Annotated in this window: 50 protein-coding genes (2 of these 50 cut by a window edge); 31 read left to right on the top strand and 19 right to left on the bottom strand. The window is 42.2% G+C overall.

The genetic code is table 11. The annotated features are described in order from the left end of the window. The 15 genes from BLP33_RS14845 to BLP33_RS14775 all read right to left on the bottom strand — a co-directional run. Positions 1-360, bottom strand: the 5' end (the start) of a protein-coding gene (locus BLP33_RS14845) for an NAD-dependent epimerase/dehydratase family protein (protein ID WP_090529981.1). Its footprint begins 540 nt before the window's first position; the window shows 360 of its 900 coding nt (coding positions 1-360); its start codon is at positions 358-360; its stop codon lies off the left edge, out of view. After that, a complete protein-coding gene (locus BLP33_RS27865; RefSeq protein ID WP_371328325.1) occupies positions 357-587 on the bottom strand; it encodes an acyltransferase in 231 nt (76 codons plus the stop codon). Before BLP33_RS27865 ends, BLP33_RS14845 begins: the two co-directional genes overlap by 4 nt. A gap of 395 nt (positions 588-982) precedes the next feature. Continuing rightward, a complete protein-coding gene (locus BLP33_RS14835) occupies positions 983-1,891 on the bottom strand; it encodes a hypothetical protein (RefSeq protein WP_090529975.1) in 909 nt (302 codons plus the stop codon). A gap of 4 nt (positions 1,892-1,895) precedes the next feature. Further along, a complete protein-coding gene (locus BLP33_RS14830) occupies positions 1,896-2,918 on the bottom strand; it encodes a glycosyltransferase family A protein (RefSeq protein ID WP_175490023.1) in 1,023 nt (340 codons plus the stop codon). Between the two features lie 54 nt (positions 2,919-2,972). After that, positions 2,973-3,968, bottom strand: coding sequence for an STELLO glycosyltransferase family protein (locus tag BLP33_RS14825; protein WP_090529968.1), 996 nt, complete (start codon positions 3,966-3,968; stop codon positions 2,973-2,975). After that, on the bottom strand, positions 3,956-4,873 hold the full coding sequence (locus BLP33_RS14820) for a hypothetical protein (RefSeq protein ID WP_090529965.1): 918 nt from the start codon (positions 4,871-4,873) through the stop codon (positions 3,956-3,958). Before BLP33_RS14820 ends, BLP33_RS14825 begins: the two co-directional genes overlap by 13 nt. Positions 4,874-4,894: 21 nt before the next feature. Beyond that, the gene (locus tag BLP33_RS14815; protein WP_090529962.1) at positions 4,895-5,443 is read right to left on the bottom strand and encodes a hypothetical protein; all 549 of its coding nucleotides are present in this window, start codon (positions 5,441-5,443) and stop codon (positions 4,895-4,897) included. After that, on the bottom strand, positions 5,436-5,966 hold the full coding sequence (locus BLP33_RS14810; RefSeq protein ID WP_090529960.1) for a glycosyltransferase family protein: 531 nt from the start codon (positions 5,964-5,966) through the stop codon (positions 5,436-5,438). Before BLP33_RS14810 ends, BLP33_RS14815 begins: the two co-directional genes overlap by 8 nt. Before the next feature lie 93 nt (positions 5,967-6,059). Further along, positions 6,060-7,325 (bottom strand): ABC transporter ATP-binding protein, encoded by a 1,266-nt coding sequence (locus BLP33_RS14805; protein ID WP_090529958.1) that lies wholly within the window; start codon positions 7,323-7,325, stop codon positions 6,060-6,062. Continuing rightward, the gene (locus BLP33_RS14800) at positions 7,326-8,189 is read right to left on the bottom strand and encodes an ABC transporter permease (RefSeq protein WP_090529955.1); all 864 of its coding nucleotides are present in this window, start codon (positions 8,187-8,189) and stop codon (positions 7,326-7,328) included. It abuts the gene before it with no gap. Beyond that, complete coding sequence (locus BLP33_RS14795) at positions 8,182-9,303, bottom strand: glycosyltransferase family 4 protein (protein ID WP_090529952.1); 1,122 nt, start codon at positions 9,301-9,303, stop codon at positions 8,182-8,184. Before BLP33_RS14795 ends, BLP33_RS14800 begins: the two co-directional genes overlap by 8 nt. Beyond that, a complete protein-coding gene (gene asnB, locus BLP33_RS14790; protein WP_090529950.1) occupies positions 9,293-11,080 on the bottom strand; it encodes an asparagine synthase (glutamine-hydrolyzing) in 1,788 nt (595 codons plus the stop codon). The genes BLP33_RS14795 and asnB overlap by 11 nt, the downstream gene beginning before the upstream one ends. Positions 11,081-11,240: 160 nt before the next feature. Then, a complete protein-coding gene (locus BLP33_RS14785) occupies positions 11,241-11,738 on the bottom strand; it encodes a UpxY family transcription antiterminator (protein WP_090529947.1) in 498 nt (165 codons plus the stop codon). Between the two features lie 36 nt (positions 11,739-11,774). Next, positions 11,775-14,195 (bottom strand): GumC family protein, encoded by a 2,421-nt coding sequence (locus BLP33_RS14780; RefSeq protein ID WP_090529945.1) that lies wholly within the window; start codon positions 14,193-14,195, stop codon positions 11,775-11,777. Beyond that, a complete protein-coding gene (locus BLP33_RS14775) occupies positions 14,196-14,933 on the bottom strand; it encodes a polysaccharide biosynthesis/export family protein (RefSeq protein ID WP_175490022.1) in 738 nt (245 codons plus the stop codon). 151 nt (positions 14,934-15,084) lie between these two features. On the opposite strand from BLP33_RS14775, the gene BLP33_RS14770 reads away from it, so the two are divergent. The 8 genes from BLP33_RS14770 (at position 15,085) to BLP33_RS14740 (ending at position 22,334) form a co-directional block, all read left to right on the top strand. Next, on the top strand, positions 15,085-15,822 hold the full coding sequence (locus BLP33_RS14770; RefSeq protein WP_090529938.1) for a glycosyltransferase family 2 protein: 738 nt from the start codon (positions 15,085-15,087) through the stop codon (positions 15,820-15,822). 79 nt (positions 15,823-15,901) lie between these two features. Beyond that, positions 15,902-17,005: an MraY family glycosyltransferase gene (locus BLP33_RS14765; protein ID WP_090529935.1), complete on the top strand. Its 1,104-nt coding sequence runs from the start codon at positions 15,902-15,904 to the stop codon at positions 17,003-17,005. 92 nt (positions 17,006-17,097) lie between these two features. Further along, positions 17,098-18,111: a type I glyceraldehyde-3-phosphate dehydrogenase gene (gap, locus tag BLP33_RS14760; RefSeq protein ID WP_090529932.1), complete on the top strand. Its 1,014-nt coding sequence runs from the start codon at positions 17,098-17,100 to the stop codon at positions 18,109-18,111. Between the two features lie 117 nt (positions 18,112-18,228). Then, positions 18,229-18,663, top strand: a complete 435-nt coding sequence (locus BLP33_RS14755) for a GNAT family N-acetyltransferase (protein ID WP_090529930.1) — start codon at positions 18,229-18,231, stop codon at positions 18,661-18,663. A gap of 101 nt (positions 18,664-18,764) precedes the next feature. Next, a complete protein-coding gene (gene pgk / locus BLP33_RS14750) occupies positions 18,765-19,955 on the top strand; it encodes a phosphoglycerate kinase (protein ID WP_090531276.1) in 1,191 nt (396 codons plus the stop codon). Between the two features lie 137 nt (positions 19,956-20,092). Beyond that, entirely contained in the window at positions 20,093-21,808 is a 1,716-nt protein-coding gene (locus BLP33_RS14745; protein ID WP_090529927.1) for a GMC oxidoreductase, read from the top strand. A gap of 69 nt (positions 21,809-21,877) precedes the next feature. Beyond that, positions 21,878-22,216 (top strand): GNAT family N-acetyltransferase, encoded by a 339-nt coding sequence (locus BLP33_RS27860; RefSeq protein WP_139159999.1) that lies wholly within the window; start codon positions 21,878-21,880, stop codon positions 22,214-22,216. Next, positions 22,113-22,334, top strand: a complete 222-nt coding sequence (locus tag BLP33_RS14740) for a GNAT family N-acetyltransferase (protein ID WP_090529924.1) — start codon at positions 22,113-22,115, stop codon at positions 22,332-22,334. Before BLP33_RS27860 ends, BLP33_RS14740 begins: the two co-directional genes overlap by 104 nt. Before the next feature lie 39 nt (positions 22,335-22,373). On the opposite strand, the gene BLP33_RS14735 is transcribed toward BLP33_RS14740, so the two are convergent. Then, positions 22,374-23,603, bottom strand: a complete 1,230-nt coding sequence (locus BLP33_RS14735; protein ID WP_090531271.1) for an endo-beta-N-acetylglucosaminidase H — start codon at positions 23,601-23,603, stop codon at positions 22,374-22,376. Between the two features lie 390 nt (positions 23,604-23,993). Between BLP33_RS14735 and BLP33_RS14730 the strand changes: the two genes are divergently transcribed. The 20 genes from BLP33_RS14730 (at position 23,994) to BLP33_RS14635 (ending at position 50,931) form a co-directional block, all read left to right on the top strand. Next, the gene (locus BLP33_RS14730) at positions 23,994-25,865 is read left to right on the top strand and encodes a CocE/NonD family hydrolase (RefSeq protein WP_090529921.1); all 1,872 of its coding nucleotides are present in this window, start codon (positions 23,994-23,996) and stop codon (positions 25,863-25,865) included. A 98-nt stretch (positions 25,866-25,963) separates the two neighbouring features. After that, entirely contained in the window at positions 25,964-26,389 is a 426-nt protein-coding gene (locus BLP33_RS14725; protein WP_090529918.1) for a hypothetical protein, read from the top strand. A gap of 142 nt (positions 26,390-26,531) precedes the next feature. Next, positions 26,532-28,991 (top strand): TonB-dependent receptor, encoded by a 2,460-nt coding sequence (locus tag BLP33_RS14720; protein ID WP_090529915.1) that lies wholly within the window; start codon positions 26,532-26,534, stop codon positions 28,989-28,991. Between the two features lie 56 nt (positions 28,992-29,047). After that, positions 29,048-30,283 carry a PepSY-associated TM helix domain-containing protein gene (locus BLP33_RS14715; RefSeq protein WP_090529912.1) on the top strand — a complete coding sequence of 412 codons (1,236 nt, stop codon included), beginning with the start codon at positions 29,048-29,050 and terminating at the stop codon, positions 30,281-30,283. Positions 30,284-30,960: 677 nt separating this feature from the next. Next, positions 30,961-31,422: a division/cell wall cluster transcriptional repressor MraZ gene (locus tag BLP33_RS14710; RefSeq protein WP_090529909.1), complete on the top strand. Its 462-nt coding sequence runs from the start codon at positions 30,961-30,963 to the stop codon at positions 31,420-31,422. Beyond that, positions 31,419-32,321: a 16S rRNA (cytosine(1402)-N(4))-methyltransferase RsmH gene (gene rsmH / locus BLP33_RS14705; RefSeq protein WP_090529906.1), complete on the top strand. Its 903-nt coding sequence runs from the start codon at positions 31,419-31,421 to the stop codon at positions 32,319-32,321. Before BLP33_RS14710 ends, rsmH begins: the two co-directional genes overlap by 4 nt. Further along, a complete protein-coding gene (locus BLP33_RS14700) occupies positions 32,318-32,725 on the top strand; it encodes an FtsL-like putative cell division protein (RefSeq protein ID WP_090529904.1) in 408 nt (135 codons plus the stop codon). The genes rsmH and BLP33_RS14700 overlap by 4 nt, the downstream gene beginning before the upstream one ends. Then, the gene (locus BLP33_RS14695; protein WP_090529901.1) at positions 32,715-34,814 is read left to right on the top strand and encodes a penicillin-binding protein; all 2,100 of its coding nucleotides are present in this window, start codon (positions 32,715-32,717) and stop codon (positions 34,812-34,814) included. Before BLP33_RS14700 ends, BLP33_RS14695 begins: the two co-directional genes overlap by 11 nt. Then, complete coding sequence (locus BLP33_RS14690; RefSeq protein WP_090529898.1) at positions 34,811-36,271, top strand: UDP-N-acetylmuramoyl-L-alanyl-D-glutamate--2,6-diaminopimelate ligase; 1,461 nt, start codon at positions 34,811-34,813, stop codon at positions 36,269-36,271. Before BLP33_RS14695 ends, BLP33_RS14690 begins: the two co-directional genes overlap by 4 nt. A gap of 116 nt (positions 36,272-36,387) precedes the next feature. After that, positions 36,388-37,629 carry a phospho-N-acetylmuramoyl-pentapeptide-transferase gene (mraY, locus tag BLP33_RS14685; RefSeq protein WP_090531268.1) on the top strand — a complete coding sequence of 414 codons (1,242 nt, stop codon included), beginning with the start codon at positions 36,388-36,390 and terminating at the stop codon, positions 37,627-37,629. Positions 37,630-37,798: 169 nt separating this feature from the next. Beyond that, entirely contained in the window at positions 37,799-39,175 is a 1,377-nt protein-coding gene (gene murD / locus BLP33_RS14680) for a UDP-N-acetylmuramoyl-L-alanine--D-glutamate ligase (protein ID WP_090529895.1), read from the top strand. Positions 39,176-39,278: 103 nt separating this feature from the next. Next, positions 39,279-40,463, top strand: coding sequence for an FtsW/RodA/SpoVE family cell cycle protein (locus BLP33_RS14675; protein WP_090531265.1), 1,185 nt, complete (start codon positions 39,279-39,281; stop codon positions 40,461-40,463). Positions 40,464-40,542: 79 nt separating this feature from the next. Beyond that, positions 40,543-41,691 (top strand): undecaprenyldiphospho-muramoylpentapeptide beta-N-acetylglucosaminyltransferase, encoded by a 1,149-nt coding sequence (gene murG / locus BLP33_RS14670; protein WP_090531263.1) that lies wholly within the window; start codon positions 40,543-40,545, stop codon positions 41,689-41,691. Positions 41,692-41,744: 53 nt separating this feature from the next. Continuing rightward, positions 41,745-43,103, top strand: a complete 1,359-nt coding sequence (gene murC / locus BLP33_RS14665; protein WP_090529892.1) for a UDP-N-acetylmuramate--L-alanine ligase — start codon at positions 41,745-41,747, stop codon at positions 43,101-43,103. Further along, positions 43,096-43,959 carry a cell division protein FtsQ/DivIB gene (locus BLP33_RS14660; protein WP_175490020.1) on the top strand — a complete coding sequence of 288 codons (864 nt, stop codon included), beginning with the start codon at positions 43,096-43,098 and terminating at the stop codon, positions 43,957-43,959. Before murC ends, BLP33_RS14660 begins: the two co-directional genes overlap by 8 nt. A gap of 1 nt (position 43,960) precedes the next feature. Next, positions 43,961-45,304 carry a cell division protein FtsA gene (gene ftsA, locus BLP33_RS14655; RefSeq protein WP_090529889.1) on the top strand — a complete coding sequence of 448 codons (1,344 nt, stop codon included), beginning with the start codon at positions 43,961-43,963 and terminating at the stop codon, positions 45,302-45,304. Positions 45,305-45,434: 130 nt separating this feature from the next. Continuing rightward, complete coding sequence (ftsZ, locus tag BLP33_RS14650) at positions 45,435-47,042, top strand: cell division protein FtsZ (protein ID WP_090529886.1); 1,608 nt, start codon at positions 45,435-45,437, stop codon at positions 47,040-47,042. A gap of 428 nt (positions 47,043-47,470) precedes the next feature. Continuing rightward, positions 47,471-48,715 carry an aminotransferase class I/II-fold pyridoxal phosphate-dependent enzyme gene (locus BLP33_RS14645; RefSeq protein ID WP_090529883.1) on the top strand — a complete coding sequence of 415 codons (1,245 nt, stop codon included), beginning with the start codon at positions 47,471-47,473 and terminating at the stop codon, positions 48,713-48,715. Positions 48,716-48,999: 284 nt separating this feature from the next. Beyond that, positions 49,000-50,436, top strand: a complete 1,437-nt coding sequence (locus BLP33_RS14640) for a glycoside hydrolase family 125 protein (RefSeq protein ID WP_090531261.1) — start codon at positions 49,000-49,002, stop codon at positions 50,434-50,436. A gap of 315 nt (positions 50,437-50,751) precedes the next feature. Next, positions 50,752-50,931 carry a histone H1 gene (locus BLP33_RS14635; protein ID WP_090529881.1) on the top strand — a complete coding sequence of 60 codons (180 nt, stop codon included), beginning with the start codon at positions 50,752-50,754 and terminating at the stop codon, positions 50,929-50,931. A gap of 218 nt (positions 50,932-51,149) precedes the next feature. On the opposite strand, the gene dapA is transcribed toward BLP33_RS14635, so the two are convergent. Then, entirely contained in the window at positions 51,150-52,046 is an 897-nt protein-coding gene (gene dapA / locus BLP33_RS14630) for a 4-hydroxy-tetrahydrodipicolinate synthase (protein ID WP_090529878.1), read from the bottom strand. A gap of 455 nt (positions 52,047-52,501) precedes the next feature. Next, positions 52,502-54,340, bottom strand: coding sequence for a UbiD family decarboxylase (locus tag BLP33_RS14625; RefSeq protein WP_090529875.1), 1,839 nt, complete (start codon positions 54,338-54,340; stop codon positions 52,502-52,504). A gap of 156 nt (positions 54,341-54,496) precedes the next feature. On the opposite strand from BLP33_RS14625, the gene BLP33_RS14620 reads away from it, so the two are divergent. The 3 genes from BLP33_RS14620 to BLP33_RS14610 all read left to right on the top strand — a co-directional run bounded on the left by BLP33_RS14620 (position 54,497) and on the right by BLP33_RS14610 (position 56,126). Beyond that, positions 54,497-55,333, top strand: a complete 837-nt coding sequence (locus BLP33_RS14620) for a sulfite exporter TauE/SafE family protein (RefSeq protein WP_090529871.1) — start codon at positions 54,497-54,499, stop codon at positions 55,331-55,333. Positions 55,334-55,474: 141 nt separating this feature from the next. Next, positions 55,475-55,855: a DUF1634 domain-containing protein gene (locus tag BLP33_RS14615; protein ID WP_090529868.1), complete on the top strand. Its 381-nt coding sequence runs from the start codon at positions 55,475-55,477 to the stop codon at positions 55,853-55,855. 43 nt (positions 55,856-55,898) lie between these two features. Further along, on the top strand, positions 55,899-56,126 hold the full coding sequence (locus BLP33_RS14610) for a KTSC domain-containing protein (protein WP_090529865.1): 228 nt from the start codon (positions 55,899-55,901) through the stop codon (positions 56,124-56,126). Here BLP33_RS14610 and BLP33_RS14605 read toward each other — a convergent pair. Further along, on the bottom strand, positions 56,123-57,671 hold the 3' portion of the coding sequence (locus BLP33_RS14605; protein WP_090529862.1) for an outer membrane beta-barrel family protein. It continues 896 nt past the right edge of the window; the window shows 1,549 of its 2,445 coding nt (coding positions 897-2,445); the start codon falls outside the window, past its right edge; it ends in the stop codon at positions 56,123-56,125. The genes BLP33_RS14610 and BLP33_RS14605 overlap by 4 nt on opposite strands.

Here is a 57,671-nt window from a genome sequence, read left to right as displayed (position 1 = left end):
TTGCGGATTACCGTAAACTGCCGCGCTTGACAATTGGATGAGCCTGCAATTGGCATTACCTTCTTTTATGGCATTGAGGATGCTCACAAGGTGATAAACGTTTAGCAGGTAATCGCGCTCAGGGTTATTGAATGATTCGGGCACTGACGCAGCCCCTGCACAGTTAATACACCAATTGAACTGTTGTTTATGAAATACCTTCTTAAAATCGGCGTTGATAGCATCAATTAAAAAGTAGTTGGGATCGTCATATTCTACCACCACATCAGCGCCATAAACTTCATAGCCTGGCTGATTTTTAAAATAGCTGTAACAGGCCGAACCGATAAATCCTTTGGAGCCTATGACAAGTATTTTCATTGCTGTGGTAATGTTTTTATAAAACTTGCCGGGTTCCCGGCAACCATGGTAAACGGTTCAACATTTTTAGTAACCACTGCTCCTGCTGCTACGATAGCGCCTTTGCCAATGGTAACGCCTTTTAAAATTACAGCGTTCAGGCTGATCCAGGCATAGTCATCAATTATTATCGGTGCGGTGTGTACATTGCCTTTATCGGCCCAGTGCCCGTTGTGTACCAGGTCCATCCACCGTTCGGCCCTTTCAATGGCTTCAAGCTCATGCGCATTTGTGTCCATAATATTTACATTATGTGAGATTTGCACAAAATTGCCAATGGTTATGCTTTCGCCCGACCAGATCCTGGTGTGATCGCCAATGTAGCAGTTTTCGCCAATCACAATTCTACCGCCGTATTTAAATATATTGAGCATCCCCCGGATATGGGTTCCTTTGCCAACCACTATTCTTGATTTGTCGAGCGAGTTCGAAACCACCGCCTCCGGATAAAAAGTGGCCCCGAGATCGGTAATGCTTAACTGAATGTTGCGTTTTGCCTGTTTTTCATTAAGCAGGTAAATTAAATGGACAAGGTTTATTTTTTCAAAAAGGCCAAGCAATAACCGTTTTATGAATTGTTTCATTATGCTATCTTAAAAAATTTAAGCGCCCTGCGTATAACAGAACTTTTGTATTTTTTGTTAAGCCGGGCATAAACCTGTTTTAAATAAGCGACATCCAAAAGCATTTTTTTAGGATGTTTTAGCGGGAATATCATTGTGCCCAATGGTAGATCGGTAATAGCATCATCTGCCGAATGCGTATGTGTCCCATTTCCGTAGCCTATGTTTTTTACAAGATTTACGCAAGGATTAACGGCCATGCCACCGTTGATCAGAATGCTATAGAACCATTGAATATCCCAGGTATTTAATGATTTGTTAAAGGATGATTCAAACATGCCGTAATAACTACGGAACCAGTCGGTAGTACCAAGTTGAGCTTCAACCTTATCCTTTATTTGCTGCTTGGGCCAGTCTTTCATTTCTATGTCATAAAGTTTCCATGCACGTTTCCAGGTGGCCCAACCCCAGATACCGCCATGCCCCCAATGATATGATTGGGCATCTTTTTTCCAGCCATCGGTCAGTAAATTTGAACCGGATATTGACATGACCCTGTCTTCAAAACGGTATTTTGTCAACAGCTCCTCGCAAAAGGGGAAAAATGTTCTATCGGGCAGGCAGTCATCTTCTAAAATGATACCTTCGTTAACATTTTCAAAAAACCAGTTGATGGCTTCGCTAACTGCCGATTTGCAGCCGAGGTTTTTATCCCTTAATAATGTTTTAACTTCACAATCCCAGTGTATGCGCTCAATTACCGAACGTGTTTTAGCGCATAGGTCGATGTCATCGGGTTTATCAGGCCTTGGTCCGTCGGCAGCTATATACAGGTATTTAGGTTTAATTTCAGCTATAGCTTCAAAAACCATTTCTGTAAAAGCCGGGCGGTTAAATATTAAAAAAAGTATCGGTACGGAATATCCCATAAGCTTAATAGCTTGTGAAAGCCTGGGCTGTTTTTACAATTTTTAATAATTGTTTTATATGCTGGTACTGATTTTTTATCAGTTGCCTGTTAGTTAACAGCGATTTGAGCTGGCCAGATTTTTTGTAGTATGAAATTTTTTGTTCGACGTTTACAGGCCGGGATCTATTAACCTTTTGATAAAACAAGTTAACCGTTAACTTGATTAAGGATTTTGCTGCGGAAAGCAGATCGTGATTTATGATCTGTTCGATAGGCCGTTTATTATCATTAACCAGTGCAAAATAGCCATTGAGCAAAACGCTGCTGTAATTTAACCAAAATGCAACCTTTAATATATAGTCGATATTTTGCCTTTGATGGGGAACAAAGTGTTTAAATTTTAGGTTATCATCGGCGAGGATCTTATAGCCCATCAAATAATTCATCAGGCAGATCTCAACATCTTCGCCCGAAAGCAGTTTTTTACCTATCCGCCCGGTTGTTACCTGCCTCCAATTGGCGTTCTTTAGTTCAAGCAGGATACTTTTCCGGTAAACAGCCCCGGCACCGTAAACCCAATGGCTATCCGCTGCCCATGTTTGAGGGCCCCAAACCGTGGTGAATTTCAGTAGATCTTCAGTAATCAGGGCTGGTTGTTCAGCTTCTATAACTCCACATCCCCCTAATACACCAATTTGGCTATCACAGTTCATGATTTTAAAGGCACGCTCAATATAATCGTCGAAAAGCCAATTGTCATCATCGCAAAAAAGAAGGTATTCATACCGGGCATAGCTCAAGCCCATGTCTCGCGCATGGCTTAATCCTGCAATCGGTTGACTCAAAACACTGAACGGAACATTGGTCAACTTGTATTTCTCCCATTCGGCCGCAGCTGTGGTAGCTGTCCCATCTGTTGAGGCGTTATCAACGATAATAACTTCCCACTTAACAGCTGCTTGTTGTAAGGCCAGGTGTTTAATGGTTAAGGGAAGCCGTTTGCTGCTATTGTAACAGCAAACTATGACAGATATACCGGGACTCAAATTATTGATGGGGTAAAATATATAACTGCTCGTCTTTTTCCCGACTTGATTGTTTTATTGGAGCGATGTGATGTCTGCGAGCCAGCTTTCCAGTGTAATTATTTCCTTTTCGCAAACTATATTATTTTCTAACAATGCTTTATATGCATTCAGCAGATTAACCTCAATGGTATTATCCGCAGATATAACAGTAGTTACTAAATCCACTATTTTACTACAATGCTGGTACATGGGTATCTCTGATGTGAAATCATCCATATAATTATGCAGGTTTCTTTTTTGCACAACCGTGGCATTGATAAAACCAAGCTGATAACCATAAAGCCACATAATTGGCTGTGCCACTAAACCACGAAGAATATCCGTAAAGCGGAATGTTACATATGTTGGAAGATAAAGCAACGCAAATAACTCTTTCCGTATTATGGTATTTTGAGTGTTAAACGGACAAACCGTTCCACGGTTTAAAACAATGGGTGGCTTGTCATCAAAATAGCAGGGGGTATTATCTGTTAAGCGGTAAATCGCGTCTACATCAGGGTCTTCATCAGCTAAGCCCTGCCAGATTCCAACGTTACAATTCTGTCTTGAAGTAAATTTTTCAATTTGAAAATCGGTATTGATAAGGTCGAGCGGGAGCCCGCGGGGCCATATTTTTTGTTTTGTATAGTATTGGTAAATATTAACAAATCCTGCAGGCCCGTCTATCATGTCAAATTCACTCTCAAATACCGGAAAGTCCCAATTCTCCTTTGGGTAATTGTCATCATCGGTATCAATTATATATGCTGCTTTTTGCCCAATGGCCGCCAGGTAACCGAGCATTTTACGGCAATAATGGTTAAAGGGCAGCACTTTTGATAATTGATATGGTAATGTTTCCTGCCGGTCGACAGAAAGATATTCAACATTATCACAGTGCCAATCTTTGGGCGACTTTTTGTCGCCAACTACTATCAGGTGATAATCGGACAGTTTTGAAAAAGAAACGACGGCCTCTGTTGGTTCAAATATTGATGTTATTACAATTGCTTTTTTTAGGCTTTCCATTTAGAAAGTTTAATGGGATGGATGTAAAGTAAATTTTCCGGGAAATTATTTACAAGATCGGTAAGGCTATTGTTGTATTTATCGAGTATGGTATAGTCTTGAGCTGTCCACAACGGGAAACCTTTTAAGTTAAGGTCCGTTTCGGTAACGATTTCATTTGCCGATAATACTAACGAGGTAGGCAAACCAACTTCTACAAACAATTTTGTTACGGCTGTTATGCCGCAATAATGACTAAATTGTTTGATGGTATCGGCACTTATAATAAACACATCTGAATAACCACCAACCACAGGATACCGAAGATGGTGTTGTTGTTTAGTGATCAGGTTTTTTAAATAGCGCAATACTTCCCGCAGTGGCATTGTAAACCAGTCTTTCAGTGTTTTTGGGGCGTCCCAAATTTGCCTGAAATTCAAAGGCCTTACCGATAAACCAAACTTATTGAATATAGCTAAAGCGGTGTTGTAATCGGGAAGAAAGCTTTTCGCTTCAACACCACTCAATTCTATGTTATAATTAAAGCCATCGGCCACCCTTTCCCAACGCTTGTTTAGGTCGGTTTCATGCAGGTTGATAAGCTCAGGGATGAAACATGTGCCGGCTTTTAGTTTAAAAAAGCCCGCATAGTTGTTCTCATTTATTGCGGGGTTCAACAGCAGATCATCTGCAACGAAAAAATAGTGATCATATTTATCGTCAAAAAAAGAACCCAAGCTCTGGGTAACATATCCCTGAAAGTAGAATGAGTTTTCATAAACAGAAATTACATTGGATAAATCGCCGGTATAAAAAGGAACCAAATGGTAGATGTTGGTAAATCTATTATGATAAATTTTTTCTAAAACAGGTATGTTTTTATTGTACTGGTGGTTGTAAATAATTATCAAGGCAACCTTACTCATTTGGGCTAATGTGTTTAATAATTAATGTTTTGGCAACATCATAGAAAGCAATTGCTGCTTCTTGGTACTGTTTAGTACAAACCTGTTAAGCATATCATGGTTACAAGCTGTAATTTCTTTGTTTATAAGAGCCTGCTCCCGGCTGATATTTATAATCAGGGCCGTTAGTTCATCAAGCGTGTGACAGTAGGTGATTAAGTCATTGTGCTCATTTTTAAGCGACTTATCAACGTTATAAAAAATTGTCTTAAATCCGTTTTTGATACTTTCCAGACCTGAGTAGCCGGTAAATTCACCAATTGTGAAGTTGATAAAATATCCGCTTTTTATTTCGTCATTTAGTTCATTCATCGGGATAGACCTTTCTGTAAACGCGATGTTTGAAGAGACATTAAGACGGCTGGCCGTATCAAGAATGTTTTGGTAAACTTTCGGGCTATATACGGCACCTATAAATAGTATATGAACATCAGTGATCCCGTTATTTTTTAACAAGTACAATGTTTCTAACAGATCGGGAAAATAATTCTTATCATCAGAGATGCGTGATATGACGTTTAAATTAATCATTCAAAAAAAGCGGGAATAAAACCCTTTTGCATTTAAATACATCATTCTGGTAATGGCTGTCGAGTTCATTTTCCTGGTATTGATTGATGCAAACCAGCGTATCATTGGGATTATCGAAGTAACTTTCGGGATAGTTGTAAGCACCCTGTGTGGCATTGGTTACATGCCAATAAAACCGGTTACTATGATTAATGAAATCTTTTGCCCTGTAAATGTTATGCAAACCGATGACATGGACACTATCATATACACTATTGGCAAAATATTTTAACCTAAGCGACCAGTACATTGACCTTAGCATTTTTAAAGGAGCCCTGAAGTTTCGTATGGCGCTGAGCCTGGTTCGTACTACTTTTATTTTCTTTTGCTTAAATATCGGATCGTAGTATTCCCTGATGTAGTTATCAATTATAAGAACGGTTGGGGCAATGTTATTTTTCTGGGCGAAAACAGCCAATTCATAGACGAGCTTTTCGGCACCGCCTATAACCAGATGGCCATTTACAATTAAAATTTTACGCATTGCAAAGGAGGGGAGTTGTTTTCTTCGATGAACGAAATGTTACCTCTGTCGTTTAACAATTTGGGCAATTGTATGCGGGGTTTACATATGCTTTTATGCCCGGTAACTAACTTTAAAGTCAAGTTTAGGATGAATAACTCCCGGAGCTAAAGCACTGTTACTTCCCTTACTTTCATTTTCAACCTCAAACCCGATAAAGTCATCAGCACTGAATAACAGGTAACGTTGATTTTCGCCAAAAATCAACTTGAATGAATAATTGCCGGCATTCAACAGGTTAGGGGGGATAGTACACTTAACTGTATAAAACCCGGTTTTTGAATCGTTATTGGTTGATATAAGTACGCCATTATGAAATACAGGAATCTCATCGCTGTTTTTTAACTCAAATGTGGCATCGAGGTTAATGCCTGCCTTTTGATTAAAAAAGATCATCTCAAAGCTAACACCTGTCGAAATGGAAATACTGTCGCCCGTAAGCGGGCGGATAATAAATTTAAGCACCCTTATATTTTCATTTCCCGGCGCTGAGCTTACATCATCATGATGCTCAAATGTTGCCCGGGTATTATTATTGGTTTGATAAAAGCTAACGGCTTCAAGCTGGCGGTTTTCATATATCAGCTGTCCGTTGGCAAGTACAATGCCCCGGTTACATAATGTTTTCACAGCGGCCATATTGTGGCTCACAAACAAAACTGTGCGCCCTTCGCTTTTGCTCACCTGTCCCATTTTACCGAGGCATTTTTTCTGAAACTCGGCATCGCCAACTGCCAGTACTTCATCTACTATCAAAATTTCGCTTTCAAGGTGTGCGGCCACCGCAAAGGCCAACCGTACATACATTCCCGACGAGTAACGCTTAACCGGCGTATCGATGTATCTTTCAACCCCCGAAAAGCTCACGATCTCATCAAACTTTTGTTTGATCTCGGCCTTGCGCATCCCCAGTATGGCACCATTGAGATAAATATTTTCCCGCCCGCTCAGTTCCGGGTGGAAACCTGTGCCTACTTCAAGTAAACTGGCTATCCGACCTCTTAGTTTTATTGAGCCGGTAGTAGGAGAGGTAACACGGCTTAAAATTTTAAGCAGGGTACTTTTGCCTGCTCCGTTGCGACCTATAATGCCAACAGCATCGCCCTGTTCAACTTCAAAATTAATATCGTTCAAGCTCCATACCACATCACTTTCGCCTTTGATGGTACGATCATTCACTTCGCCTATTTTTAAAAAAGGATCTTCCTTACCCCGCAGACGTGCCCAAAAGCGCTCCAGGTCGCGGGAGATAGTGCCCGTACCAAAATCGCCTAGTTGGTAGGCTTTTGATAAGTTTTCAACTTTTATTGCTTTACTCATTTATACAGTATCAACAAAAGTTTTTTCAACCTTATTAAATATTACTATGCCTGTAAGCAGTATTACAATAGTGCTAACGATACTGTAAGCTAACAGCTCCCAGTTAAAGCTTCCTTTGCCTAAAAAGCCATACCTGAACGTTTCAATTATGGCCGTAATGGGGTTAAACTTAATAAGCCAGCTGTATTTAGGATATTTAGCCTGTGCCACCGATAAAGGGTATATAACCGTTGTTGCATACATTAAAAGTGGTACGCCAAAGGCCACTATAAACGCTATATCCCTGTATTTTGTGGTAACAGCCGATATGATCATACCTAAGCCTAAACCCAATGATGCTATCATGATAATGAGTAATGGCAGCAGCAAGGCTGCTATATTGGGAATAATATGTTCGCCCTTTAAGATAAATATGATGTACAGGATTATGAAAAGTAGAAACTGAACCGCGAAACGGATCAAGTTTGAAAGCACAATACTTAAGGGCATAATAAGTCTTGGAAAATATACCTTGCCAAGTATACCGGCATTATCTTTAAAAACAGTTGACGTTTTGTTCAGGCAATCGGCAAAATAGTTCCAAATGATGGTGCCGGCCAGGTAAAAAAGTGGCTTGGGCAGGCCATCAACCGGGATGCCGGCCAAATTGCCAAATATCAGGGTATAAAACAGGATAGTAATAACCGGCTGAATAAAAAACCACACCGGGCCCAAAATGGTTTGCTTATAAAAGGAAACAAAATCGCGCCGTACAAGCAATACAAGCAGGTCGCGGTAATGCCATACATCTTTAAACTTAAGGTCGAGCAAGCTGCCTTTCGCATTTATTTCGATGTCCCATTTTTCAGGATGCAAATCAGTCATTTATCAGCTGCTCAAGTTTGGTCATATAATCGTGTTCATTAAAATGATTTATACATTTCTGCTGTAAATTTTTACGGCTGTCAGCAGTTATCTGTTTTTGTATATGCCTGGTGATAGCATCATTAAGTTCCATGAGATTGTCGGGATCGATGGCTTCTCCCAGTTCGCCGTTCCGGATGGCGTCAATACTACCATCGGCATTGCCACAAATAACGGGTAAGCCGCAGGCAAGGGCTTCAATAAATACAATGCCAAAGCCCTCCTTTTTGCTTGGTAAAACAAACAGGTCGGCCAGCAGGAAATAGTCGGTAAGTTCGGCTTCATCAATAAAGCCGGTTAAAATTACCTGTTCCCTTACATCATGCGCCGCTATTAATTCTTTTATACGGATGTGTTCCTGCTCATCATATTTGCCCGAAAGTATATATTTTATTTGCGGGAATTTTGACTTAAGGCTCCCCAGAGCATTAATTACCTGGTCATACCCTTTGTATAGCTCGGTAGATGCCATGCGTGTTAACGAAAATATGATAAAATCATCGTGGTTTAAACCATAACTGCGCAACAGTTTTTGTGGCTTCGTGAAGATATTGGGCAAACGCATAAAAGGGTCAATGGCATTATTCAGGACAATGCATTTATCTGCATTCAGGTTATGCCTTTTTATCATTTGCTGTTTGGTATAATTACTTACACAAATTACGCTGTCGCAGTGTTTAAGCATTAGGCGCTTTAAAAACGAAAGTGGACGCCAAACCTCAATACCGTGTACTACAAGCCATAGCCGGCATTTAGGGTTAATCAGTTTAATTAACAGGCCAATGATAGCCAGGTTAATATGGCTTAATATAGCAACATGGGGCTTTGCGGAATGGCCAATGGTTTCTAAAACAAAACCTGCCCGGTTTATGCCAAACCCTTTGAAATTTGCAGAAGGTAAATATTGCGCCATCAGGTCATCCTGCTTATCATAAGCCGACCAAAGCTCAAAATTCCAATTGTTTTTTAAGGCAGCACGATGCAAGGAATGACCAAGTGTGCGTGTCATTTTCTGGATGCCTCCGGTAGTGCTAAATGTTTGTAAAGTAAAAAGAATTACATTTTTAGCCATCATTTTGAACCTGGTACAAGGCGAAAGCCTTTGACCAATGAATGCTGTCGTTTTTAAACTGTTTTATAGCATTTTGTGCCGCTTTCCCTTTGTAATTATCAGTATCGCTAATTAGCTGGTGCTCCTTCATCCATTTTTGTAAGGGGAATGTGAAACCCATTTTAGGCCTGTTCCAAACCTCGGGCGGAATAAGGTTGTCGAAACTTTCAATAAGAAGTTTTTTCGGCTGGCGTTTATTAAATCTGATGGCTGGTGCGATATTCCGGGCTGCACGATTAAAATCTTCATCCAAAAACGGAACTCTGACTTCAAGCCCATGGTTCATGCTCATTATGTCGGTATCCCTAAGCAATTGGTTTTGCATGTAGAAATGCGTTTCAAACCATTCTGCATGCTCGTTATTATAACCGTGTGGTGCGGGCGACAAAGCTGCGCCGAACAATACATCATTAATATGATCAATGCTTGTATCCAGTAAAGCAGAAACATCAGCCAATGAAAATAATCCACGCAAAGCCAGGTAATCAGCTACGGGATGGTTAACAGCGAGGAATGCCAATCTCTTATAATGATCAGGCAAAAAATGACCGGATATTTTTAACATCCATGATGGCAGTTTACGCAGATAGCCAAGATATTTTATGCGGTTAAATGAGGGATAACCTCCAAAAAGTTCATCGGCGCCCACACCTGATAATACGGCCTTCAAACCATCGTCATGGGCATATTTACTAATAAACCAGCTGTTAATGCCATCAGTGGTAGGCATATCCATACCACCCATAATTTGCGAAAAAACCGCTTCAAAATCTGATTGTTTTACCAGGTGTGAAAAGTTTTGGCCATTTATTTTATTGTTAATGATGTTTTGATAGCTGCGTTCATCATAACTTTTTTCATCAAAAAATATAGAAATGGTTTTAAGTTGCTCTTTTTTTTGCCGATTGGCCAGGAGTGTGAGCAGGCTTGAATCAATCCCCCCGCTTAAAAATACACCTATGGGTGCATCGGCAATTAATTGCCTTTTCACACCCAGACTAAGTGCATTGTAGATTATCCGATGCGCTTCATTTTTATCGGTTATTACACTTTGCAAACCATCAATATGATATCTGCTTAAAGTATACCCCGCGCTCCTGTGGTCCCAGCATAAAAAATGTCCTTTGGGCAAGCTGAATACATTTTTTAATGTGGTATAGGGTTCAGGAATATGGCCAAATGCCAGTAGCCTTACCGGCCAGTCCTGATCTTTTTCGATATTCAGTCCCGACTGTTTAAATGCCCGTACTTCAGATGCAAAACAAAGCTCGTTGTTTGCAGCCGAATAATATAGCGGTTTTATACCGGTGGTATCACGTACAAGGTAAGTCAGGGCTTTGCCAACATCATATAAGGCAAAAGCAAACATACCCCTGAATCTTGCAAAAGCCGCGGTGCCCCAATTAAGATAGGCCTGGAGTATAACTTCGGTATCGGTGCCTGACTTAAATTGTGCTCCTGATCTTAGCAATTCCTGTCTTAATTCGGGGTAATTGTAAATTTCGCCATTGAAGGTGATCCATGCATTTTGACCTACATCTGCCATGGGCTGATGCCCGTTGCTGCTGAGGTCAATAATTGATAACCTGCGGTGACCGAAAACAAGGCTGGCTTTTTCATCTTCAAATATGCCTTCATCATCCGGCCCCCCATGCTGTAACGCGCGGCACATTAATTTTACGCTATTCCTGATCTCGTTTTGGGATATTTTTTCAGAAACGATTCCTGCTATACGGCACATTGTTCATTAAATTTCATAGCTTCGCCCCGTAAGTTACATTGATATCTTGTAACTAATTAGTTATTAATTACTTGTGTTGCAGGGCACAAGCTGTCTATTTATTGAATTTTCGGCGCAAATAATGAAATATTATCTGTTGTCCAAAACAATTCCTTTTATTTTAAAACCGCTCAATGAGCGATGCAGCAACATTAACGATAATGGAGTAACCAATACTTTCCAGTCGTAATATCAGTTGTTTTTGCGATCTGCGTGATACAACTTCGCCTGTCATGCCCTTTAGTGCACCTGCTCTGATAATAATCTTCTCGCCCGGCTGCAGGTCTTCCTCTGTTACCTCCAGTTCATATGGACTTGCCATGAGTAATTTAAGTTCATGGATCTGCTTATCAGGCATAACTGCAGGCTTGCCCGAAAAATAAAGGAACCGCGCAATACCTTTGGTCATTAACACTTCGGCCTGCTCTTGTTCGGCAATATTTACAAACAGGTATGATTTTAACAATGGTTCCTCAACCCATTTTCTGCGGTCGCTCCATTGTTTAAGCTGACGGTGCAGTGGCAGGTAAACATTAATGCCTTTGCTCACTAATGCATCATATGCCTTTTTTTCGGCTCGTGGGTTGGTGTAAACCGGATACCATTTGTTTACTGCCATATTGATTTTAGTAACAATCTTTTTAAATAAACAAGCTTATTTAAACCATCGTTTTAAATTCCACCATTTTTTCTTTTCATCATCAAGATAATAGCCCGAACCTTCGTAGCCGCTGTAATCTGAATAATAGTAATATCGTGTGCCTGTATTTTCGCCGGTAAATTTGGTAGTGTAATATCTTGAATGCAGCAAATCTTCTTCGAATGCATTTAAAATTATCACGGTATTATCGAGGTGATATTCCTGCGCTATGCGCTGTGGCACAGTTGCGGCATAATATTTTGATTTGCCCGACCGGATCACAAAAACATTGATGTCACTTATCCTGATAAGCGGTATAGCATCTGATACCAGTCCGATCGGAGCGGTATCAATCATCACTATATCATACATCGTTTTAAGTGTTTCAATTAAAGCGTTCATCCTTTTGCTGTGTAGTAGCTCTGATGGGTTAGGCGGTACGGGCCCCGACACTATAAAATCAAGGTTTTCCTGTTCAGAGTGATGAATGATATCATCAATTTCAGTTTGGTGTGCAAGGTAATTGGTCAAGCCAATATCATTGGCCACATGAAAAGTTTTATGCAGCCTTGAACGACGTAAATCGGCTCCTATTAATATTACTTTTTTATCAATAAGTGAAAGTGTGCTTGACAAATTTACGGCAACAAATGATTTGCCTTCGCCGGCTACTTCCGAGGTTATACAAATAACTTTGCTTGCTTTTTCTGACGAAAGGAAGCTAAGATTAGTACGTACAGAACGGACCGATTCGGCAAAAATTGATTTGGGTTTGCTGATAGCAAGGATTTGTTCGCTGCTTTCGTCAAGGGCATACGGAAATTTTCGGATAACGCCCAGGATAGGTATGCTGGTTAGACTTTCAATGGTTTCCTTATCATAAATATAGGGGTTTAATATCCTGATGAGAATGATAAGCCCCAGGCCTATAGCCAGACCTAATATAGTAGCAGTACGGTGGATATTATGTTCATTGGGCGAAACTGGATTAAAGTTTGGCTGAGCCAGCTCAATAATAGTTGCACCAGGCAAAATCCCGGCACGGCTGATCTGCGCTTCCAGTTTTTTTTCGGACAGAAAAGAGTATACCTTATCATTAATATCAAAATCACGCTGCAGGCTCACCATATCACGCTGGGCGGCAGGCAATGCCGCTATAGTTGAGTTAACCTGGCCAAGTTGATTATCAAGATATTGAATGTTTTTTTCAATGCCAGCCCGGATCTGTTTTATATTGTTTAAAGCGGTGTTTTTAATTTGGATAATGCTTTGGTTAATGTTTTGAATAGGCTGCGAATCGGCATTATAGGTAGTTAATAAACTTGCCCGTTCCGTAATCAGGTTGTCCAGGCGGCTTACCATAACTTCTAACGATGGTAGATTAGCGCTGCCTACATTAAAGTTTAAAGTTACATTGTTTTTTTCCTTGGCTATTTCGCTGCTAAGCTGGTCGAGTGCTATTAATTGTATTTTTAGTAACGATTTGTTTGATTCAAGCTCGGTTGCCTTGGTTACAGAAGTAGTTGATGCGGATGTAACGTCAAGGATCTTGGATTTTTTCCTGTATTTTTCTATCGAGTTTTCAGAGCCTTTTACTTCAGTCGACAGATAATCCAGCTGACTGTCAATAAAATCGATCATTTGTGAAGCTGACTGCGCCTTTTGGTTCCGGTCAAAAATCACATAATTGTTCATGATCGCATTAAGTACATCCGCTGCAAACTGCGGATTGGAATCTGTTTGCTGAATGGCAATTATATTTGAGTTTTTTGCTGTTTCGCCAGCATATAAATTACCCTGTACCCGGCCGATAAAATCTTCGGGGATATTGAACTTAAATAAATAAATTGTTTTGGATGGAATTAACCCCGGGTATTTAATTCTGAAACTGGTATTGCCAATGGTTACAATATCGCCGTATTTGTAGTTGTTTTGAATCTCCTTACCGTTTATGCTATAGGTAAGATTGAAGTTTTGAGCACTTATCGGCTTAAAAGTTATCAGGCTATGGAAAAAATTAAGGCTATCAAACTTTACCAGAGTAATACCGAGAGGCTTTTGCGGATAGGTTTCGGAGGTACGTACCCTGCCCGAGATATAAAAGCTGATACGATAGTCGAGGTCTTTTATTGCTGTTAGGATGAGGGTACGGCTGGTTAATACTGAAGTTATACTCTGAATTTTTGACGGGCCGCGTTCGGGCGTGGTCATTACACTGATAATGTCAGAAATCTCTGATTTTTTTTCTTCTACCTTAAGCGTCCCCCCGGTAGCATATGTTTTAGGTGTATACCATAAATAAGTGTACGAGATAGCTGATGTAATAACAACGGATGCCAATATCCAGTACCAGCGGCTGAGTAGTATTTTGCCGATCTTAAAATAGTCAATTTCCTGGTTGGGCAGCTTTCTTTGTACTTTTTCTAACTCTTCCATTTACCGATGAGAAAGCGTAAAAATAATTAAAGCAGTATTAAGCAACAGTAAAACCGGCTGCGTTATTACCGAAAGGTTTTGCAATTTATCATTGCGTATGGTGCGCTTGTTTTGTGCTATATAAATAACATCTCCACTTTGAAGTATAGCACGGGGATCATTTATTGATTGGATATCCCGCAGGTTAATTTCAGTAACCTGGGGATTTTTTTGATCGCCTCTTATTATTTTTACATTTGCTTCATTAGCCTTATCTGTCAGGCCTCCTGCTTCTCCAATCATTTCAACTAAAGTGGTCCTGTCTTTTGTTAACGTATAATTTCCCTGCCCTTTTATTTCGCCAAGCATGGTAACCTTTAGGTTAATTATCTTTAGTTCAATGATGGGGTCTTTCAACAGGTTTGTACGGTAAAGCCCCTCAATTTGTTTTGCTGCTTCTGGCCTGGTAAGGCCTGCAACTTTTACATGGCCGATAACAGGCAGCGCAACAGTGCCGTCGTCTTCAACCTGGAACGTTTGTCCGGCAGTGCCTCCTCCTCCCCCTCCTCCCGCATTAGTGGAAGGCGCTTCATCTACTATATATTTTATGCTTTGCAGGTTCCTGATCTGTAATATATCCTGTGCTTTAATGCGGTACGGGCTTATTGCGACATCGCTTGCTTTTGATATGGTATCAGTAACATTATTCTTTTGTTCAAAAAGATATTGATATTGTTTGCTTGAGCAGGAGGTTAACAAAAAAAGTATCCCAGTAATTAAGCAGATAAATGTATAGTTGCGCATGTTCAGCTATAAAGTTCCAAGTTATATTTAATATAATTAGGCTTCAAAGTCAAAATTACATAATTTCGAGGTATTAATACGTTGTATTTTTCCCAAAGTTGCAAGGTTGAAGATCTCGGTTATCACTGTTGTTTACAATGCCCAGGATACTATTAAAAGATGTATCGAATCTGTTATCGGCCAGAATTACAACAACATTGAGTATATTATAATTGATGGCGGCTCAACAGATAATTCCCTGCAAATAATTAACCAATATAAATCGCACATCAAAGTTTTGATATCTGAGCCTGACCAGGGCATTTATGATGCAATTAATAAGGGGATCCGTTTAGCAACAGGCGAAATAATAGGTATACTTAACGCCGATGATTTTTTTGCAGACCTGGAAGTTTTATCAGCAGTGGCACAGGCTTTTTCAAACAGTGATACAGAAATCATTTACGGAAACCTTGATTATATAAATTCTGCAGGTAAAATCACCCGTAAATGGAAAAGTCACAAATGTGGAAAAAATTCCTTTAACCGTGGTTTTATGCCCCCACACCCTACCTTTTACTGTAGGCGCTATTTGTTTGAAAAACACGGCTTTTACAGTCTTGAATACGGTTCTGCAGGCGATTATGAATTAATGGCGAGGTTTCTGCATAAATGGCAGGTAAGGAGCTTTTATCTTAACAAAGTTATGGTTAAAATGCAGGTAGGGGGTATAAGCAACAGCAATTTAATGAACAGGTTTAAGGCGTGGTCATTTGATTTGAAAGCGATGCGTAAAAATAATGTGTTTTTACCCGTTTTGGCAATTGTGCTGAAGCCCCTTAGGAAAATTTCACAATTTCTTTAATCTTTAGTTAACCTTTTGTGTTTCCTGTCGTATAAGTATTTATAAATGAATAAGCCGGTCACTAACACATTTATAGCATATGCTTGAATTTCTACGCTCTTATCATTTTGTTTATAATGTGCTAATAGTTGTATTTTCAACACTTATTACATTATTATGTATCCCTTCAATATTACATGTTGCGCGTGCCCGCCATTTATATGATGATGTTGGCCATTTCAGGAAACAACATGATCATGGTATTCCCCGCTTAGGAGGTGTTGCTATTTTTGTAAGCTTTACTATTACAGTTTTGTTATTCAGTATTATCGACAAATCGTTGCCGATTAGTTACCTGCTTACCGCATGTATTATTTTGTTTGCAATGGGGCTGAAGGATGATCTTTCGGGGGTTAATTCAAGTACCAAATTCATGATCCAGTTTGTGGTTGCCGCCATACTTGTTATCCCCGGAGATATCCGGATCAGCAGCATGTATGGGGTGTTTGATATTGCATCGCTGCCATATATCCCCAGTGTAATATTGTCAATACTTGTTATTATGCTTATCATCAATTCTTTTAACCTTATTGACGGTATTGATGGGTTGGCTGCAACTACAGGGATTATTGCCAACAGCGCTTTTGCGGCGCTTTTTATTTATATGAACCAGTACGAGCTTGCAGCAATTTCACTTGCCATGGTTGGGGCGGTGGTTGGTTTTTTGCGTTTTAACGTAACTCCTGCTAAAATATTTATGGGCGATACCGGCGCCCTACTCATTGGCCTGGTATCGGCAGTAATGGCTATTAAATTTATTGAGTTAAGTAAAGTTTCGACGGTCAAACTGCCTTTCATATATACAGCACCGGCATTAATCGTAGCGATACTTATAGGTCCTGTTTTTGACACGCTAAGGGTTTTTACTATCCGGATCTTAAACAAAAAATCCCCTTTTGATGCAGACCGCAACCATATCCACCACCGTATGTTAAAAATGGGTTTAACGCATCTGCAAACTACTTTTGTTTTAGGGTGCCTGAACCTTGTTTCGATAGTAATGGTGCTGGTATTTAATAATTTAAATAACTCCTGGCTTATTGTTCTTATATTTTTATTGTCGATATCCTTTAACGGGATGATCACTTATTTTATCCGTTCAAAAAAAGGCGAAGCCCTGGTAGTCCGGAATTTTAGCGACTAATAACCAATTGTAACCTGCAAGTAGTAATACCGTAAATAAGCAAATTAACCATCCATCTTCATTAACTTTGATGCTTTATTTATCAGCATACCATGAAGATAGCTATAAACGGGTTTGGTCGCATTGGCCGCATATTTTTAAGGAATATTTTATTACATCCCGAAATACGGGTGGTAGCTATAAATGATCTTACCGATACGCAAACCCTCGCGCATTTATTTAAGTATGACTCTGTTCATCGAGGGTTTAAGGGTACGGTGAGTTTTGATGATAACAATCTTGTTATTAACGGTAACTGTATACGGATATTTGCCGAGCGCGACCCTTTTAACCTGCCCTGGAAGGCTCTGGATATTGATGTCGTAATAGAATCAACCGGTAAATTTACTTCCAAACAGGGTGCTGAGGCTCATTTAACCGCCGGGGCACGGCAGGTTATCATATCTGCACCATCAACCGATAAAAATGTACCAACTGTAGTGCTTGGCGTAAACGACCAGGAGGTTGACCTACAATCTCCTGTGCTGTCAAACGCATCATGTACAACTAATAATGTTGCCGCAATGGTAAAAATATTAGATGAAAACTGGGGCATCATTGATGGTTACATTACCACCGTGCACTCCATGACCGGCGATCAAAGCCTGCATGACGCACCTCATAAAGATCTAAGGCGGGCAAGGGCCGCATCAGCTTCTATTATACCCACCACTACGGGTGCTGCTAAAGCAATAACAGCTATATTCCCTCATTTGGACGGCCGTTTGGGCGGAGCAGGGATTCGTGTACCGGTACTTAACGGTTCATTAACTGATTTTACCTGCAGCCTCAAAAAGCAGCCAACCATAACTCAAATTAATGAAGCATTTAAACAAGCTGCAAACGGGCCAATGAGAAATGTATTGGAATATACGGAAGATCCTATCGTATCAACTGACATATTGGATAATCACCACAGCTGTATCTTTGATGCCCAACTAACGTCAATAGTGGGCGGCCTTGTGAAAGTTGTTGGCTGGTATGATAATGAAATGGGCTACAGCAGCCGGCTGGCCGATTTGGTGATACGAATAGCCGAACTAAAAAACAGGCTGCCTAAACAGTAGCATAAGTTATTTTCTGTATAATTTTGAGTAGCGCCCGGTATACGCGAAATAAGCGTTGCTGCTTTAATTTAATGGAATTAAAATTTCCTGTTCCATGAATTTTTTCAATTTTGCTGCATGATCAGGTTTATAAAAGTTGATGGACTGCTACATGTGCGTAATGAGGTACTGCGCGAAGGCAAGCTCACTCTTGACGAATGCCGTTTCCCGTCAGATGATAATGAAGGCAATTTTCACCTTGGCTATTTTGTTAATGATGAACTGGCTTGTATTGCTTCGTTTCACCCGCAAAGTTATGGCGAATTTAACGGTACAGGATACCAGCTCAGGGGTATGGCCACTATCGAAAAATATAGAGGGCAGGGCTTCGGCAATCAGTTGGTTAACTTTGCTTTGGTATACCTGCGCGGCCAAATGGCAGATTACTTGTGGTGCAATGCCCGTAAAAAAGCAGTGCACTTTTATAACAGCCTTGGTTTTGAGGTCGTTTCGACCGAATTTGAGGTGCTGGGCATTGGTCCTCATTATGTAATGTATGTTAAAATAAGATGAAATTTTGGCCGATTAAAACAGCTTTTTTCGTTTTTCGTTCAGTATTTTGAATTAAAATGCCCAATTTGCGCCCGTTCATAACAAATGACCCTTTAATAGATATGAAAACAGTAGATCAAATTAGTTTTGCAGGTAAAAAAGCCCTCATCAGGGTTGATTTTAACGTGCCTCTTGACGAGAATTACAATATTACCGACGATAACCGTATGACGGCAGCTTTGCCAACCATAAAAAAAATATTGAAAGATGGTGGCAAAGTTATCCTGATGTCGCACCTTGGCAGGCCGAAAGATGGTCCTACAGAAAAATATTCATTAAAACATATCGTATCTCATTTGTCTGATCTGCTTGGTCAGCAGGTTCAGTTTGCTGATGATTGCATTGGTGAGCAAGCTGTTGAAAAAGCAAAAGCGCTTGGTAACGGCGAGGTTTTATTATTAGAGAACCTGCGTTTTTATAAAGAAGAAGAAAAAGGTGATGTTGCCTTTGCAGAAAAGCTTTCGAAATTAGGTGATGTATACGTGAACGATGCTTTTGGTACCGCTCACCGCGCGCACGCTTCAACTGCTATCATCGCTCAGTTTTTTCCTGATGCCAAATATTTTGGTTACCTGATGGCAGCCGAATTAAACAACGCCGAAAAGATCCTGAATAACGCACCAAAGCCTTTCACAGCTATTATGGGAGGTTCAAAAGTATCGGATAAAATTGAGCTTATCGAAAAACTGCTGGAAAAAGTAGATAACCTGATTATTGGTGGTGGTATGGCTTATACATTTGCTAAAGCTGATGGTGGTAACATTGGTACCTCACTGGTTGAGATGGACAAGCTTGATCTGGCAATCAGCCTAAGACAAAAAGCTAAAGAAAAAGGTGTAAACCTGTTATTGCCTTTAGATAACATCATTGCCGATGCATTTTCAAATGATGCTAACACTGATGTTGCCAAAACCGGTGAAATAAAAGACAACTGGATGGGCCTTGATATTGGCCCTGAAACTGTTGCTTTATTCAGCAAAGTAGTTGAAGAATCAAAAACCATTTTATGGAACGGGCCGATGGGCGTATTTGAAATGGAGAAATTTTTAGGCGGAACCAAAGCAATTGCTGAAGCTGTAGCTAAAGCGACAGAAAACGGAGCTTTCTCGCTGATTGGTGGTGGCGACTCTGCTGCGGCTGTAGCTAAATTTGGCATGACCGATGAGGTAAGCTACGTATCAACCGGTGGTGGTGCTTTGCTTGAATATATGGAAGGTAAAGAATTGCCAGGTGTAAAAGCAATCAACGACTAATAAGAACTAAAACAAACAAAAAAAGCTCCGGTGATGGAGCTTTTTTTGTTTAAAACCGTTGCCGGTCAATTTATTCCCTGATAATTATCTTAACTTCAAATTGAGTTTTGCATTGTTGTTTAAGCCAATTATGAAATATGATCAACATTAATTCGGGAGGAGAGGCTCAACACACGTTTGACGCCATTGTGATTGGATCGGGTATCAGCGGCGGATGGGCTGCCAAAGAGATGTGCGAAAAAGGGCTGAAAACATTGGTACTGGAACGTGGCCGGAATGTTACACATTTGAGGGACTATCCAACAGCTACTAAAAATCCCTGGGATTTCCCTCATCGCGGGCATTTACCTGAAGCTATAAAAAATGAAAATCCGATAGCTGAAAAGTGTTACGCATTTAGCGAGGCTACAACTCATTTTTTTGTTAAAGATAAAGAACACCCGTATGTTCAGGAAAAGCCGTTCGACTGGATTCGCGGGTACCAGGTGGGAGGGAAATCATTGCTGTGGGCCAGGCAAACCCAGCGCTGGAGCAAGTTTGATTTTGAGGGCCCGGCAAGAGATGGCTTTGCTACAGCATGGCCTATAAGTTACAACGATATTGCACCATGGTATAGTCATGTAGAGTTATTTGCCGGCATTGCCGGTAACAAGGATGGATTGGAAACGCTGCCGGATGGCGAGTTTTTACCGCCATGGGAAATGAATGTGGTTGAAAAGCAGATTCAAAAAAGAATAATGGATGCATACCATGACAGGCATGTTGTTATTGGCAGGTGCGCGCATTTAACCAAACCGCAACCAGTTCATTTACAACAGGGCCGGGGGCAATGCCAGGCCAGGAGTTTATGTGAGCGCGGTTGTCCGTTTGGGGGTTACTTTAGCTCTAATTCATCAACCTTGCCGTGGGCGGCCAAAACGGGTAATCTTACCCTCCGGCCCGATGCCGTAGTACATTCAATTATTTACGACGAACAAAAAGGAAAGGCGACAGGCGTTAGGGTAATAGATGCACACACTAAATCGGTTACCGAATATTATGCCCGTATTATTTTTGTAAACGCAGCTACGTTAAACTCTAACCTTATTTTACTCAATTCAAAATCAGGCAGGTTTCCAAACGGTTTAGGAAACGATAATGATTTGCTTGGCAGGTATATTGCTTTTCATAATTATCGCGGATCGTTAACGGCAACCATTGATGGTTACCTGGATACCTATTACTATGGCCGGAGGCCGGCTGCGGTGATGATGCCAAATTTTAGAAACGTTTATAAACAGGAAACCGACTTTTTAAGAGGGTATATGACGTTTTATAGTGCTACAAGGAGCAGTTGGGGGCATGCTGTTGATGGCGATCAGATTGGGGCTAACTATAAGGAAAATATCTCTGAACCAGGCAACTGGAATGTATATATGATGATGCAGGGCGAAACCATCCCCAAGGCCGAAAACAAGGTGAGCCTGAGTAAAGACCGAACAGATGAATGGGGAATACCATTATTATCCGTTTCTGTAGATTATGATGATAACGATGTAAAATCCCTGAACGATTTTTTGCAGCAGGGTGCCGAGATGCTTAATAAGGCGGGATGTAAAAACATCGTCCCTAACGATAGCAAGCAGGCGCCTGGTTTAGATATCCACGAGGTGGGAGGAGTGAGGATGGGAACCGATCCTAAAAACTCATTGCTAAATAAATGGAACCAATTGCATGCATGCCCCAATGTATTTGTAACCGATGGGGCTTGTATGACATCTACCGGTACTCAAAACCCATCTTTAACTTTCATGGCACTAACTGCAAGGGCAGCAAATTACGCGGCAGATGAATTGCGGAAAAACAATATATGATTTTGCTTCGATTGGTTTCGAAAATGATAATTTAAAGGAACTGTTTGCAACCGCAAAGTCAAACGATTAATGAATCGTATCGTAACTGTGTTGAAATCAACTAACGTACTTATCCATCCAATTAATAAAGCAGATCGTGATAAGCTTAGGGAAATCTACCTGCTTTGTCGCATACAGGCATTTCATTGGATGGACAGCAATTTGTTTACATTAAATGATTTTGATGCTCATACGCACGATGAGGATATATGGGTAGCAACCTTTGATAATGAGATTGTTGGGTTTATAGCTGTATGGCCTCCTGATGCTTTTGTTCATCATTTATATGTGCACATTGCATTACAGAGGAAAAGGCATCGGAAAAGCCCTGTTGGCTTTGGCTGCTCAAAATTATCCCTCTCCGCTTAGGTTAAAGTGTCTTGTTAAAAATGAAGCGGCGTTTCAGTTTTATCAAGCATTGGGTTGGGAAATTATGGAAGAAGGCAGTGATGCTTTAGGTGATTATTTTTTAATGAAGAATGAATAAGAGCGGGCGGGACATCAAGAATATCCCGCCCCGTTTGTTTTATTGAATTTTAACCGAAGTCACCACGTCGTTTGCATTTGGTGATAGGGTAGTAAAATTAGATGTGTTCGATGTCCGTGTCCATGATGTGCCCGTAGAGTTATCGTTTGCATACATGGTCACTGTCCAGCCGGTTGGGATTTTTACCGATGAAGCCCAGTTATCTACAAAGCCATAAGCCTGCAGTTGTGCCAGGGTATAAGTGCCCTTAGGTATGGCGCTGGTAACTGTGCCTCCGTAATTGATGTCCTGGTAAAAAGTTACCCCCGTAGTACTGGTTCCCGTATATACTGTAGATTTGCCGTATAACGCGTTTGATACACTCGAAAGGTAAGTATGTACGTCGCTATTAGGCAAATTGTAATACAGATAGATGCCATAATTGTTATTTACAGTTTGGGTTGCCAGTGATGCTGCTGTTGATGAACTGGTACTTTGAATATCAATAGCGGCCGGGCCAAGGTTGGCTGCGGTTAACCCCGGAACATTTGGAACAGAATAAGTGCCATAAATAGCGTTCCAGCTATAGTTAACTTTTGAGCCTACCGTTACACCATTGTAGCTCAGCCGTGACGCAGCCGGGCCATAAAAGTAAAACGAAATTATTTTGGTAGGCATCAGGTTACGTAAGGCAGTAACAAGGTAAACAAATGAGCTGTCGTTTGGCTGACCGGTACCATTGGTGCCATAGTCGGCATATTCATCGTCAAAGTCAATACCGTCCAGGCCGTAAGTGGTAACGGCGTTGCTTAATTGCTGAGCAAAATCATTTGCGGCAGCCTGAGATGGAAAATTAGAGATCCCCGCGCCCTGGTGATTGCCCAAAATAGATAACAATACCTTAATACCTTTAGCCTGCAGGCTTTGAATATAAGTGGCTTTATTGTTGAGTACGTTGGTTACTTGCGGGTTAAAGTACAGCACTGCTTTTTGCGTGCCGGTGTCATAGTTGATGTTGGCCGCAAATATAATAGCAATATCAAAAAGCTGCTCCCCGGTTGAAAGGGTATAATTACCCACATTGCGGATATCATTATTATTTACCTCCACATAGCAAACACCCTTAGGCCCGGCCACGCCTATGGCATTGGTGCTTAACTTTGACGGAGTATTGCCGGTATCAGTAGGCAGTGCCGCTTTTTCTTTTTTACAGGCGGATGTGAGGAGTACAACTGCGCCGAATAAGGCGGTTAGTGTTTTTGTAAGTGGTAGATTAAAGTTTGTTCTCATAATTGGTGTGTTTGTTAAATTGTTTATAAAAAGATAAATTGTTTTAGCATAACTGGTTTGCATAAAGCCGGCCCATGGCATAGCCGGGGGATAGTCACTATCTCTTAAAAAAACTGTTTAAATATTTTAGGTTACCGGGCGTTTAGGTCCTCGCTCCGGTATTATTTGGTTCAAAGTAATAGACCATTAAACGTGTATAATTGCCTACAGGTTTTAATTATTATTTTATAAAAATATTATTATGGTTAATAAAGGTGCTTATTACACTTAATTTTAACTATAACAAAAACCTTTGTTCTGTAACAAAAAAGAGGCTTTTTGTAAATTGCCGTATGGTTAGTTGTCCTTTTTATTTTATTCGGCTACATTTGATTGACTGACAAAAATTTTATGAAGAAAAATTTACTTTTCATTTTCTGCCTTTTGCTTTCGGCATCAGGCCTGTATGCGCAGCCCAAAGCGCCCGATGCTGATTATATTAAAGCCAATTACCAGAAATATGAATACCAGATCCCAATGAGGGATGGTAAAAAACTGTTTACCTCGGTATATGTACCTAAGGACCAGTCAAAAAAATATCCTTTCATGATGGACAGGACCCCATATAGCGTAGCGCCCTATGGTACGGAACTGTATAAAGGCAGCCTTGGGCCATCATCATTATTCGCTCACGATGGGTACATCTTTGTTTACCAGGATGTACGTGGCCGTTGGATGAGTGAAGGTATTTACGAAGAAATGACCCCCGAAAAGGAAGATCATAAAACCAATAAAGATGTTGATGAAGGCACGGATACTTACGATACTATCGACTGGTTACTGAAAAACATCCCCAATAACAATGGCAAGGTTGGTGTGTGGGGTATTTCATATCCGGGCTTTTATACCACAACAGCTTTATTAAGCCGTCACCCGGCCCTGGTAGCCGCATCGCCGCAGGCTCCAATTGCCGACCTGTATCGCGATGACGCATTTCATAACGGTGCCTTTATGCTGGTAGCAAACTTTGGTTTTTATCCGGGCTTTACCAACAGACAGGATGATAAACCAACCCAGCATCGCGGCAAAGGTTTTGATGCAGGCACCGAAGATGGATATGACTTTTTCCTGAAGATGGGATCGGTAAAAAATTCAAACACTAAATACTATAAGGATACTATCCGTTTATGGAACGAAATGCTTGATCACCCTAACTACGATCAGCATTGGAAAGACCGTAATGTGCTTTATCATTTGCATGATATAAAAACAGCGGTACTGGTAACCGGCGGCTGGTACGATGCCGAAGATTTATACGGAGCTATCAATACCTATAAAACGCTGGTTAAAGAAAATCCTAAAACCCCGGTTTACTTTACCATGGGCCCTTGGGTGCACGGGGGCTGGGCACGAGGTGACGGGGATCACCTGGGCGATGTGGGGTTCGGCGGCCCTACAGGCCCTTTCTACCGTGAAAAAATTGAGTTCGCCTTTTTTAGCCACTATTTAAAAGGTACTGCTGACTTTGACCTGAAGCCGGTATCAACGTTTGAAACCGGTGTTAATCAGTGGAAAACCTATAACACCTGGCCTCCAAAAGAAGCTACAGAAAAAAATCTATACCTGCTTCCCGGTGGCAAGTTGTCTTTCGCAGCCCCTGTAGCAGTTGCAAATACTTTTGATGAGTTTATATCCGACCCTAACAAACCGGTGCCTTTCATCAATAGTATTGATATGGATATGAAGCGCGAATACATGACCGCCGATCAGCGTTTTGCATCGCAACGTCCGGATGTGCTTACTTACGAAACTGATATTTTAGATAAGGATGTAACCATCGCAGGTAATATCTGGACCAATCTTAAAGTATCAACTACTGGCACAGATGCTGATTGGGTGGTTAAAGTGATTGATGTTTATCCCGACTCTACCAAAAATACCAAATGGGCTGGCAAGGAGGTGTACCTGAGTGGCTACCAGCAAATGGTACGCAGCGAGGCCATGCGCGGCAAGTTCCGCAACGGTTTTGATAAGCCCGAACCTTTTGTGCCTGGAAAAGTAACGCCGGTAAATTTTGAATTACAGGATGTGCTGCACACCTTCAAAAAAGGGCACCGCATGATGGTTCAGATACAAAGTACCTGGTTCCCGCTTATTGATAGGAACACACAGCAGTTTCAGGATATTATGAAGGCAAAAGATACCGATTTTAAAAAGGCTACACATAAAGTTTATACATCCAAAACAAACCCAAGTTACTTAAAGGTTAGGGTTATGGAATAAAATACTTGCAATGCAAGTACGACAGCCTCATGTATTTACATGGGGCTGTCGCATTTTATACCATAATGTCGTAAAGGTTATTAATTAAACCTATAGCCATGTATAAATATATCATCCTTTTTATGATAGCTTCAGTCTTATTGGGCTGTAAAAAACATAATCAGCAAACCGGCTGTCCAAGCCAGGCCTGCACGCTGAACTTCGCATCGCTATATGTAAATTTTGTTGATAAGGATGGTCAAATGGCATTTGGAAAAGATGTAAAGGTTGTAAATCTACGTACCAAACAAACCGTAATAGCTAAAGGAAACCCGGGGCCTCCTTCAACAACTGTAGGCCCGCATTTGTATACCATCGCTACAGATAATAATAAAAATGAGTTCTCGACCGAAGGCGATGACGTGGAGCTTACTGTAACCAATATCCAAACAGGTGCCACCCAAACCGCGCTGTTTAAAATTTCGGGTGGATGTAATTGCCATATAGCTAAAGTATCCGGTCCGGCTACTATAGTGCTTAATTAATACATTTTTTTCCTACGATAAAAGGCTGCAAGTGAAAATTGCGGCCTTTATGCTTGCGCTTATTTAAACTAATTATAAATAAAACTTGCAGATAAAAAGTCTTTTTATACTTTTGCGCTTAATTAGACTTAATCTAAATAGAATGACGAATAATCTTTACTATTACCTGCGCACAATCCCCTTTTTAATTTTATTCCTGTTTGTAAATATCTCGATCCTTAAAGCTGATGACGAAGGCAATAACGGCAAAATAACCGGTGTTGTTAAAACCAGCGACGATAAGCCGGCTTCATTTGTAAATGTTGCCATTAAAGGATTAAATAAAAGTACCACCACAACCGATAACGGATCATTCGCTTTCAATAACGTTAAACCGGGCACCTACACCCTGGTTACTTCATATGTTGGTACAAAAACCGAAGAGCAAACTGTAACAGTTTTCGCAAATAAAACAACCGAAGTATCCTTTAAACTTAATGAAAGCTCGGCCCAGTTAGATGAGGTGGTAGTTTCTTCAACAAAAACCATCAACCGTAAAAAGTTAAGCATCGGCAAAATGAACGTATCGCCAATGGACTTGCCGCAAAGCGTTACTGTAATAGGCCGCGATGTGCTTGATCAGCAGCAGTCATTGCGTTTAAGCGATGTTATCAAAAACGTAAATGGCGTGTACCTGTACAGTGGAAGGGGCAATACCCAGGAAACATTTGGCGCCCGTGGTTATAATTTTGGAAGCAATAACATTTTTAAAAACGGGTTCAGGGTTAACTCGGGCGTTGTGCCGGAAATCAGTTCACTGGAGCGTGTTGAAATATTGAAAGGCAGTGCTGCATTGTTATACGGTAACGTTGCGCCCGGCGGCATCCTGAATATGGTAACCAAAAAACCTTTATTTACGCAGGGCGGCCAGGTGTCGATGACCTACGGCAGCTATGATCTTTACCGCCCGTCGTTTGACGTTTACGGCCCTATATCTTCCAAATTAGCATATCGCGTAAATGGTACCTATGAAAATGCCAAAAGCTTTCGCGATAATGTAAAATCAGAAAAAGAATACGTCAATCCTTCATTCCTGTACAAAATAAGTGATAAAACGACTTTAATTGTTGAAGGTGATTATCTTAACTACGATTTTACCCCCGATTTCGGAACCGGGCAAATCAATAACGTTATTGCCAACGCTCCTCGTAATCGGTATTTGGGTGCATCATGGTCAACCGGTAATACCAAACAAACTACCGCAACGGCAACCATTAACCATCAGCTTAATAGCCTTTGGCAGTTAAGCGGCGGTTTTTCATACCAGCACTTTAACCGCCAATACCAAACCACCGAACGTGTATTGCCTAACCCCAATGGTGACTGGGGCCGCACGCTGAACCGGGCTAAAACGCTTGAAGATTATTATACCGGCCAGTTCAATATTACCGGACAATTTAACACAGGTGCTATAAAACACAATATTTTGGTCGGTGTTGATGCCGATTGGTACCGCAATAATGCTTATACCTACGTTACCACCGTAGATGGGGTTTCGACTTATCTTGACCAAACAAATACTAAGCAAAAAGCGGTTTATGATACCATCAACATTTTTGACCTTAATAAGTATATCCTCCGTACCGATAAACCGCAGATGAACCCGTTTTATAGCATTTTAACGGCTACCAATCGTTTTGGCGCTTATGCTAACGATTTGATCAGTTTATCTGAAAAAGTTAAGGTGCTTGCGGGAATCCGTTGGTCATACCAGTATGTAGCGCCTACGACAGTTACCAATTACAGCCCTATTGCCCCAGCCAAACCAGCTGCCGGGAAAGAAGATAAAGCGTTTTCGCCGCGTGTTGGGATCGTTTATAAACCAATAGCAAATACTGCCTTGTTTGCAAGCTATTCCAATTCTTTCATTACGAATACGGGGTCTGATATTAATGGCGCTCCGCTTGATCCGTCGATAGTTGACCAGTATGAGTTTGGTGTTAAAAATGATTTCCTGAATGGCAACCTATCGGTAAATGTAACAGCATACCGTATTAAAAATAATAACCTGGCCCAAACTGCACCTTTCGGTCCCGATGGGAAAGACAACACCAATACCAACATCAAAGTGCTGAGCGGTGAAACCAAAAGCGATGGGGTGGAACTTGATATCGCCGGTCACCCGGTAAAGGGCTTGGATGTATTGGCGGGCTATAGCTATACCAATGCCAAATATACTAAAACAGGAACCGCGCTGGGCAGTAACATAGCCGGCCAGCCTTTGTTGAATACACCAAAACACACCGCCAATACAAGTGTATTTTATACCTTTTACAATGGCGATTTAAAAGGATTCAAAGTAGGCGCGTCTGTTTATTACCTGGGCGATCGTGTTGCGGGTAATGCCAATACAGTTGGTCAAGCCCAAACTATATCAAGATTAGTTAATGTGCCGGGCTTTACAACGGTTGATGCTTCGGTGGGTTATACTTATAAAAAAATTTCCATCATTGGTAAGATCTCTAATATTGGCAACGTGCTTAATTACAATGTGCATGAAAACTATAGTATTAACCCTATACCGCCAAGGCAGTTCTTAACTACATTGAGTTATCGATTTTAATAATTGAATTTGACCGGGCATGGGAACATGTCCGGTTTTTATGCTTATAAAAACTCATGAAAGCATTTTTCCGCACCATACACCTTTATTTAAGCCTGGCAGCCGGGGTGATTATTTTCTGTTCGTGTTTAACAGGCACGATGCTGGTTTTTGAAAAAGAAATTCAGCAGGCGCTTCATCCTCAGCGGTATTTCGTAAAGCCGCGGGAAAAGAGGTTGCCGCTGGCTGATTTAACAGCAGGGGTATTAAAACAGATCCCTAAATCAAAGCTGGCAATGGTTATAGTTTATGATGATCCTGCGCGTGCGGTAGAGGTTGGGCTTATTGTGCCCGAAAAAAAAGGTAAGAAACCCGCGGATGCGCCTAAAACAGAAAAGCATGCCGGAGTTCATGGAAAAAAAGATGCGAAGCCAAAAGACGCCGAACGATCAAATCTTACTGTTTTTGTAAATCCCTATACCGGGCAAATAGTTGATCAGTTTAATCGCAGGCAAACGTTCCTGTATTCGGTAGAGATGTTTCACCGCTATTTATTAGGTGGTAAAAATAGCCTGGGCGATTGGGTGATCAGTCTCTCAACTTTGTTTTTTCTGATGATATTAATAACCGGTGTAATACTTTGGTGGCCCAAAACCAAGGTCATCATGAAGCAGCGCCTTAAAATAAAATGGAGCGGCAGCGGCAAACGTCTTACACATGACCTGCATATTGTTACTGGTTTTTATACTTCTATATTTTTGATCATTATTTGTGCTTCGGGCCTGGTAATGACCTTTAAGTGGGCAAATAATACCTTGTTTTTTGTTACTAACTCAAAAATTGCTGGTAAAGAAGATCTCAAAGCCCCGCTTTCGGTTTATCAGCCGGGCATTACCGCCATCTCGCCAGATGCTGCTGTTAGCGCATTAGGCAACAAAATAACAGATGTCGAAAATTACACTATCCGTTATCCGCGCGATACAGCAGCAGTTTACACTTTTAACGTGTTAAAAAAGGGTTCTGTTGAACTGGCCACTGATACTTATTATATCGATCAGTACAGCGGCAAGCTTGCCGGAGTTGTTTTGTATGCTGATAAAAGTCTCGGGCAGCGTATCAGAGCGGTAATTAAACCAATCCATACAGGTTCCATTTATGGCTGGCCTACCCAGGTTTTAGCTTTTCTTATTACACTTATTTCGCTGATCTTCCCGGTAACCGGGGTTATGATGTGGTTAAACCGGATTCGTAAAAAGAAGGAAAAACCAGTTCGTGGCAGAATGAGAGTGGTATCTGCTGAGGCAACGGTATAATACAATATCACAAGGGATTTATCATTCGGGCTTATAAAGGAAATCTCGTTTTTACAATATTATTATAGCGTACGAAGCGGTGACGTGACGGAAAGGGCCCTACAGGTTCGCCGTTTAAGTCGATGATTGCTTCGTACCTTGCAATCACGGATGTGGTATCAAAACTTACTATTCATCTCACCGGCTCCAACCCCGATCCAATAAGGCCGGTAAGGGCTCCCATACTTTCTTATATCTTACCAATATTTCCAGCTTTTCCGCTCGTTGTCGGTAATATTCCGTAATATTTCTATGCAAAAGGGACGGAATGAGTGCGTTGCATTATGCTAAGGCCGGGTCTTTGTACTTTATAGGTGTATATGCGGTTTGTTATGTTCAATAGCTTAATATACAAAATATTAGTACCCCGATGCAGGTCGGATAGCTGAGGTTATCAAAGTAATGCTTTCGCAATAAATGGGTTTTTCTCCCACTTTCTAATAATTCAATATTTATAGCTGAAATGTGATTTAACTAATTGGTTATTAGCCTGTTTTGTTGCAGGTGAAATTTTGGAAAATCTTCAAAAAATATAAAACAGACCCGGCTAAAAATTGTTGAAAACTTTTAGTGGGGGAAAGTGGTAGAAAGTGGTAAAAGTATTTACTTTTACGTTACAAAATTGCCCAAGTCATACAATGTCGTTTTTAACCGGTGAATTTGAGTGTAAGCTTGATCCTAAATTTAGGATGATGATACCGGCTGGCCTTAAAAAAAAGCTTCCTGAACTGGAATCTGAAGGCCTGGTGATCAATCGCGGGTTTGAAAAATACCTTGTCATATACACTAAAAAGGAATGGGATAAGCGACTTGAAGAACTGAGCAAACTTAATGAATATGAAGAGGATAATATAGCCTTTATACGATATTTTACCCGTGGGGCCACCGAGCTTATGCCTGATGCTGCCGGCAGGGTATTGTTGCCGAAATTCCTGTTGGAATATGCGGGTATAAAAGGTGATGTAGTGCTGGCTTGCCAATTGAATAAAATAGAGGTTTGGGATGCCGAAGCTCACCGTAAACTGATGGATGATGAGCCAAAAAGTTTTGGTGCATTGGCAAAAAAGGTGATGGGTAATAAAAGTAAGGAGCAGGAATGAGTGAGTACCATGTACCGGTAATGCTGAAGGAGTGTATTGATGGGCTGAATATTGATCCGGACGGTACTTATGTGGATGTGACTTTTGGAGGTGGCGGGCATTCGCGCGAGATTTTGAAACATCTGGGGCCAAAAGGCAGGTTGATTGCTTTTGATCAGGATGCCGATGCGCAGCGGAATATTATTGATGATGAGCGTTTTGTTTTTGTGGATCAGAATTTCAGGTATCTCAAAAACTTTTGCCGTTTGCACGGGGCTATTCCCGTAAATGGAATTCTGGCCGATTTGGGTGTATCATCACACCAGTTTGATGAGGCCGACCGCGGGTTTTCCATCCGGTTTGATGCCGAGTTGGATATGCGTATGAACCAGTTGGGCGAGCTGACTGCGAAGGATGTGATAAATAATTATTCGGTTGCCGATCTGCACCGGATTTTTGGCATTTACGGAGAAATCCAGAATGCAAAATCATTGGCAGAAACCATTGCTACTGCAAGGTTGAATATGCCGATAGTTACTATTGCTGATCTGAAAAATGTGATCAGTAACCGCATTCCGAAAGGAAAGGAAAATAAATACCTGGCACAAGTGTTCCAGGCGTTAAGGATAGAGGTTAACCAGGAGTTAGAGGCATTAAAAGATTTTTTAATGCAGTCGGCTGAGGTTTTGGGCGTTGGGGGCAGACTGGTAGTCATGTCATACCACTCGCTTGAAGATAGGCTGGTAAAAAACTTCATTGCCAAAGGTAAATTCAGCGGCGAGGTGGAGAAGGATCTTTATGGAAATGATAATAAACCGCTTGATGCTGTAAGCCGCGGGGCTATAACGGCGTCGGCAGATGAGATAACCAATAATAACAGGGCACGGAGCGCTAAATTAAGGATAGCTGTAAAAAAATGACCAATCGTTTACGTACAGAAATTCAGGAGGAGGAAGAAGTTGAAGAGGTAATTGAGGAGAGGCCTGCGAGGGAGCTGCCTGATAACTTTTTTACGCAACTTTTTACCAAGGGCTTTCTTACAACCGAGAAGGCCACCAATGCTTTGCCCTTTATTTTGTTTTTAGCCTTTTTGGGGATGGTGTATATAGGAAATATGCATTATGCCGAAAAATCGGTGCGTGAAATTGACGCGCTTACCAAAGAGGTTAAGGAACTGGGCTGGGATTATAAATCGACAAAGGCCGATATGGCTTTTAAAAGTACGCTTACCGAAGTGGCCAAGCGGGCAGATACATTAGGCTTAAGTCAATCCGTTGATCCACCGGGAAAAATAACAGTGAAGGAGGTTTCAGATGGGAATTAGGACTAACATACTGGCCAGGGTTTATTTAGCCTTTGGTCTTGTTTTGCTTTTGGCCATTGCCGTTGTGGTGCAGCTTTGCCGCCTGCAATATGTTCAGGGCGATAAGTGGAAAGCTATGGCTGCTGATCTTTCTGCTCAATATCAAACTGTTGAAGCGGCAAGGGGTAATATTTTTTCTGTGGATGGAAGTTTGCTGGCTACTTCGGTGCCGGAGTATGAGCTGCATATGGACATGCTGGCCAGTGGTATTGCATCGGATACGGCGTTTAACAACAATATCGACCTGCTGGCTGCAAAGCTATCGGGTATGTTTGGTGACAGATCGGCAAGGGAATATTCGCGTATATTGCGCGAGGCCCGCCGGGATAGTTCACGCTATGTGCTGATCAGGCGTAAGGTATCTTACCAGGATTTGAAAAAGATCCGGCAGTTCCCTGTGTTTAACATGGGTAAATATAAGGGAGGGTTAATTGTTATTCAAAAAAACAGAAGGATCCTGCCATTTCAATCACTGGCTGCACGTACTATCGGTTATAAAAATGAGAACGTAAAGAACCCGGTTGGGCTGGAAGGTGCTTATTCGTCGTACATTAATGGCGAAAGCGGCAGGCGTTTAATGCAGCGGATCCCGGGCGGTATCTGGATGCCGGTTGACGATGATGATGAGATAGCGCCTAAAGATGGCGCTGATATTATTTCAACCATCAACGTAAACTTTCAGGATGTGGCTCAGGATGCATTAAAAAAACAACTGGTAAAAAGCGCGGCCGATCATGGCTGCGTTGTGCTTATGGAGGTATCTACCGGCGAGATCAGGGCGATTGCTAATTACACCCGTACTAAGGACGGTGATTATAAAGAGCAAATGAATTATGCTATCAGTAACGCTATCGATCCGGGATCAACCTTTAAACTGGCATCGTACATGACCATGCTCGATCAGCATAAGATTGACACCAGCACCATAGTTAATGCTGAGGGTGGTAAATATAAGTTCCCGAAAGGGCCGACAATTACCGATACCGAGCATGATAACTATGAAATGTCGGTAAAACGTGCTTTTGAAGAATCATCAAACGTGGCTGCGGCAAAATTGGTCGATAAATTTTACCATAATAACCCGTGGCAGTATATCAATAAATTGTACAGCTATCATTTGAATGAAAAGCTTCAGTTACAAATTCCCGGCGAAGGCAGGCCGGTGATCAAAAATCCATCAAACCGCAGCTGGAACAAAAATTACAGTTTGCCTGAGATGGCTTATGGTTATGAAATGAATATTACGCCGCTGCAAATGCTGACTTATTACAATTCAGTGGCCAATAATGGTAAAATGATAGCCCCGCTGCTGGTTCGTGAGATCAGAAGATTGGGTAACCCTATTGAGCAATTCCAGGCCCGGGTGATCAATGAGCAGGTATGTTCGGAAGCTACGCTGGGTAAGGTACGTGGTATGCTTGAAGGTGTAGTACTTAATGGTACCGGCAAAAATGTTATTAAAAATAAGCTTTACAGTGTGGCGGGTAAAACCGGTACAGCACAGGTGGCTAACGGAACAAAAGGTTATAAGGATAAAAAATACCAGGCCTCTTTTTGCGGTTATTTTCCGGCCGATCATCCTAAATATTCGATGATTGTGGTGATCAATAATCCAACCCAGGGCGACTACCTGGCTGCAAAGGTTGCCGGCCCGGTATTTAGGGAAGTGGCCGACAGGGTTTATGCCAACGATCTGGACATTAACCAAACCCCGCAGGCCCATTATGTAGGCAATACGGTAATGCCGCAGGTAAAACAGGGCAATATGAAGGCCCTGAAAAAGGTTTATTCAAAATTGGGTGTTAAACCGTTGTATGCTTCGGCTAACAGCACTGTTGATACAAGCAATGGTATCCCGTTTGAAGAGGTAAATTATAAAAATGGTACCGTGCCTTCGGTAACAGGCATGGGGCTTAGCGATGCGTTATATGTAATGGGTAACGCCGGCTATAAGGTTACTGTACGCGGTAGCGGTATAGTAACCAATCAATCGGTTACCGGAGGAAGTGCAATACCAAAAGGATCACGAATTTTAATAGAACTGCAATGAGGTATTTAAGCGATGTAATTGATGGACTGGCCTTCACTGAGTTGCAGGGAAGTGCTGATGTGGAGATCACGGCGATAGCTTTTGATTCGAGGGCAGTGATCCCCGGGGCCATGTTTGTTGCCGTAAAAGGCACCGTTGTTGACGGACACGACTATATTGACCAGGCCATAAAAAAAGGTGCTGTAGCAGTGGTTTGCGAAGACCTGCCTGCCCATACTACCGGCGAGGTTGACTTTTTGATGGTGGCCGATTCGGCTGTGGCGCTTGGCATTGTAGCTGCTAATTTTTATGATAATCCATCAGCCAAACTGAAACTGGTTGGGGTAACTGGTACTAATGGCAAAACAACTATCGCAACGTTGTTATATCAGCTGTTCTGCGATCTGGGTTATAAATGTGGCTTGCTTTCAACTGTCGAAAATCAGATCAATGGTAAAGTAATCCCATCAACCCATACCACGCCTGATCCGGTTGAGCTAAACAGTTTGCTTGCCGAAATGGTAGACAGCGGTTGTGACTATTGCTTTATGGAAGTAAGCTCACATGCCATTTCGCAAAAACGTATCGAGAGTTTGGTTTTTGCGGGTGGTGTGTTTACCAACTTAACGCACGATCATTTGGATTATCACAAAACCTTCCTGAGGTATTTGAATGCCAAAAAGGAATTTTTTGATGGTTTACCTAAAGATGCTTTTGCGCTTACCAACAGCGATGATAAAAATGGTAATGTAATGCTGCAAAATACAGCAGCACATAAAAAAAGCTATGGCCTTAAAACCATGGCCGATTATAAAGCCCGAATCCTCGAAAATCAGTTCAGCGGCTTATTACTGCAAATTGACGGCGAGGAAGTATGGTTTAAAATGGTGGGCACATTCAATGCTTACAACCTGTTAGGTGTTTACGCTACCGCGATGCTGCTTGAGCAGGATAAAGCGAAAGTGCTTACGAGCCTGAGCAAACTTACAGGTGCCGAAGGCCGCTTTGAATATATCACAGCACCGAACAAAGTTGTAGGTATAGTTGACTATGCCCATACGCCGGATGCTGTGCAGAATGTGTTGAGCACTATACATGATATCCGCAAGGGAAATGAAAAGGTGATTACGGTAATTGGCTGCGGCGGCGACAGGGATAAAACCAAGCGCCCCATCATGGCCAAAACCGCATGTGAGTGGAGTGATAAAGTGATCCTGACATCCGATAATCCGCGTACCGAAGATCCGGCGCAGATCATCAAGGAAATGGAAGAAGGTGTCGACCCGGCATTTAAGCGTCATACAGTAAGCATCATCGACAGGCATGAGGCGATTAAAACAGCCTGTATGCTGGCAAATCCGGGTGATATTATCCTGGTAGCGGGCAAAGGGCACGAAAAATATCAGGAAATAAACGGGGTGAAAAACCACTTCGATGATATGGAAGAGCTGGAAAGGCAATTCCAGGACTTGGTATAACCATCAACTAATTGATAAAGAGTAAAAGGAATTAAAAACGCAAATCTGCAAGATCTAAGATGAGCAAGTCAATCATCTGCACATCTGAAATTGCACATCTGCAAATTGAAAAAGCAATGTTGTATTACCTGTTTAACTATTTAAGCAAAAATTACAGTATCCCCGGGGTAGGTGTATTTCAATACATCACGTTCAGGATGGCGATGGCTGTAATTACTTCATTGCTGATCACTACTGTTTATGGCAGGCGGCTAATAGATTATCTACGCTTTAAACAGGTGGGCGAAACCGTAAGGAATTTGGGTTTGGAAGGCCAGATGCAAAAATCAGGCACGCCAACTATGGGTGGTATCATCATTTTGCTGGGTATTTTAATACCAACACTGCTGTTTGCCAAGCTGGAGAATGTGTATGTGATCCTGATGATCATTACCACCGTTTGGCTGGGAGCTATCGGTTTTCTGGATGATTACATTAAAGTATTTAAAAAGAATAAAGAAGGCTTAGCGGGCAGGTTTAAGATCATTGGTCAGGTTGGTTTATCACTTATTGTTGGCTGGACAATGTATTTCAACAGTAATATCATCATCCGCCAGGAAGTTGTACTTCCGGTGAAGGATGATGCTCCTGTTGAGTTTCACATGAAGCGCAATACTCCTGTTTACACTCAGGACGTACACTCTACCAAAACAACAATGCCATTCTACAAAAACAATGAGTTTGATTACGGCAAAGTGTTGAAGTTTTTGGGTAAAGGTTATGAGCAATACGCGTTGGTGGTGTTCCTGTTTTTTGTGATTATCATCATTACGTTCATATCAAACGGGGCCAATATTACCGACGGTATTGATGGCCTGGCGACGGGGACATCGGCCATTATAGGTATTACGCTGGCTATACTGGCCTACGTGTCGGGTAACACGGTTATTGCCGATTACCTGAACATCATGTACATCCCTAACTCGGGCGAGCTGGTAATTTTCGCCGGTGCCTTTGTCGGGGCTTGCGTAGGCTTTTTATGGTACAACTCGTACCCGGCACAGGTGTTTATGGGTGATACTGGTAGTTTGGCTATAGGTGGTATCATCGCGGTATTTGCTATCATGATCCGTAAGGAACTGATGCTGCCATTACTGTGTGGTATTTTCCTGGTAGAGAATTTTTCGGTGATTATCCAGGTTTCATGGTTTAAATACACCAAAAAGAAATTCGGCGAAGGCAGGCGCGTGTTTTTAATGGCGCCGCTGCATCACCATTACCAGAAAAAGGGTTTCCATGAAGCAAAGATTGTTACCCGCTTCTGGATCATCTGTATCATACTGGCGATAGTGACGGTGATAACGTTGAAACTTCGTTAGAGGTCAGTGATTGGAGCTTAGAGGTTAGGGGGGAAGAGAGGTTAGTGATTGAAGATTAGAGGTTAGGGAAAGAAAAATATTAGAAAAGCGAATCGGTGATATCATTGAATCACCAAAAAGAAATCGGTGGAATCACCAAAAAATCGGTGTAATCCCAAAAGAAAAAGAAATGAGTCAGGACAATAACATATCAACGCAGTCAACTCCTAAAGTGAGGATAGTAATCCTTGGTGCGGGAGAGAGCGGCGCCGGTGCAGCCTACTTGGCGCAGCAACAGGGCTTTGATGTTTTTGTGTCGGATTTTGGCGGCATTGCCGACAACTATAAAAAGCAACTCGAAGACTGGAATATTCCTTTTGAAGAGAAACAGCATACTGAAGAACTGATCCTGAATGCGGTAGAAGTGATCAAAAGCCCCGGTATTCCGGATAAGGCCCCGATCATTAAAAAACTGCATGAAAATGGGACACCTGTGATATCGGAGATTGAGTTTGCCGGGAGGTACACTGATGCAAAGATCATTGGTATAACAGGTTCAAACGGTAAAACGACCACCACCAGCTTAACCTACCACATTTTAAAAGATGCGGGGATGAATGTTGGGTTGGCGGGCAACATCGGCAAAAGCTTTGCCTACCAGGTTGCCACCGAAAAGTTTGACTGGTATGTGCTGGAGCTAAGCAGTTTTATGCTTGATGATATGTTCAGGTTTAAAGTTGATATAGCGGTACTACTAAACATCACACCTGATCATTTGGATAGGTATGATTATAAACTGGAAAATTATGCGGCATCCAAATTCAGGATAACGCAGAACCAGACTGCAGCCGATTATTTCATTTATTGTGCCGATGATCCGGAAACAATAAAGGGAATGAAAGAGCGAACGTTCGGGGCACAGCTGTTGCCGTTTTCCATACAGCAAAAATTTGAACCGGGGGCATACCTGGATAACAGCGACAATATTGTCATTAACACAACACAAGAACATTTTACAATGTCAATTCAAGATCTGGCCCTGCAAGGCAAACACAACATTTACAACTCCATGGCATCGGGTATTGTGGCAAAAGTGTTGGAGCTACGCAACGAAACGATGAGGGAGAGCATGGGCAACTTTAAAAGCATTGAGCACCGCCTGGAGTTTGTTGCCAATATATCCGGTATCCGCTTCATCAACGATTCAAAAGCTACCAATGTTAATTCAACATGGTACGCTTTGGAAAGTATGACCAGCGATGTAGTGCTGATTTTGGGTGGTGTTGACAAAGGAAATGATTATAGTATGCTTAATGATCTGGTTAAGCAAAAGGTAAAGGCCATTGTGTGTTTAGGCAAGGATAACAAACGCATCCACGAAGCCTTTGATGATATGGTTGAAATTATAGTAAACACGTCATCAGCCCAGGAAGCGGCAACCGTAGCTTATCACCTGGCAACTAAAGGCGATACGGTGCTATTATCACCGGCTTGCGCCAGCTTCGATCTGTTTAAAAACTACGAAGACCGCGGCAGGCAGTTTAAGGACGCTGTGAAGGAATTGTAAGTAAAACAGTCCATAGTCGATGGTCGATAGTCCATAGATTATGAAAATTAAATCATGGTCTATCGACTATGGGCTATGGACAAATAAAGAAAATAAAGTTGCAATGCATAGGATATTAAACAATACAAAAGGAGATCGCTGGATATGGCTTATAGTCATATTGCTTTCTGTTATATCCTTGTTGGCGGTATACAGCTCGGTAGGTACGCTGGCATTTAAGCAAGGTAAAGGGGTCGAGATCATCCTCATGAAACACGTGTTCATGATAGTGGGTGGTATTGCGCTGATGTATTTCTCGCACAAGCTTGATTACCGTTATTATGCCGGTATCTCTAAGGTAATGATGATCGTTACCATTCCGCTGTTGCTGTATACATTGGTTTTTGGTAGTCATATTAATAACGCAAGCCGCTGGATAGCTATCCCGGGAACGGGTTTAAGCTTTCAGACTTCGGATTTGGCCAAGCTGGCATTGATCACTTACCTGGCCCGTACATTATCGCGCAAGCAGGAGAACATTAAAGATGTTAAAGAGTCCTTTTTGCCTATCATGGGTTCGGTTTGTGTGGTGTTTATCCTGATTGCATTAGCTAACCTTTCAACAGCGTTAATGTTATTTGGGGTTAGCATATTACTGTTGATCATCGGCCGGATCAGTATCAGGCAAATAGCTATTACCTGTGCTGCAGGTTTTATATTGTTGCTGGGCGTAATATTCCTTGGTCCGAGGAGGCATACCTACGTGTCACGTATGAAGGTGTTTATGCACCCCGAACTGGCAAAGGCCGATAAATCTTTCCAAAGCGATCATGCAAAAATTGCCATCGCAACAGGCGGGTTATTTGGTAAAGGTCCAGGGAACAGCACAGAAAGAAATTACCTGCCCGAGTCATACTCTGATGAGATCTACGCCATTATAGTTGAGGAGTATGGTTTAGTAGGAGGTATAATCGTAGTGGGGATCTATGTATTCTTGTTGTATCGATGTATCAAGATCATAACTAAAGCGCCAAAAGCCTTTGGGGCATTGCTGGCGTGTGGTTTAAGTTTTAGTTTAACCATACAGGCTTTTGCCAATATGGCCGTAGCTGTAGGCTTAGGGCCGGTAACCGGCGTGCCGCTACCGTTGGTAAGTATGGGTGGTACTTCGATATTGTTTACAAGCATCGCCTTTGGTATTATACTGTCGGTGAGTAAAGATATTGAAGAACCTAAAAAGGATAAGGCTATAAAGGAAGATAACACCGGGCCGAATAAGATCATAGTGGGAGAGATAAGGACGGCGTAGACACCCCCCCAGGCCCCCAAAAGGGGGAGGAATAGAGGTGACTAAAAAGCGTAATTAACAAATGGAAGATAAAAGCAGTATGAAAGCAGCCAATCAAAAGCACCCCCTTCAGGGGGCGGGGGGGGCGTCGCCGCGTATCATCATAAGCGGTGGCGGAACAGGAGGACATATCTTCCCGGCTATCTCTATTGCCAATGCTTTAAAACATATTGATCCCAATACCGAAATCCTGTTTGTGGGCGCTAACGGCCGCATGGAAATGGATAAGGTGCCGGCGGCGGGTTACAAGATCATCGGTTTGGATATTCAGGGGATTCAGCGCGGTTCTATCGTAAAAAACCTAATGTTCCCTATCAAACTTGCCAATAGTGTACGCAAGGCTATCAAAATCATTAAAGATTTTAAGCCCGACGCTGCAGTAGGTGTAGGTGGATATGCATCGGGTCCGTTATTGTATGCTGCATCACTGAAAGGGATCCCATACCTCATACAGGAGCAAAACTCGTATGCAGGTATTACCAATAAATGGTTAGGTAAACATGCCCAAAAAATATGCGTGGCCTTTGATGGTATGGAGAAGTTTTTTCCTGCCGACAAGATCATCAAAACAGGTAACCCTATCCGTAAGGATGCGGTGAACATTGCCGGTAAGCATATGCAGGCTTTGGAGTTGTATCATTTGTCGCACTTTAAAAAAACGATACTGATAACCGGCGGTAGTCTTGGCGCGCGTACGCTAAACAATAGTATCATGAACGGTATAGATAAGCTGCTGGCTGCCGATGTACAGGTGATATGGCAAACCGGTAAGTTTTATTATAAAAGCATTATCGAAAAACTGGGCGAAAATTATCACCCCGATCTGCAGATCAGGGAGTTTTTAACCCGGATGGATTTGGCTTACGCCGCCGCCGATATTATCATATCAAGGGCGGGTGCAGGCACTATTGCCGAGCTGTGTGCCATTAAAAAGCCGGTGATCCTGGTGCCTTCGCCAAATGTGGCCGAAGATCATCAAACAAAAAACGCGTTAGCGCTGGTGCATGAAAACGCAGCCGTTTTTGTTGCCGACAGAGATGCTGAGGCAAAACTGGTTGACCGGGCGCTTGAATTACTGGAAGACCGCGACCTGCAAAAAAAATTGAGCACAAACATTGGTAAAATGGCCATGCCAAATGCCGATGAAGTAATAGCAAAGGAACTTATCCAAATAATAAGTAACAATTAAAATGATGGTCCTCCTCTTCCAAAGGGAGGAGGGCCTTTTTAAAACAAATTGAAATGGAACTGCACGATATAAAAAGAGTTTATCTCATAGGCATAGGCGGCATCGGTATGAGCGGCCTGGCACGCTATTTCCATCATTTGGGTTGCATTGTTTGCGGATATGACAAAACGTCGACTGATTTAACAAACCAGTTGCACAACGAGGGGATCCAGGTTGTTTTTGAAGATCATGCGGATTATATCCCCATGAGTTTCCAGAAACCATGCAGCGATACATTGATCATTTATACGCCTGCTGTACCAAAGGATTCGCACATCGTTAATTATTTCAAAAACCACGGTTTTGAGTTGTTCAAGCGCTCGCAGGTTTTAGGCTTGATCAGCAAGAGCTCATTTACTATTGCTGTGGCGGGTACACATGGCAAAACTACCACCTCAACCATGGTAGCGCATTTGCTTAAGGCATCGGGTAATGATTGCTCTGCTTTTTTGGGTGGTATTTCATCAAATTACCAAACCAATGTGCTGTATGGCAAGAACAACGTAATGGTGGTTGAGGCCGATGAGTATGATCGCTCGTTCCTTACCCTATATCCGGATGTGGCTATCATCACCTCAATGGATGCCGATCATTTGGATATCTATGGTGATCACGCGCATCTAACCGAATCGTTTAAGCTGTTCGCTTCGCAGATAAAACCGGGTGGTACGCTGGTGCACAAAAATGGTTTGCCTTTGGATGGTGGTTACACCTATGCTTTCGAAGATGAAACTGCTGATGCACATGCTTCAAACGTGAGGATCATTGATGGCGATTTCTATTTCGATTATAACAGTAATGCGGTAAATATCACGGATATAAAAATGGGCATAGCCGGCACCCACAATGTGGAGAACGCCGTAGCAGCCATTGAAGCGGTACTGAAACTGGCTATATCACCGGAAAATATTAAAGCAGCATTAGCATCTTTCAGAGGGGTTAAACGCAGGTTTGAATACATAGTTAAAACGCCAGAGCATATCTACATTGATGATTATGCGCATCATCCCGAAGAATTGAGGGCTTGTATATCATCAATAAAAAGATTATACCCGGCTAAGAAGTTAACGGCCATATTTCAGCCTCATTTATTTACCCGCACCCGCGACTTTGCCGATGGTTTTGCCGAGGTGCTGGATATGGTAGACGAGCTGATATTGCTGGAAATTTATCCGGCGCGCGAATTGCCGATAGAAGGGGTTAACTCGCAAATGCTGCTTAACCGCATGCAATTGCAAAATAAAAAGATACTGAGTAAAGAGGCCGCGGTAGCCGCTGTAGCTGCCGAAAAGCCCGAACTATTGTTAACGGTAGGTGCCGGTGATATTGACACGCTGGTACAACCTTTAAAACAAGTATTAAGCAATGAATAAAAAACTCATTTGGAAGCGTCTGTTAATAGGTTGTGCCTGGGTAATAAGCCTGGGTGGCCTTGTGGTGCTTATGAGTTTTATTGAAACAAAAAAAGCGGGTGTAAAGTGTACCGCGGTAAACGTAAGCATCCCCGGCGGGCAATATTTTATTGACAAGCAGGAGGTTGATCATATTATTGAAGTTACCAGTCACTCATTGGTAGGCAGGCCTATCGAAAATATCAATATCCAGGAACTGGAAGATAAATTGAAAGCGAACCCGTTTATTGAGTTTGCTAAAGTTTATACCGAAATGGACGGTGTACTGAGGGTTGAAGTAAGCCAGCGCCAGCCGATATTGCGCATCATGAACCATTATGATATGGATTTTTATGTAGATCAAAACGGCTTAAAGATTCCGCTATCATCAAACTTTACCGCGAGGGTATTGGTAGCTAATGGTTTTATCGAAGAGCTGTTTACCAACCGGGTTGATTCGTTACATACGCGCCTAGCTAAAGATTTGTTTAAAACGGCTGATTATATCCGTAAGGATTCGCTTTGGGATGCACAGATAGCGCAGATGTATGTGAACAGTGAGCGCGAGATAGAGCTGATTCCGAGAGTGGGCAACCAAAGGATCCTGATCGGTAATGCGGATTCGCTTAACGTAAAGTTGAACAACCTGCAGGCTTTTTACAAGCAGGTGCTGCCAAAGGTAGGCTGGGATACTTATAAAGTGATCAATGTAAAATATACCAACCAGGTTATTGGTATAAAAAATGAAAATATAAAAGCAGATTCAATTAAGGCAGCTAAAACTGCCAAACAGGATTCGCTTAGGACGAAAAGGGATACATCTCAAATTAAATTGTAATATGGACAAAAGCTCAACTCAGGAAAAAAGTTCGCCAATTGTAGTAGGATTGGATATCGGGACTACCAAGATATGTGCCATTGTTGGGCGCAGGAGCAAGAACGGGAAGATTGAGGTTTTAGGGATTGGCAAGGCCGAATCTGCGGGTGTGACGCGCGGCGTGGTGTCAAATATAGATAAAACAGTACAAGGCATTCATCAGGCGGTGGAGGTGGCGGGCTCGCAATCAAATGTAGAAATCAGGGTAGTGAACGTAGGCATTGCAGGTCAGCACATCAAAAGCTTGCAACACCGCGGTTTAATAACCCGTCGCGATCTGCAATCAGAGATCGGTCGTAAGGATATTGATAAGCTGATAGAGGATATGTATAACCTGGTGATGCCTCCGGGCGAGGAGATCATCCATGTGTTGCCACAGGAGTTTACTGTGGATAATGAACCTGGGATCAAAGATCCGATAGGTATGGCAGGCGTTAGGCTTGAGGCTAACTTCCATATTATATCTGGTCAGGTTACGGCCATTAAAAACATTGTAAAATGTGTTAACAAGGCCAGCCTGGAGAGCCAGGAACTGATCCTTGAGCCGCTGGCATCTTCAGAATCTGTTTTGAGCGAAGAGGAAAAAGAAGCCGGCGTGGTTTTGGTTGATATCGGTGGCGGTACTACCGATGTGGCCATCTTTCACGAAGGTATCATTCGCCATACAGCCGTTATTCCGTTCGGCGGCAACAGCGTAACTGAGGATATCCGCGAAGGCTGTTCAGTAATGCGCAACATTGCCGAGCAACTGAAAGTAAGGTTTGGATCAGCCCTGGCCGATGAGAACAAGGAAAATGAGATTGTATGTGTGCCAGGTTTGCGTGGCCGTGAGCCAAAAGAAATTTCGGTGAAAAACCTGGCTTATGTAATTCAGGCCCGTATGGAAGAGATTGTAGAGCATGTTTATTACGAGATCAAATCATCAGGTTATGAAAAGAAACTGATAGCGGGCATCGTAATAACAGGCGGTGGTGCTCAACTGAAACACTTACGCCAATTGGTTGAGTTTGTTACCGGTTTGGATTGCCGCGTAGGTTACCCTACCGAGCACCTGGCTAAAAACGAAGTGCTGCCAAAAGGTACATACGAAGAATTGCAGAGCCCAACTTTTGCTACCGGTATCGGTTTGCTCATTAAAGGGATCCAGAAAATGGAATACATGAATGAAGCGATCCCTGCCGAAGTGAAAACGGCTAAGCCAAAGTACGATGCGAAAAGTAAAGAAGGGGGCTTGTTAGACAGGCTGCTGAAAAAAAGCATCACATTTATTAAGGATGACATTAAGGATGAGGACTTTCTGAAATAATATTTATTCACAAGGGTTAAACTTATTCACATTGCTCACAAATGTGGATAAATCTTGTTGAAAAAGTGTTATTATTACGATGGTAAAATCTAATGTTGGGTTGAATTACATATAGCTGAAAACGAAGATTATGCATTTTGAAATGTTAAAAGAAAAATCGTCAATCATCAAGGTAATTGGTGTTGGCGGTGGTGGTGGTAACGCGGTAAACCATATGTACAGGCAAGGAATTACCGGTGTTGATTTTATAATATGCAACACTGATGCCCAGGCATTGGAGCTGAGCCCTATACCTAACAAGGTGCAATTGGGTGCCAGTTTAACCGAGGGCATGGGTGCAGGCTCAATACCCGAAGTTGGTAAAAATTCGGCTATTGAAAATATCGACGATATTAAACAGATGTTGGGCGTTAATACCAAAATGCTGTTTATCACAGCTGGTATGGGCGGTGGTACAGGTACAGGCGCAAGCCCTATCATTGCCAAGGCTGCGCGCGAAATGGATATATTAACGGTGGGTATCATAACCACACCTTTCTCTTTTGAAGGTAAACGCCGTAAAATGCAGGCGGATGCTGGTTTGGAAGAACTGCGCAAGTATGTCGATTCGTTCCTGGTGATCTCGAACGACAGGCTTCGGCAGATCTTTGGTAACCTGACAATGAGCTCTGCATTTGCCCAGGCTGATAATATATTGACTACAGCAGCTAAAGGTATTGCCGAGATCATCACCTTGCCGGGCTATATCAACGTCGACTTTAAAGATGTGCGCACGGTAATGAAGGATAGCGGTGTATCTATCATGGGCAGCTTTAGCGCCGATGGTGAAAACCGTGCCCTTAAAGCTGTTGAAGGTGCATTGGCATCACCATTGTTGAAAGATAATGAGATTGAAGGTGCAAGGTATATATTGCTGAACATCAGCTCGGGCCTTAAAGAGGTTACCATGGATGAGATCAGCGTAATTACTGATTATATCCAGGAAGAAGCCGGCTTAGCTGCTGACCTGATCTGGGGTAACTGTATCGACGAAAACCTGGGTGAGCAATTATCGGTAACCATTATTGCTACCGGTTTCCAAACCAAAGATGAGCGCGAAAAGGAAAACAGCAACAAGAAAATAGTTTCAATGCTGGTTCCCGAAGAGCCTCAGCAGGCAAGGCCGGTTAACGAATTTATTAAACCAGTTAAGGTTGATGCTCCTGCCGAGCCTTATGCTAAAGCACCTAAAGAAGATGCAAAGCAAGCTGGGTTGTTTGATATGTTTGCCGGTAGTCGCCAGGAAGAACCTGCTGTTGTAAGGCATAGCCTAATGAATGAAGAGCCAGAGGTTGATAACGAGCCGGATACTGCTGGTTTCACTTTTAAAATGAGTGAGCCGGTGAGCTATGAGCAGCCTGTAAGGGAACAGCCACGTATGCCCGAGCCTGAACCAGAGCCAACTCCTGCACCGCAACCTGTTGGGGCTGATGATAACAAAACCAACGAATCTATAGAAGAGCAGTTAAAAAAATCGCGCGAGCGCATTATGAGACTGAAAGACCTGAGCATGAAACTGCGTACAGGTAATATTCAGGAATTGGAAAATGTTCCGGCTTATAAACGTAAAGAGATAGCCCTGCAGGATACCCCGGCATCTGACGAAAGCCAGATCTCACGTTTTTCCCTGATGCAGGATAGCGAAGGTAACGTGGAGATCAGGAATAATAACTCGTACTTGCACGGAAACGCGGATTAAGAAGAGATGCAAGACTTTTAGAGTCAAGAATCAAGAGAAATAAAAACCACAATAATTGAAAGGGAGATCAACAAAAGAATTATATCTGAGCGTTGATCTCCCTTTTTGTTATTATAGTAAAAAAATGTCATTTCGATAGAGCAGGGCGGGGCAGAGGACGTTGGAGCGAAAGAGAAATCTTGTACGCTATGCGATAGTGCGTTGTATGTAGTAATTGCAGAGCGTACAAGATTTCTCCTCACCCGATCACACAGGCCATCACTCTGTTCGTCGAAATGACAGCAGTTTTATATTTAGGGAAAGAATATCTCTTCTCTTGATTCTTGCTTCTTTCCTCCAAGTTATAACCTATTCTAAAAAGTTATAGCTATTGTTTAAAGGTGTTTTAACGGCTATATTTGCATTTAAATTTGTAAAAACAATTCATTTTGGATTTATTTGATAAAATAACAAAAAGCTTAGGTGGGCCGATAGGTCAGCATCAAAAGTGGTCGCATGGTTATTTTTCTTTTCCTAAGCTGGAAGGTGAGATAGGCCCGCACATGGAGTTTAAAGGAAAAGAGCATTTAGTTTGGAGTCTTAACAATTACCTTGGCTTGGCTAATCATCCTGAAGTAAGGCAGGCTGATGCGCAAGCCGCTGCCGATTACGGTATGGCTTACCCTATGGGTGCAAGGATGATGTCGGGAAACTCCATTCACCACGAAGAGCTGGAGAACAACCTGGCTGCCTTTGTTGGCAAACAATCGGCCTTTTTGCTAAATTATGGTTACCAGGGAATGGTATCGATAATTGATGCATTGGTTGACAGGAATGACGTTATTGTTTACGATGCCGAATCGCACGCCTGTATCATTGATGGCGTACGTTTACATATGGGTAAGCGCTTTGTTTACCAGCACAACGATATTGAAAGCTGCGAAAAGCAGCTGGAACGGGCAACCCGTTTAACAGAGCAAACCGGCGGGGGTATCCTGTTAATTACCGAAGGTGTTTTTGGTATGTCGGGCGCTCAAGGCAAACTTAAAGCAGTTGCTGATCTTAAAAAGAAATTTAACTTCCGTTTACTGGTTGATGACGCACACGGTTTTGGTACCATGGGTAAAACCGGTGCGGGTACACATGAAGAGCAGGATTGTATGGACGAGGTGGATGTGTACTTTGCCACCTTTGCCAAATCAATGGCGGGTATTGGCGCTTTTGTAGCTGCTGATCAGGATATTATCCATTATCTGCGCTATAACATGCGTTCGCAAACATTTGCCAAGGCATTGCCAATGCCAATGGTATTAGGTTTGAAAAAACGCTTTGAAATGTTAAAGACCCAACCAGAACTTCGCGAGAAATTATGGTTGATTGCAAATACCTTGCAGGCAGGTTTAAAAGAACGTGGCTTTGATCTGGGTGCTTCAAACACTATGGTTACCCCGGTATTTCTAAAGGGTGATCTTTTTGAGGCTACAGCCCTAACCCGAGACTTACGCGAGAACTATGGTATCTTTTGCTCGATAGTAGTGTACCCGGTTATCCCTAAAGGCTTAATTGTACTAAGACTGATCCCAACAGCGGCTCATAGTTTGGAGGATGTACAACGTACCCTTGATGCGTACAGCGCTATCGGTGAAAAATTAAAGGCTGGTTATTACAAAGAGAATAAACTGGAAATTGCTTAAACGCATTTGATAATACTTAGAAGCCTCGGAGAGATCCGGGGCTTTTTTTGTTTTTTTTTGCATCTGATGTAGAGGCGCATCACATGCGTCTCTCGTTTGAAATGCCGCTATGGTGAATAAATTACGAGGGGCTTTTGCCCTTTTAGTAGACGTATGTGATGCGTCTCTACGTTGAAGATTACCACCCCTTGAAAATCCTTGATAAAACGTTCCTAAATTATTTTAGCAAGCTTTTTTGTTTAACAAAAACCCTTTTCTATTTTTACGGCTACCATATCAAAACCATGAAATTAACCAGACGACATTTTATAAAAATTAACAGCGTTGCAGCTGCCGGTATCGGTTTAGGTGTAACTCCTGTATTTGCTTCGGCTGTGGCTCCTGCCTTTGAAAGCCAGCGCCCAAAACTGGCCGACCGTAAGTTTACCAGTAAGGCGGTTGAGGCCATCATTAAAAAAGTTAAGGCCGATATTAAAGACCCTGAAGTTGCGTGGCTTTTCGAAAACTGCTATCCAAACACTTTAGATACTACCGTAAACTATTCTGAAAAAGATGGTAAGCCTGATACCTTCGTAATCACGGGCGATATTAATGCGATGTGGATGCGCGATTCATCGGCGCAGGTTTGGCCGTATCTGCCGCTCATTAAAAATGATCCGGCACTTAAAAAATTAATTCAGGGCGTGCTAAGCCGTCAGGCTAAGTGCGTGATCATTGATCCATATGCCAATGCCTTTAACGAAGGTCCAACTGGTAGCGAGTGGGACAGCGACCGCACCACTATGAAACCCGAATTGCACGAGCGTAAATGGGAAATAGATTCGCTTTGTTACCCTGTAAGGCTGGCTTATAATTACTGGAAAATAAGTGGCGACAGCAGCTTTTTCGACGAGAGCTGGCAAAAAGCAGGTAAGATCATCCTGGCTACTTTCAAAGAACAGCAACGTAAGGATGGTAAAGGCCCCTACTTTTTCCAGCGCAAAACCGAGACACAAAGTGATACCGCACCAAACAGAGGCTATGGGAATCCCGTTAAACCCGTTGGTTTGATCTGCTCTATCTTCCGTCCGTCGGATGATGCTACCATTTATCCATTTCTGATTCCCTCAAACTACTTCGCGGTAGCAAGCTTAAACCAAATGGCCGAAATGTACAGTACCATCGGTCATGATAATGCTACCGCTGATGCTTGTAAGGCTTTAGCAACAGAGGTTCAGGCAGCACTTAAACAATATGCTGTTGGCCATCACCCGCAATTTGGTCAGGTTATCCCGTTTGAGGTTGATGGTTATGGAAACCAACTTTTCATGGATGATTCGAACGTTCCAAGTCTGTTGGCCCTGCCTTATCTTGATTCGGTAAAAGTTGATGATCCGTTGTACCAAAGTACCCGTAAATTTGTACTGAGCGATAGTAATCCTTACTACTTTAAAGGCACCGCTGCCGAAGGCATTGGAGGCCCGCACGTGGGTATAGGTTATATCTGGCCAATGGCAATCATTATGCGCGGTATTACATCAACCGATAAAGCAGAGATTGTACAGTGCATCAAATGGCTGAAAAGCACACATGCAGGCACCGGTTTCATGCACGAATCCTTTAATAAAGACGATGCAAAGGACTTTACCCGCAAATGGTTTGCCTGGGCTAACACTTTATTTGGCGAATTGATACTAAAAGTGCACGAACACTACCCTGACATACTACAACAGACTTTTTAAACCAGCTGAATATGTTAATACTTAATAGTATTTAAAATACTACGTTTAAGTTGTATGGTTTGCTGTAAATATTATTTATGCCGAATTATGGCTTGTATTTTAATTATTAATGAATCTTATTTTTAAATATAGGTTTGATTTAAACTTTTTAATAAAAAATAAGCAACGGTTAATAAATCAAAATGGGCAAAAATGTGGAAAAAAACCACTGTTAAGGCCGTATTTTTTGGCTTCAAAAGTTTTTAATTACCAAAAAACATTTTAGCTTAGCTTTAATTAAAACAATAAACCTCAAAATTTAAAAGGAGTAATTAAATGAAAAAATTTACTGAAGTAAAAGAGCTTGTAGCAGCTTTAGAGGCCGACGCCGACAAATTCTACAATAAAGGAAACAGCGCTGCCGGTACACGTGTACGTAAAGGTATGCAGGATCTTAAAAACCTGGCACAGGCAATCCGCCTTGAAGTTCAGGAGGCGAAGAATAAAGAGGCTTAGTAAGATTTTTATCATCTTATTCCAATAAAAAACCCGGTCCATGGACCGGGTTTTTTATTTTATGGAAAGCTTTCGACATGTGACTAAAAAAGCCCTCCAGGGAATATAAAAAACGTCATTGCTATGTACGAAGCAATCGCAAACTTTACAGGGTATACTGCTAATAGGGAATTGCTTTGTACCTCGCCATGACGCCTGTAGAGGATGATTCTTGTATTTTATGCTTTTACTGCTACCGGAGCCAGCTTTTTAAGCTCTTCCACAATAGCACCGGCAGTTTTTTCGCTTACCTGTACCAATGGTAGCCGCACTGTATCGCCGCAGATGCCTAATTGTTTTAGGGCAGTTTTAACACCTGCAGGGCTACCTTCGGCAAACATTAATCGGGTAAACTCAATCAGATCAAAATGCGCGGCATGTGCTGCTTTGTAATCGCCGTTCAGCAAAAGCCTAACCATGTCAGATAATTGACGCGGCAAAGCATTACCAATAACAGATATCGCACCAACTCCGCCTAAAGCCATCATGGGCAAAGTAACCGGATCATCGCCTGATATAAACAGGAAATCCTCGGGCTTGTCGCGCATCAACTGGTTAAACAGGTCGAAATTGCCCGATGCTTCTTTGATACCGATTATGTTTTTAAACTCCTTTGCCAGGCGTACAGTTGTTTCAGCGCTGATGGTACTGCCTGTACGGCTTGGTACGTTATACAGGATTATAGGTAGTTTAGTATTTTGTGCTATAGCCCTGTAGTGCTGATAAATACCCTCCTGGGTAGGTTTGTTATAATGCGGACTTGCTGAAAGTATAGCATCATAGCCTTCTGTATCAAACGATTTTATTTGCTCAACAACTTCATGAGTATTATTACCGCCAATACCCGCCACCAGGCCAACGCGCTTATTTACCACTTCGGCTGTGAAAGCCCAAACCTGCTTTCGTTCAGCCTCGCTCAATGTGGCACTTTCGCCGGTTGTACCTAACGACACCAGGTATTCCACCCCGCCATCAATCAAATGTTCAATCAGGTTTCTCAACCCGTTGTAGTCAATTTGACCATCCGCATGAAAAGGGGTTACCATAGCTACCCCTGTTCCGTAAAATATATTCATGATTAAAATTAAAAGGATGCTAATATAGTGATTAGTGATTGTAGATTAAGAGTTTATTAGAGGTTTATTTTTTGAAAAAGTGCCTTGATTGCGTTTAAAGTTAGATTTTGGATAATTGGGATGTTTAATTTGAATGGATTGAAATACATCTTTAAATATTGGGCTAATGTAAAGGTTACCGTGGGGACACGGCAACGGGGATGTATGTATCTTCTTTTGGCGCAAGTGTTGTGCGGTTGATTGTGTGAGGGTTCACTTGTGACTTTTTAGTACAATAACATCTCAAATCCGAAATTAATAATGGCGTTGCCTGCGGCCGGGCTATCCGCTCATACGCCTGCAGGCATTCCGCTCATGGCCGGTATCCGCTACTATCCCTAAGCAAAAACCTTAAAAAAAATAAAACAAAGCATTTCAAAACGCATTGCCTTTAGCCTTTAGCCTTTAGCCTTTCCTCAAATAATCCCAAACAACGATCCACCCTTTTCGCCCAGCTTATCAACCGTTTTCTCTACTTCCGGTACCCGCTCCAACACGGGGGCGTGATGTGGTTTTATCCGGGCATCAATAATCAGTGGACCTTTACAGCCCCAGTGTTTATGCTCGGTAATGCTGCCAACACCATAAATATCATGCGACGGGTTGCTGCGGGTAAAGGTTACCCAGACGAAATTGTTAATGGTTTGGGCGGCAAAACCGGCATCATCACAAAGCACTATTAAAGGCAAGCCGGTAAGGTCTTCATCCTGCAGGCTGTATTCTATAATGCTGATAATATTATCTATGTCCTTGTGATTTACATGTTTGGGCACTTCAACCATGAGCACACCAGGCATGGCCATTTTGTAAGCGCTGATAGGGCGGGGGAGACTAAACCAATCGGGCAGCTCAGCCCACAGTTCACGCTTGATTTCGCCGGCTACGGTAACAGCTATTTTACTACCCGAGTTTAAGCCTTCGCCGCTATAGTCAAGCGTATCGATAGTTGTATTGGTATAAAAATGCAGGTCGCGGGTAAGATCTATCCTTTGCAGAATGTGCTTCAGGAAACCGCCAATATCGTTTACATTAAGTTTTGGGTCATCTTCCTGCGCGGCAATGAATAGGTATTTAGCAAGACTTAGCTGGCCTTTGCCCAATATGTGATTGGCGATAGTAACTATCTCCTGCGGCTTACGCTCTTTGAGATAGGGGGTATAGCGCTCGCTGCCAATGGCAAAAAGCAGGGGATGCACACCTGCCGCGTCAACCGCATTCACAGCATGTAGGCCGGGGATTTCTTTAGGAATAGCCGAACCTGTAATTTCATGGATCAAAGCCCCAAAGCTGGTGTCCTCCTGCGGCGGGCGACCAACCACAGTGAACGACCATACAGCATCTTTACGGTGATAAACGTTATGTACTTTCATCAGCGGGAAAGGATGTACCAAACTGTAATAGCCCAAATGATCGCCAAAGGGCCCTTCAGGTTTATTTTCGTGCGGCATAACTGTGCCGGTGATCACAAAATCAGCATCAGCCGAAATACAGAAACCTTCGGCATCATAAAAATATCGGAAGCGACGGTTCCCTAATGCACCTGCAAAAGTCATTTCTGATAAACCTTCGGGCAGGGGCATTACGGCAGCTACGGGATGTGCCGGTGGCCCGCCTACAAAAATGCTGACTTTTAATGGTTGCCCTTTGGCATTGGCTTTGGTTTGATGCACGCCAATACCCCGGTGTATCTGGTAATGTAAACCGATCTCCTGGTTTTGTACATAGTCATTACCGGCAAGCTGGATGCGGTACATGCCCAGGTTGGCGTTCATGATGCCGGGTTTATCCACATCTTCGGTATACACCTGGGGCATGGTAACAAACGGGCCACCATCCATAGGCCAGTTTACAATTTGCGGGATATCGCTGATGTTACATTTGCCAAATTTAATGGGTGCGCCTGCGCCGCTTTTCATAGGCAACGCCGAGAGCGCCGTTAACCCAATGCCCGCATATTTAAAAGGATTTTTGATGGCCTTTATCGGATCGTTTTTAATATCGACGAGTACCTTGATCTTTTCAAGTGTGTCCCTGAAAATAAATTTCGACCTGTCGAGTGTACCAAACAGGTTGGATACTGCCGGAAAACGATTCCCTTTTACGTTTTCAAATAGTATGGCAGGCCCTTCGTTTTCAAATACACGCAGGTGTATGGCCGCCATTTGCAAGTAAGGATCCACCTGTTCCTTAATGCGTAATAAGCGGCCGTTTTTTTCGAGATCGGCAATGCAGGCTTGTAAACTTGAGTAACCCATAGGTGCGAAATTAAGAAATTAGTTCATTGGGTCATTCATTTCATTGTCATTGGGTCATTGACATTTCGGGTAAGTTTCACGCTCAATTAACATAGGCAACAACTCAATGACCTAATGATAAAATCCTTACTTTAGCCGGTAAATATCAATTACCCTATGTCGGTAACAGTACTAACGCTTATTATACTTGTTGGATCGTATTTAGCGGGTTTGCTGGGCTCGTTAACCGGGTTGGGCGGAGGGGTTGTTATTATTCCGCTGCTTACTATTTTACTTGGAGTGGATATTCAGTACGCCATCGGGGCTTCGCTGATCTCGGTTATTGCCACGTCATCAGGTTCGGCAGCAGCTTACGTTAAAGAAGGGATTACCAATATCAGGCTGGGGATGTTCCTGGAGATTGCCACAACGGCCGGCGCCATGGTTGGCGCACTGATAGCAGTTTATATCCCGACTAATTTTATAGCGGTATTATTTGGAGTGATCCTGATCCTCTCGGCTGTAATGTCGTTACGAAAAAAATCGCAGCAAATCCATCAGCAAAAAAGTGCATTGGCCGAAAGGCTGAAACTAAACGGCAGTTTCCCCGGCCCGGCAGGCGAAATTACTTATTCGGTAAGGAACGTAGGTGGCGGCTTTTTCATGATGCTTTTTGCGGGGGTAATATCAGGCTTGCTGGGCATAGGTTCGGGAGCGCTGAAAGTTTTGGCGATGGATGGTGTTATGCGCATCCCTTTTAAGGTATCAACTACTACCAGCAATTTTATGATAGGGGTTACCGCAGCAGCAAGCGCGGTAGTTTACCTGCAACGGGGGTACATTGATCCCGGGCTTTCGATGCCGGTAGCTATTGGGGTTTTATTAGGTGCCTTAAGCGGATCAAAAATATTGGTACATACTTCATCGTCGGGATGGCTACGTGTAGTTTTTGCCGTGGTGGTTACGTTTTTGGCATCGCAAATGATATATAAAGGAATTACAGGGACTATATAATTTGTCATTAGGTCATTGCGTTATTAAGTCATTTTTGTGTGAGGTTAAGTGACATGGCTGGTCGACCTGATAAGAAAAATGACTTAATAAAGCAATGGCGGGTAAGAATGACTTAATGACCAAATGACATAATGATATAAAATGAGCAAATTCAAAGATACCGATATGCAGGCCGTGATAGGCTGGATACTGCGCGCGGGAGTGCTGGTATCAATGAGCGTTATTTTTATTGGCGGTGTTATTTACTTGTACAGGCATGGGCAAACCCATGTTGATTACAGCAAGTTTGTTGGTGTGCCCGATTTTGTGAGTAACCCTGGTGGTATTATACACGGTATCTTTACTTTGCGCGGCCGGGCAATTATACAGGCGGGGATAATTTTGTTGATAGCTACACCGGTTATCCGGGTGTTATTTTCGGCTATTGGTTTTATTATGGAAAAAGATTACCTGTACACGGCTATCACAGTACTTGTGCTGCTTATCATTTTAATTAGTATGATAAGCGGTCACGCCGGCTGATATTTTAAAAACTTTTTTGTATTTAATATAGTATATATAATAAATGCAACGACGTACAGTACAATCATCGGCTTTAAGCAGCGTTGGCTACGATCCGGACGCCCGCATTCTTGAACTTGAATTTCGGGAAAATGGCGGTGTGTGGCAGTACTTCGGTTTTCCTTTATCTGCCTATAATAAGTTTATTGGCTCTGATTCGCTTGGGCATTTTTTTGTTACACGCATAAAAGGCAAATACCCCGAGTTAAAGGTTAGGTACGCACATCATTAATTTCCGGTGCGGCGGCGCTCATCATCATTACCCGTATTGCGTTTGTTAGCCGATTTAATGGTGCTTTTGCCAAAACGATAGGTAAAATTGAGCCTTACGATGCGCGTATCGCGTTTATTTACCTCCGAAAGATCAATGTTTTGATAATTGGCATGGTTGCGCCCCCTGTCGGTATTAAATACATCGTTTAGTGCTAATTTAATAGTGGCCCGCTTATCCAATATTTGCTTGCTGATACCCGCGTTTACCGAATAGCTTGCTTTTAATTCATTGATGCCGTAAATGGTTGGGGTTTCATACCTGCCCGATATTTCACCAAGTAATGTACCGGTGATGGTGAAGTTTTGTGTACTGCCAAAAATAATATCCTGCTTACCCCTGTCAAAATCCCCGTTTTGTGCGTAAGCTTTGTAACGCACATAAATAGCATCAAGATTAAAACTGCCCGACCACCACCTGGTAAATTGTACAGGCGCGTAGAATGAAGCCCCGTAAACAAAGATCTGCCCGAAGTTTTTACGGAGAGTTATGTTAACCTTAGTCGAATCGTTTTGTTGATATACCGGGAAATCATAAGCATTATTGGTAACTGTATAATACAGTTCGGTTGAAAAGGTTTGATTATAAGTATGGGAGATTTGTATGGTGTTGGTATATTCCGGCTTTAGCTGTGGGTTGCCGGCCCGATAATCATATAGGTCGGTGTAGTACAAAAATGGATTGATATCTTCGTAAAGTGGCCTGTGAATACCTCGGTTATAACCAATACCGATGATGTTTTTTTTATCGGCCTCATAACTTATCTGTACCTGCGGAAAAAGGTTAAAATAATTATTGGTATTTATCGCCGGTACCTGCTCATTTAATCCCCATGATTTACCTGTTGCATGAGTGTTTTCGGCACGTACACCTGCCGTAATATCCCACTTACCTATTTTATTTACATAATTGATGTACCCCGCGTTCACTGTTTCGGTGTAAAGGAACCTGTTGCTGAAATTGGGGTCGGCCTCATATATGTTGTTTATTTTGGGGCCAAAAATGAGATTATTATTGCTGCGGGTGTTGTTATATTTAATGCCTGCCTCCAATCGTGAGGTTTTGTTTAATGGGTTAACAAAATCAACTTTTGATGTCCAGATGTGAATATCTGACGGCGAAAGGTTTTCCAACTCAAGATCATCGCGGTAAGTATTGCCCGCCGAGGTAAAAAAGCTATTGGTAATAAATTCATTAGAGTGGCGGGTGTAGGTTGAATAGTTACCATCTACCGAGATACTGCGGCCGCTTTTATCCAACACCGCGTTATAATTGATATTGTAGTTTAAATAGTTGCTGCCCCTGTCAAGGTTTGAACGGGCCCTGATTATTGAATCGAGCTGATGCTGATTGCCGATGTACAGGTCGTTGTGCTTTGTAAAATCATCACTCCTGATAATTCCGCTTACTAAAAAGCCTATAGTTTGCTTTGGGTTGATGGTATAATCGGCCCCTATTTTAAAGTTGTGGTTAGTGGTTTTTTGAATATTGTTATAATCAACATCG

The organism is Mucilaginibacter sp. NFR10, from assembly GCF_900100445.1.
Lineage (GTDB): Bacteria > Bacteroidota > Bacteroidia > Sphingobacteriales > Sphingobacteriaceae > Mucilaginibacter > Mucilaginibacter rubeus.
Note: the sequence above shows the minus strand (reverse complement) of the source record. Positions and strands in the feature narration are given on the sequence as shown.

Coding starts and splice junctions, on each gene's coding strand:
- BLP33_RS14635 (WP_090529881.1), top strand. CDS start 50,752: ATGAAAAAATTTACTGAAGTAAAAGAGCTTGTAGCAGCTTTAGAGGCC.
- BLP33_RS14835 (WP_090529975.1), bottom strand. CDS start 1,891: ATGGGATATTCCGTACCGATACTTTTTTTAATATTTAACCGCCCGGCT.
- BLP33_RS14675 (WP_090531265.1), top strand. CDS start 39,279: ATGCATAGGATATTAAACAATACAAAAGGAGATCGCTGGATATGGCTT.
- rsmH (WP_090529906.1), top strand. CDS start 31,419: ATGAGTGAGTACCATGTACCGGTAATGCTGAAGGAGTGTATTGATGGG.
- asnB (WP_090529950.1), bottom strand. CDS start 11,080: ATGTGCCGTATAGCAGGAATCGTTTCTGAAAAAATATCCCAAAACGAG.
- BLP33_RS27865 (WP_371328325.1), bottom strand. CDS start 587: ATGGACCTGGTACACAACGGGCACTGGGCCGATAAAGGCAATGTACAC.
- BLP33_RS14780 (WP_090529945.1), bottom strand. CDS start 14,195: ATGGAAGAGTTAGAAAAAGTACAAAGAAAGCTGCCCAACCAGGAAATT.
- ftsZ (WP_090529886.1), top strand. CDS start 45,435: ATGCATTTTGAAATGTTAAAAGAAAAATCGTCAATCATCAAGGTAATT.
- BLP33_RS14625 (WP_090529875.1), bottom strand. CDS start 54,340: ATGGGTTACTCAAGTTTACAAGCCTGCATTGCCGATCTCGAAAAAAAC.
- murD (WP_090529895.1), top strand. CDS start 37,799: ATGAGTCAGGACAATAACATATCAACGCAGTCAACTCCTAAAGTGAGG.
- BLP33_RS14785 (WP_090529947.1), bottom strand. CDS start 11,738: ATGGCAGTAAACAAATGGTATCCGGTTTACACCAACCCACGAGCCGAA.
- dapA (WP_090529878.1), bottom strand. CDS start 52,046: ATGAATATATTTTACGGAACAGGGGTAGCTATGGTAACCCCTTTTCAT.
- BLP33_RS14825 (WP_090529968.1), bottom strand. CDS start 3,968: ATGGAAAGCCTAAAAAAAGCAATTGTAATAACATCAATATTTGAACCA.
- BLP33_RS14610 (WP_090529865.1), top strand. CDS start 55,899: ATGCAACGACGTACAGTACAATCATCGGCTTTAAGCAGCGTTGGCTAC.
- BLP33_RS14620 (WP_090529871.1), top strand. CDS start 54,497: ATGTCGGTAACAGTACTAACGCTTATTATACTTGTTGGATCGTATTTA.
- gap (WP_090529932.1), top strand. CDS start 17,098: ATGAAGATAGCTATAAACGGGTTTGGTCGCATTGGCCGCATATTTTTA.
- BLP33_RS14615 (WP_090529868.1), top strand. CDS start 55,475: ATGAGCAAATTCAAAGATACCGATATGCAGGCCGTGATAGGCTGGATA.
- BLP33_RS14765 (WP_090529935.1), top strand. CDS start 15,902: ATGCTTGAATTTCTACGCTCTTATCATTTTGTTTATAATGTGCTAATA.
- BLP33_RS14660 (WP_175490020.1), top strand. CDS start 43,096: ATGAATAAAAAACTCATTTGGAAGCGTCTGTTAATAGGTTGTGCCTGG.
- BLP33_RS14805 (WP_090529958.1), bottom strand. CDS start 7,325: ATGAGTAAAGCAATAAAAGTTGAAAACTTATCAAAAGCCTACCAACTA.
- BLP33_RS14820 (WP_090529965.1), bottom strand. CDS start 4,873: ATGAGTAAGGTTGCCTTGATAATTATTTACAACCACCAGTACAATAAA.
- BLP33_RS14810 (WP_090529960.1), bottom strand. CDS start 5,966: ATGCGTAAAATTTTAATTGTAAATGGCCATCTGGTTATAGGCGGTGCC.
- BLP33_RS14815 (WP_090529962.1), bottom strand. CDS start 5,443: ATGATTAATTTAAACGTCATATCACGCATCTCTGATGATAAGAATTAT.
- BLP33_RS27860 (WP_139159999.1), top strand. CDS start 21,878: ATGAATCGTATCGTAACTGTGTTGAAATCAACTAACGTACTTATCCAT.
- murG (WP_090531263.1), top strand. CDS start 40,543: ATGAAAGCAGCCAATCAAAAGCACCCCCTTCAGGGGGCGGGGGGGGCG.
- BLP33_RS14745 (WP_090529927.1), top strand. CDS start 20,093: ATGATCAACATTAATTCGGGAGGAGAGGCTCAACACACGTTTGACGCC.
- BLP33_RS14755 (WP_090529930.1), top strand. CDS start 18,229: ATGATCAGGTTTATAAAAGTTGATGGACTGCTACATGTGCGTAATGAG.
- BLP33_RS14640 (WP_090531261.1), top strand. CDS start 49,000: ATGAAATTAACCAGACGACATTTTATAAAAATTAACAGCGTTGCAGCT.
- BLP33_RS14695 (WP_090529901.1), top strand. CDS start 32,715: ATGGGAATTAGGACTAACATACTGGCCAGGGTTTATTTAGCCTTTGGT.
- BLP33_RS14795 (WP_090529952.1), bottom strand. CDS start 9,303: ATGATGGCTAAAAATGTAATTCTTTTTACTTTACAAACATTTAGCACT.
- BLP33_RS14800 (WP_090529955.1), bottom strand. CDS start 8,189: ATGACTGATTTGCATCCTGAAAAATGGGACATCGAAATAAATGCGAAA.
- BLP33_RS14720 (WP_090529915.1), top strand. CDS start 26,532: ATGACGAATAATCTTTACTATTACCTGCGCACAATCCCCTTTTTAATT.
- BLP33_RS14715 (WP_090529912.1), top strand. CDS start 29,048: ATGAAAGCATTTTTCCGCACCATACACCTTTATTTAAGCCTGGCAGCC.
- BLP33_RS14740 (WP_090529924.1), top strand. CDS start 22,113: ATGCTTTTGTTCATCATTTATATGTGCACATTGCATTACAGAGGAAAA.
- BLP33_RS14690 (WP_090529898.1), top strand. CDS start 34,811: ATGAGGTATTTAAGCGATGTAATTGATGGACTGGCCTTCACTGAGTTG.
- murC (WP_090529892.1), top strand. CDS start 41,745: ATGGAACTGCACGATATAAAAAGAGTTTATCTCATAGGCATAGGCGGC.
- BLP33_RS14700 (WP_090529904.1), top strand. CDS start 32,318: ATGACCAATCGTTTACGTACAGAAATTCAGGAGGAGGAAGAAGTTGAA.
- BLP33_RS14710 (WP_090529909.1), top strand. CDS start 30,961: ATGTCGTTTTTAACCGGTGAATTTGAGTGTAAGCTTGATCCTAAATTT.
- ftsA (WP_090529889.1), top strand. CDS start 43,961: ATGGACAAAAGCTCAACTCAGGAAAAAAGTTCGCCAATTGTAGTAGGA.
- BLP33_RS14725 (WP_090529918.1), top strand. CDS start 25,964: ATGTATAAATATATCATCCTTTTTATGATAGCTTCAGTCTTATTGGGC.
- mraY (WP_090531268.1), top strand. CDS start 36,388: ATGTTGTATTACCTGTTTAACTATTTAAGCAAAAATTACAGTATCCCC.
- pgk (WP_090531276.1), top strand. CDS start 18,765: ATGAAAACAGTAGATCAAATTAGTTTTGCAGGTAAAAAAGCCCTCATC.
- BLP33_RS14735 (WP_090531271.1), bottom strand. CDS start 23,603: ATGAGAACAAACTTTAATCTACCACTTACAAAAACACTAACCGCCTTA.
- BLP33_RS14730 (WP_090529921.1), top strand. CDS start 23,994: ATGAAGAAAAATTTACTTTTCATTTTCTGCCTTTTGCTTTCGGCATCA.